Raw genomic sequence first — 55188 nt, forward strand, 5'->3', positions numbered from 1 at the left:
GGATCGACGTCGTCCAGGGCGTCGGCGAAGTCCGCAGCCGTGTCGTTGCCGAAAGGCCCGGTGTCCCATGTGCCCATGCTGATCTCCTCACTTGGTTTCGCCGGGATCCTCGCACCGGGCACCGACAGCACGGCTACGGGGCGAGCAGAACCCGCCTGCGTAGGGAGTCGAAGCCCGCACGGCCGAAGATCTTGCCTTTCAACAGGAAGTGAACGGCGGCATGCCGGGCCCGGGTCCGCTCGGCGAACCGTGTCCTTTGCGGCCCCGGCCCCGGCTCAGGTCGGACCGAGGCGCGTCGGCACCCGGACGCCGTGCGGGGCGCGAGGACCGACGCGGGCCCACCGCAGGCTGCGACCGTCAAGACAGTCGCCTATCCGCGAGCCGGACTCGATTCGGCAGCGCCGCCCGAGGGCGTTGTGGCTTTCGTGTGGAGGACCTCGCGTGCCTGCTCCGCGGCGCGGACGGTGCTCTCGGAGACGAAGTCCAGGAAGCGGGCTATGTTCTCGAGGCGGACGCCGGCCGGGGTGTGGGGGCCGAGGATGCCGGCGCCTTCCCGTGTGGTCCGGACTATCTGGGCCATGGACCGGGCGCTGGCCATCATCGACTGGTACATGATGTCGTCGTCGATGGCATAGCGCTCGCGGCGGCGTTCGTCGCGCTCCCGACGCACCATGCCCTGGCTCTCGAGGAACGCGATCGCTTTGGAGACGGACGCCGGGCTGACGTCCAGGCGCCGGACGAGTTCTGACGCGGTGAGGCTGCCGGTGTCGGTGAGGCTGAGGGCGGCCATGACCCGGGCCATCATCTTGGGCATGCCCGACTGCATCATGGCGGTCGTGAACGTCTCCTCGTACGCGCGCACCGCCTCGGCGTCGCGTCCGTGGGCCGGCGGGGGCGCCTCCGTGCCCCGCGGCGCGGCCGGCCTGCGCCGGTGCGTGCGGCGTTCGGTGGCGCGGTGGGCGAGGTCGGCGCGGTAGGCGGTGGGTCCGCCGTTCCGCATCACCTCACGGGTGATCGTCGAGGTCGGACGGTCGAGACGTCTGGCGATCTCCGCGTAGGCGAGGCCGTCGGCCAGCCCCAGCGCGATCTGCTGACGTTCCTGCTGGGTGAGCCTGCCTCCCGGCATCGCGGTCTCCTTCGTGCTCCTCGGAGCTTCCAGCATAGCGTTCATCTCGAGTCCATTGCAACGACAAGCGATCTGATGTTGCGTTACCTTGCAGGGTCGTTGCAACGATTATGGTGCTCTCACCAGCATAAACGCCATCGCAATGCAACGAACGTGTTGATGAAATCGTGAATGCAACGTAGCTTTCTGGCATCGGAAACAACGAGCCCAAGGAGAGCACCATGCAGAAGTTCGACACCCCCGCCCCGGTCTCCGCCGTCCTCAGCATTCCCGCCGGGCGCATCCGGTTCATCGCGGCCGACCGGGCCGACACCACCGTCGAGGTCCTGCCGGCGAACGCCTCGAACGGACGCGACGTGAAGGCGGCGGAGCAGGTCAAGGTCGAATACGGCGACGGGGTCCTGCGTATCGAGGCCCCGGAGGCGAAGAACCGGATCCTCGGCAGCTCCGGATCCGTCGAGGTGACCGTCCAACTGCCCGCCGACTCCCGCGTCGACGCCAAGGCGGCCAGCGCCGAGTTCCGTGGCGTCGGCAGGCTCGGCGACGTCACCTTCGAAGGCGCGCAGGCCTCGGTCAAGCTCGACGAGGCCGCCGGCGCCCGCCTCAGCACCCTCGCCGGTGACATCTCGGTCGGCCGCCTGGGCGGCCCCGCGGAGATCAGCACCATGAAGGGCGACCTCCGGATCACCGAGGCCGTGCACGGCACCGTCGTGCTGCGCACCGAGTCCGGCGACGTGTCCGTCGGCGCCGCCCCCGGAGTCTCCGCCTCGCTGGACGCCGGCACCACCTACGGCCGGATCCACAACGCGCTCAAGAACACCGACGGCGCAGCCGGCCTGAACATCCACGCGACCACCGCCCACGGCGACATCGTCGCCCGCAGCCTCTGACCCGCAGCCTTTACCCGCAGCCTCTGAGGAGCACGCATCATGACCAACCCGGCCATCGCGGCGAACGGGCTACGCAAGTCCTACGGCGACAAGGTCGTGCTCGACGGCGTCGACCTGCACGTCCCCGAAGGAACGGTCTTCTCCCTGCTCGGCCCGAACGGCGCCGGCAAGACCACCGCCGTCAAGATCCTGTCCACCCTCATCTCCCCCGACCCCGCCTCCGGCGAGATCCGCGTCGGCGGTCACGACCTCGCCGCCGAGCCCCAGGCCATCCGCGCCAAGATAGGCGTCACCGGCCAGTTCTCCGCCGTCGACGGCCTGATCACCGGCGAGGAGAACATGCTCCTCATGGCCGCTCTGCACCACCTGCCCAAGCGCGACGGCCGGCGGGTCACCGCCGAACTGCTGGAGCGCTTCGACCTGGTCGACGCCGCGAAGAAGCCCGCCTCCACCTACTCCGGCGGCATGAAGCGCCGCCTCGACATCGCCATGACCCTCGTCGGCGACCCGCGGATCATCTTCCTCGACGAGCCCACCACCGGCCTCGACCCGCGTAGCCGCCACAACATGTGGCAGATCATCCGCGAGCTCGTCACGGGCGGCGTGACCGTCTTCCTCACCACCCAGTACCTGGAGGAGGCCGACCAACTCGCCGACCGCATCGCGGTGCTGAACGACGGCAGGATCGCCGCCCAGGGCACCTCCGAGGAGCTCAAGCGGCTGATCCCCGGCGGCCACGTCCGCATCCGGTTCTCCGACCCGACCGCGTACCGGAGCGCCGCATCCGCTCTGCGCGAGGTCACCCGGGACGACGAGGCGCTGGCGCTGCAGATCCCCAGCGACGGCACCCAGCGCGACCTGCGCTCCATCCTCGACCGGCTGCACTCCGCCGGCGTCGAGGCCGACGAACTGACCGTGCACACCCCCGACCTCGACGACGTGTTCTTCGCCCTGACCGGCGGCACCGCCGCCGTCCCCGACCAGACCAAGGAGGTTGTGGGATGAGCTCCCTCGCCCTCGCCGTACGCGACTCCTCCACGATGCTGCGCCGCAATCTGCTGCACGCGCGCCGCTACCCGTCCCTCACCCTGAATCTCCTGCTCACGCCGATCATGCTGCTGCTGCTCTTCGTCTACATCTTCGGCGACGTGATGAGCGGAGGCCTCGGCGGCGGCGACCGCTCGGCGTACATCGCCTATCTCGTCCCTGGCCTTCTGTTGATGACCGTCGGCAGCACGGTGATCGGGGCGGCCGTGTCCGTCGCCACCGACATGAACGAGGGCATCATCGCCCGTTTCCGGACCATGGCGATCCACCGAGGATCGGTGATCATCGGACATGTCGTCGGCAGCGTGCTCCAGTCGATCGCCAGCGTCGTCCTCGTCGGCGCCGTCGCCGTGGCCATCGGCTTCCGGGCCACGAACGCCACCGCCCTGGAGTGGCTGGCGGCGTTCGGACTGCTCACACTGTTCGCCCTGGCGCTGACCTGGGTCGCGGTCGGCATGGGAATGGCCAGCCCCAACGCCGAAGCGGCCGCCAACAGTGCGCAGCCGCTGATCCTCCTCCCGCTCATCTCCAGCGCCTTCGTCCCGGTCGACTCGATGCCGGGCTGGTTCCGGCCGATCGCCGAGTACCAGCCCTTCACCCCCGCCATCGAGACTCTCCGCGGCCTGCTCCTCGGCACCGAGATCGGCCACAACGGATGGCTTGCCCTCGCCTGGTGCCTGGGCCTCGCCGTCCTCGGCTACTTCTGGTCGGCCGCCAAGTTCAACAGCGACCCGAAGTAGCCTGCATGACAGCGCGGGCAGCCTCCCGCGATTCGCACCGCCCCAGGGCGGCGTACTCCGACACCGCGTCGGTCTGCGCCGCCCTGTTCCGCGTCATCGCCCGCCCGCCGGGCCCCGCGGCGGCCGGATCCCGACGAAACCGTCCGGCTGACTCTCCCGCGCCCACGGCCGCAGCTTCTCCGGGTTGCGGACCGCCCAGACCCGGGTGACGCGCCCCTCGGAGACGTCGAACGAGGCCACGGTCATGACGACGCCGGCACGCTGGGCCACCAGGCCCGGCACACCGTTGACCGACCGCTCAAGGAGTTCGAGCCCCGGAGCCTTGACGGCGATGGCGACCATGTATTGGGCGATGCGCACGCCGCCCTCGACAGGGCGCAGGACGGTGCCGACCATGCCGCCGCCGTCGGCGGTCATCACGGCGGCCGGGTCGAGGAGACCGACGAGGGCTGCGATGTCCTTGGTCTCCCATGCCTCTTTGATGTGCCTCACCACGTCGGCCCGGCCGGTCGCCGTCACCGGAGCGCGGTCGACGCCCACCCGCCGACGGGCGGAGGCCGCCAGCTGCTTGCAGGCCACGGGCGTCCGGCCGAGAACGTCGGCGATCTCGGCGAACGGGTACCGGAAGACGTCATGCAGGACGAACGCCACCCGCTCGGCGGGCGTCATCGACTCCAGGACGACGAGGAAGGCCATGGCCACCGACTCGTCCAGGACGATCTGGTCGGCGGGGTCCGCGGGGCCGGTCGAGCCGCCGCCCGCGTGGCCCCACTCGGTGCGGTCGGGCAGCGGCTCGGGCAGCCACGCACCGACATAGCGTTCACGGCGGGCCCGCGCCGAGCCGAGCAGGTCCAGGCAGATGCGGCCGGTCACCGTCGTCAGCCAGGCGCCGGGGGACAGGATCTCCTCCTGCCGGCTTCGCGGCAGTCGGTACCAGCGTGCGTAGGCATCCTGTACGGCGTCCTCGGCCTCGGTGACCGAACCGAGCAACCGGTAAGCGACATTGATCAGTTGGCGGCGCTCGTCGGCTGTCCCGTCCGTACTGGTCCTGGCACTCCCCATGCTGCGTCCGCCCCTCGCCTTACCTTTCGCAGGCCCGCGTCGTCGGGTTGATGAGACCTTATCGATCTACTGCCCGAGGGCGGAAAAGAGGACTGTGGAATGGCCACTCAGGTGACGGCGACGGCGAACGCGCAGCGCGTCTCCTCCTTCCTGCAGATCGCGATCACCCTGCAGACCCTGACCATCTTCCTCCAGGCGGTCTCCGCCGGCCTGCTGATGACCTCCTCCTACGGAGAAGTGCTGCACAGTGTCGGAGCCCGTGTGATGTACGGGGCGTCGATGCTGTACGTGCTCGCGGCGGTGCTGGCGTGGAAGCCGGGTGGCGGCTCCCTCCGGCCCGTCCGGCACGCGTCAGGCTTCCTCGTACTCGCCTCGGTCCAGGTCGTGCTGGGCATCGCGCACGTCCCGTCGGTCCATCTCCCTCTGGGTGTCCTGATGTTCGGCCTGAGTGTGCTGGCCCTGGCCCGGCGCTGAGGTACGGCCAGGGGGTCAGGACGCGGTCAACGCCTCGACGAGCTGGGCGAACTCGCCACGTTGCCGTTCGGTCAGCGTGGCGTAGAGCGGCGCTTGCATCTCGTCGGTGACTCGCTCGGCACGCCGCAGCCGGGGGATTTGTGCCGCGGTAACGGCAGGCGGCTCCTGCCAGCCGTAGTGGCTCGCCTGCTCGGCACCGAGGTTGACGACCATGGCCGCTCGGGCGCCCAGCCCACACAGGCGCACCGCCGCCAGATGGCACGCGCCACGGTGTTCCCGTAGTACGTGGACGCGCTGCATGGCCGCGCCGACCGGGTTGTTGTCGGGGCAGGGCTGCGCGCGCCAGCCGGCGAACAGGGGCAGTGCGTCGGCGTCGGCGGCGTCGATCAGCTGCTGTGCGAGGTGGTTGAAGTGCTCCACGTCGACGTCGCCGGGGATGTGGGCGCGTCCCCACGTCCGGACGGCCCCCGCGTAACAGGCGGCGGCTTCCTCCGCCGGCATCACGGGCCGTCCCGCCAGCGCCACCGCCACGCTCGCCGCATTGCCGTCCACCGTCGCCAGGATCGTGGCCCCCGCGCTCACCGCACTCGGCTCGCACCACCCGCAGCTCACCGTGACGTGCCTTGTCACCGACCAGGCGCAACTGCGGGAACTCACGCTCGGCACCGTCGATGTCGTGCTGGGGCAGCGGTATCACCACCTGACCGATGCGACACCCCGGGGGATCGAGGTCTCACCGCTGCTCGACGATCCGCTGCTCGTCGTCACCGCAGCCGAACAGGCCGACGAGCGGCCCGTCACCCTGCGGGAACTGGCCACGCACGATCTCGCCGTGCCGCCGCCGACCACGGACTGCGGTCAGGCCATCCTGCAGGCCTGCCACCAGGCCGGCTTCACACCCACGCCCCGCTACGTCACCGCCGACATCGCCGCCCAGCTCACCCTCGCACGGGCCGGCCTCGCCACCGCGCTCGTCCCCCGGACGGCCATCGACCCGACCACGCCCGGAATCCGCACGGCGCCCGTCGAAGACCTCCCGATCCTGCGCCTCCTGTTCGCCGCGACCCGCCGCACCGGGACCGCGAACCCGACGACCACGGCCGTCGTCGCGGCACTGCGCACAGCCGCGCGGCAGGGCACCACGTACGTCCCGCCGGCCTAGGAGAGGTTCGTCGAGCCGGTTCGAACGCTTCGATTCGAGCCGGTCGTTGAAGCTGCCGGTGCCGGCCGGGTCGGCAACTGACGCCCCCTTGGCCGTCGCCGTGTCGGGCCACCGCTCCACGGCCGGCCCCCTCCCGTGCGGCAGTCCGAACCGTCCTGGGGGCATGCCGACCGGACACCGGCGGCCCCGGGTCCGACCGAAGGGGCGTCGCAGACGGAGCCGGGCGGTTCGTTCCCACCCCGGCGCCACGTCGGTCGGTTCGGATGCGGTCGCGCTCGGCCGGCCGTCACCCAGACCGCGACAATCCGGACGAACCAGCGCTCCGGGACGTAGGGTCGGCGCGTGGAGGGATCGCATCGACTCAGTCCCGACGACGCCCGGCTCCTCGCACTCGAGTCGGCGGCGATCGCCGGTCATACGCTGAAGATGATCATGCTCGAGCCGAGCGACGCCCCGCTCGACCTCGACCGACTGCGTGAGAGCGTCGACGCCAGGCTCGAGGCCGGATCACGCGGCCGCGAGCGGGTGGCGCTCCCCGCCGCCCACTGGGTCACCGACGACGAGTTCGACATCGCCGCACACGTCCGCCGCCGCGACGGCACCGCCGGGACGGACGAGCGGGGCGTCTGGGCGGCGGCGGGTGAGCTGATGTCCGAACGCCTCGACCACCGTCGCCCGCTGTGGGCGCTCGACGTCCTCGGCCCGCTCGCCGACGGCCGCGAGGCGGTCGTCGCGCGCATCCACCACGCGATGGCCGACGGGATCAGCTGCCTGCGCTTCCTCGACGAAGTCGTGTGGGAGCCGTCGGGTGACGTGCCGTCGCCGCCTCGTGGTGGGGCTGCCGTGCCCGCGGCGGCAGGCTCGCGCGGCCACGAAGTGCGCCGGCTTCCGGCGACGCTCCTGCGGGAGCTCGGGCACCGGGCGAAGGACTCGGTGCTCGACCGCAGGATCGGCACGGCGCGCGAGCTCGCCTTCACCACCGCGCCGCTCGTCGAGCTGAAGGCGATCGGTGCTTCGCGACCCGGCCGGGCCACGGTCAACGACGTCCTGCTCGCCTCGGTCTCCGGCGGCTTGCGCGCCTGGCTGGCGGCCGCCGGCGAGCGCGTCGGCAGACTGCGGGCCCAAGTGCCGGTCAGCCTCCACCACCGCGACGAGGGTCCGGCCGAACTCGGCAACCGCGACTCGTTCCTGAACGTCGACCTGCCGCTCGCCGAGGCCGACCCGCTGGCCCGTCTCGATCGGATCAGTGCCGGGACCGCCGCCCGCAAGGTCGCCGGCGACGCCCAGGAGCTCTACGACCTCTTCCACGCGCTCGCCCGCTGCCCACCGCTCGAGCGCGCCCTCGAGCGCATCGCCGCCGGCCCGCACGAGTTCAGCCTCGCGATCTCGAACGTGCCGGGCCCGCGCGCGGCTCTCGCGGTGACCGGCCGACGGATCGAGAGGCTCTACTCGGTCGCCGAACCGGCGCAACGCCACGCGCTTCGGGTCTCGGCGATCTCCTACGCGGGAACGGTCGGCGTGGGGATCTGCACCGATCCCGAAGCGCTCCCCGGGATCGCCGGGCTGGCCGACGCGATCAGCGGCTCGATCGCCGAGCTGCGGCGGGCGGCGATCGGATAGCGCCCGCGCGGCGATGTCCGGCAAGCTCAGGATCGACCCCGGCCACGGGCGGGCCGGGCCGGCGGCGATGGGCCGGTGCCCGGATCCCGTCGCACGCGATCCGCCCCCAGGACCTGGCCGCCCGCGCCGCCTGGTGCGAGAAGTTCGCCGCCCTGCCGCCCCGCCCGCCGGTGCCCGCCCCCCGTACGCGGCGCCCCTTGCGTCCATGGAGGTCCGGCGCGTGGTGCGGCCTCCGATCAGGGGCGGCGGCTCGCGAGAACGCAGAACTCGTTGCCCTCCGGGTCGGCAAGGGTGACCCAGCTCTCGTCGCCCGTCTGGCCGACGTCGGCGTGCCGCGCCCCCAGGTCGAGCAGACGACGGACCTCTTCGTCCTGCTCCCTGTCGGTGGGGTTGACGTCGATGTGGAGCCTGTTCTTGACGGTCTTGCCCTCGGGTACGCGCGCGAACGTCAACACCGGTGGCACCGGGCCCGGTCGGTTCTTGCTCTCAGGCGTCGCAGGGGGGCCGATGGTGACGATTCCGTCGTCTTCGTCCTGCACCTCGTAGTCGAGGACCGAGCACCAGAACCGGGCGAGACCGGCGGGATCGGCACAGTCGATCGCAAGCTCGGTGAACTTACTGGCCATGTCAGGACCTCCCGGTCGAGTAGCGCGTCCGCCGAAGACCACGCTAATCGTTGCGCGGGTGTCGCCGTGGCCGATGGGCGCATATGCGACCGGCCGCCCGGCGGTCACCCGAGGTGCCTCGGCCCGACCGACCGGAGAAGGCCCGCGACTCGTCCCGCACGTGACATCGAACGGCTGGACGACGGGCCGACTCAGCGGGAGACGCACCTCCACTTGATAGGCAAGTGAATACTTGCCTATGCTGTGGTCGTGGCCGACGACATCTTCAAAGCCTTGGCCGACCCCACCCGCCGCACGATCCTCGACGAGCTCGCCGATAAGTCCGGACAGACACTGTTCGAGATCTGCTCCCGACTGAGCATGAAGCACCGGCTCGGCATCTCGCGTCAGGCGGTCTCCCAGCACCTCGCCGTGCTGGAGGCCGCCGGGCTCGTGGGGACCAGGCGCGAGGGCCGCTACAAATTCCACGACCTGAACACGGCCCCGCTGCGGCAGATCGCCGAGCGATGGCTCGTGTCGGACACGTCCCGACCGGAAGAGAGCACCCCATGAAGATCCATCTGACCAGCGTCTTCGTCGACGACCAGGCCAAGGCCGAGCACTTCTACACCGAGATCCTCGGCTTCGTGAAGAAGCACGACGTCCCCGTGGGCGGGGAGGACCGGTGGCTGACCGTCGTCTCGCCCGACGAGCCCGACGGCACCGAACTCCTCCTCGAGCCGGCCGGTCACCCGGCCGTCAAGACCTACCGCGACGCGCTCGTCGGGGACGGCATCCCGCTCGCCCAGTTCGCCGTCGACGACGTGAACGCGGAGTACGAGCGCCTGCGCGGTCTCGGCGTCCGCTTCACCCAGGAGCCCCTGGAGATGGGCCCCGTCACCACCGCCGTCTTCGACGACACCTGCGGCAACCTGATCCAGATCGCGACCAAGCCGCAGTAGGCGGCCGCCGGTCTGCGCGGCTCGGCCGCTCCGGCGACCGGGACTGCGCCGAACCGGTGACGCCCGTCCTCGCCGGGCCCTCGCTCACAGCGGTCCCGGCTTCGGCGGGATCTGCCACGACGGCGCCCCTCACCGGGTGCGGAAGGTGGCGGCGACCGGGCGGTGCCTGATCCACCTCGCTGTCAGCCGCCTTGCCGGTCGGCCGACGGACGTGAGGCTGTGAAGGCGACCGATGTCGGCAGGGCTTGCTGGATGCCCTCGCCCCTGGTGGGGTCGAGGTCGGCGTGCAGCAGATGGTGGTCCGAGTGCGGGGTGGGATGCACGCCGTGCTCGAGCGACGCGATGCCTCGCAGGAAGATGTAGTCGAACTTGCTCCGCCAGTCGGTGGTCGGCTCGCAGGTGCCGGCGGACGAGGGAGGGCAGTGGCGGTCCGTATCCGCGGCCAGCGCCCACATCCCGGTCAGTTCGGGAGCATCCGGCACAGCGTTGAAGTCGCCGAGAACGATCGCGCGGTCGTGCCGGTCGACGTCCGCGGCGAGGACGTCGACCTGGCCTGCTCGCACTGCTTCTTGGCGTCGTTGGGCCAGGTGCGTGTTGAAGACCCGGGTGGGCTTGCCGCCCACCGTGGTGGTGACGGCCACGTACCCGCGGTCTTCGGACCCTCCGTCGGGGTACTCCACGCTGACACGGTCCGTCATCGGTGCCGCCGAGAGGATCGCCTGGCCGTAGGCCCCCGGGCTCCACGGCGCTCCACCGCAGCGGCCCCAATTCCGAAGAACCGTTCCGTACGCGACGTGGTAGACCAGTCCGTGACGTCTCGCCAGATGGTCCCGGATTCCCTCGACGTCACGCACGCACGCTTCTTGCAGGCCGATGACCTGGGGCGCGTACGTGGCTATCTCCGCTGCCCGGTCGACGTTACGCGCGTCGCAGGGGTTGCAGATGTTCCACGTCATGACCCGGCCGGGTACGACGTCCTTGGCGGCTTCGACGGGCAGTGACCTGGCGAAAAGGGCGCCGCTCGGTGTGCTGGGGCCGAGGAGCACCATGCAGGCCACGATCGCGGCGCCCGCGAGCAACAGCGTGCCTCTTCCGAGCACCATCGCCTCCTCAAGGTGGACACCCGTGGCATCCGACGTCTCCATGCACGAGGTTATGCGACGGGGTCGGCCGCGTTCTCCCCTCCGGCACAGGCGAACCGGTCGCCCACCCACCGTGAACCGGTCGCCTCTTCGGGCGAGATGGGCTCCTCGGATTCCCGTCCGGCTCACCGGGGACGCCGGCGGACGGGAATCCGGCCACTGCTCTCACTGCTCGCGCAGGCCCCAGGGAGAGCCGTACTCCCTCAGCAGGTCGAGGAAGGGCACCGGCGGGAGCGCCTCCGGGCCGCGGACGCCGGATTCCGCCCACACGCCGCCGGCGACGAGCTCCAGGGCGACGACCGGGTTGACCGCCGTTTGCCAGACGACGGCCTGCGATCCGTACTCGCGCATCGACCACTGGTTGTCGACCACGTGGTACAGGTACACCTCGCGCCGAGCGCCGTCCTTGGTCCCCTTCACCCACGTGCCGGCGCAGGTCTTGCCGTGCATCCGGTCGCCGAGCGTGGCCGGGTCCGGCAGGCAGGCGGCGACGACGTCGCGTGGGGACACCTGCGCCCCGCCCGGGACGGTCACCTTGTCCGTGCGGTCGAGGCCGAGTTTGTGCAACGTCTTCAGGGTCTCGATGAAGTCGTCACCGAGCCCGTACTTGAACGTGACCCTCCCGGCGTCCACCCAGCGCGGGATCAACAGCACCTCCTCGTGCTCGACGTTGACACATTCGACCGGGCCGATGCCCTCGGGAAACTCGAAGACCTCCGGCTCGCTGAACGGGGCCGTGGTGAACCAGCCCCGGCCCTTCTCCCAGATGACCGGCGGATTGAGGCACTCCTCGATGGTGGTCCAGATGGAGAAGGAGGGGGCGAAGTCGTAACCGTCGACGGTGAGGTTCGCACCGTCGCGGACGCCGATCTCCTCGATCGTGTCGAACAGTTCGTCCGCCGCGTACCGGGCGAACACGTCGGAGAGCCCCGGCTCGACCCCCATGCCGACGAGCGCCAGCCGCCCGGCCTTCTCCCAGTCCGCGGCACGCTCGAACTGCGCGTCACCGAGCTTGATCCCGCACTCCGCGTAGGGGCGGTCGCGGTGCGGGTACGACAGGGACATCGCCATGTCGATGTAGTGGGCCCGCGCCTCGAGCGAGGCCTCGAAGAGCGGCATCACGAATCGCGGATCGGTGGCGTTCAGCAGCACGTCGCACCGTTCGGCCGCGAGCAGCGCGGTGACCGCCTCCCGGTCGCCGGCATCGACCCGGACCGCGCTGAAACGGGTTCCGTCCCCGCCGAGCGCGGCGACCGCCGCCTCGGCGCGCGGCAGGTCGTGGTCGGCGACGACGATGTGGTCGAAGAAGGAGCGGCGGGCGGCGATCCGGGTGATCGCGGTGCCCACACCGCCCGCGCCGACCAGCAGTATTCGCATCAGACACGCCTTTCGTCGGGGGGCCAGGAGCAGCCCTGTGCCGCCATGAAAGGCGTCCTCGTCACAACACGTCAATGGCGTTGGCATAAGCTCGACGGGGACGGAGGGAGGCCTCATGGCCAAGCAGGTGGTGACGGAATCGGCGCGCCGCCGCAGGCGGCCCACCAAGAACGGCGTCGTCCTCTCGGAGCAGCTGATCGTGGAAACGGCGCTGCGGATGCTGAAGGAGCACGGCCGGGAAGGGCTGACCGTGCGGCGCCTCGGCACCGCGCTGGGAGCCGACCCGAGCAGCCTGTACCGGTACTTCCGCGGCACCGACGATCTGACGCTGGCGATAGCCGACGAGCTGATGGGCCGGGCGATGCGCGGCCGGCGGTCCGTGGGCGACTGGCGAGGCGATCTGCGAGATCTCGGGCTGCGGATCCATTCCGCCTATCTCGCGCACCCGCAGGCCGCCGTCCTCACGGCCAGCCGGGTCAGTGGCCGGGCGAACGAGATCGCCGCCGACGAGACGATCCTCGGCGTACTGCGCTCCGCCGGATTCCCCGATCCGGAAGCGGTGCGGATCTACCAGGCCTTCATCGACCAGACGCTCGCCTTCGCGGCGCTCGACGCCGCGAGCCTGGCTCTTCCGGACACGGCCCGGACCGCTGACGAGAGGGTCTGGCAGGCGACCTATGCCCGGCTGCCGGCCGACACCCATCCGAACATCGCCGCCACCGCGCCGCTGCTCGTCGACCGCATGAACGAGAGCGCGTATCCGCACGCGCTGGACATGCTGCTGGACAGCGCCGAGGCGACCCTCGCGACGGCCCGGGGCGAGACCGTCACGTCCCGAAAGGGCGTCACCGCGCCGTGACTTCACCGTGACGTGACGTCAGGCCGCGGACGATGTCGGTCATCTGTTGTCGGCGCATGCCTCCGCCTCCGCCAGGTACCGGGCCACCGGCCCCAGCGTCAGCATCCCGCTTGCGCCGCCCGCGTGTTCGGTGCGGGCGGCGCGCAGGGCCGTTGCTGCGCGGGCGGCGACCGGGCGCTCGCCGAGGCGGGCGGCGGCGTGGGCGGTCAGGCACCAGAGTGCCTCCTGCATGTGATCAAGGGGTGGTTCGGGCGTCATGGTCAGGGCTGTACGGGCCTCTTCGTCGCGGTTGCGGGCGAGCAGTACCAAGGGGTGTGTCCGAGGGCGGTACGGGCCCCAGTCGAGGGCGGGATCGGTGGGCGCGGGACGGTCGTGCAGGAGACGTAGGCCCAGGAGGGCGAGGGCGAACAGGCCCCGGTGCAGCCCCGGCATGCCCGCTGTCTCCGCGAGGGCGTCTTCGGCGGCGCGGTACTGCGCTGCGGCCGTGGCGGCGGTCGGCCCGCCCGGTTCGGTACTGCGGGCGGCCGTGGCCCGGGCCCGGAACCAGCCGGTGAGGACGGGGACGAGCAGGGCCTCGGTGCTGACGGCGAGCTGCTCGGCTGCCTCGGCGTGTGCCGTCGCGGCGTCGAGGTCGCCGAGGGCGGAGGCGGATTGCAGGAGGATGAGCCGGCCGAGCACGGCGAAGTCCGGCAGCTCGTGCCGGGTCGCCAGGTCGAGGATCTCGGAGCCGATCATGTCCCGCGCCGTCGCGAGCCCGGGCCGGGTGAAGGACTGGAGGAACACGCCGTTGAGGGCGAACACCAGCAGGGCGGGATCGTCCAGCTCCCGGGCCAGCGCCTCGGCCTCGCGCGCCGCCTGCCCGGCGCGCCTCCGTTCGACGGCGGACAGATCGGCGCTGCGGCTCTCGACCGCGACGGTGGCCAGCAGGCGGGCGCGGAGTTCGGCGGGGCTGTCGGTGCCGAGCGCGGTGAGCGTACGCTCGGCCGCCGCGACGACTGCGTGGGACTGATCGGGATCGTCGGCCCGGCTCCAGAGGGCGGGCACGTCGTAGGCGCCGATGACGCGGGCGGTCAGGGCGATGTCTCCGGTGCGCTCCGCCGCCTGGACGGCGGCGAGGCGGTCGCGCCGCGAGTGGATGAGGGCGTCACCACCCGCCAGGGCCAGGGTGCGCGCCAGTTCCACGGTGGTGCGCGGTCCGAGTCGTACGCCTGCGGTCCAGACGGTACGTGGGGGCTGGAGCGTCGTAGCTCCGCGGAGAATGTCCGTCTCCAGTCGCCGGAGGCCTGCACCCGGATCGAGCCCGAGCTGGTCCGCGAGCATCGTGCGGGCGCGGCGCAGGGTGGCCAGTGCGTCTGCCTGACGGCCTGCCCGGTGCAGTGCGCGGGCCAGCAGCCCCCAGGCCGGTTCACGCCAGGGGTGTTCGGTGACGTGGGCGCCCAGTTCGGCGACCAGCTCGGCTCCTGAACCGGAGTCGAGGAGGAGGCGGGCGCGCAGTTCCACACCCTCCAGCCTCAGCTCCTCCAGCCGGGTCCGTTCGCGCTGGGCCCACGCGGAGCCGGCCACGTCGGCATAGGCGGGGCCGCGCCAGGCAGCGAGGGCCGCGTCGAGGTCGGTCAGCGCCTCGGGTGTACGCCGGGCGCGGACCAGAGCGTCCTCGAACCGGTGGACGTCCACGGTGTCGCGCGGCAGGCGCAGCGCGTAGCCGGGGCCTTCCGTGACGAGGACGCGCGGCGGGGTGCGGGGCGGCCGGCCGGGTTCGACAGCGCGGCGCAGCGCGGCGACGAACGTACGCAACGCACCCACGGCGCGCACCGGCGGCTCGGCCCACAGGTCGTCCACGAGGGTGTCGGTGGCGACCATCCGTCCCCCGGCGGCGACAAGCCGGGCGAGTACTTCACGGTGGCGGGGTCCGCCCAGGTCGACCGGGGTGCCGTCGTCGTTGAGGGCCCGCACGGCACCGAGTACGTCGATTCGCATGCCCCCATCTTCCGTGCCGCGGGTCGGCGGCGTCGAAGCGTACTGATCGGCTGCTGATCGCCGTCGCCCATGCTGATCCCGTCAGTCCCCGGACCCAGGCTTTCGCCGGTCCTCCGATCCCAGGAAAGGGCCTCTCATGACTCTCACCGTCCCCGGCTTCGACCGTGTCCGTCTGCCCGGCACCGACGGAGTGGAGCTGGTTGCCGCCGTCGGCGGCAGCGGCAGCCCGGTCGTTCTGCTGCACGGCTTCCCCCAGACCCATCTGATGTGGCGGCATGTCGCCGAGCGGCTCGCCGGCGAGCACACGGTGATCTGTCCCGACCTGCGTGGCTACGGTGCCAGCGACAAGCCGGCGGCCACCGGCCCTGAGGTGTACTCCAAGCGCACCATGGCCGCCGATGTCGTCGCCCTGGCGGCGGCGCTGGGCCATGAGCGCTTCGCCCTGGTCGGCCACGACCGGGGCGCCCTGGTCGCCTTCCGGGCGGGACTGGACCATCCCGAGGCCCTCACACACCTGGGCATCCTTGACGTCGTGCCGACCCTGGACATGTGGAACGTCCTGCACGGTGTTCCGGCGGCGGTCGGCTACCACCTGTTCCTCATGGCGCAGCCGCCGGGGCTGCCGGAGACGATGATCGCCAACAGCGCCGACGCCTACTTCGGCTCCTTCCTCGACGCCTGGGCCGGGGACCCGGCCGCCATGCCGGAACCGGTCCGGTCCGCATATCTGCGGGCGAGCGCCGCCGCCGTGCCGTCGATCGTCGCGGACTACCGGGCCTCGGCGGGCATCGACATAACACACGACCAGGCGGACCAGGACGCCGGTTCCCAGCTGGCCATGCCCGTGACAGTCGTCCAGCAGGACTGGGGCGCGCGACTGGGCTACGACGCCGCCGCGGTCTGGAACGCGTGGGCGCCGGACCTGGACCACCGGCTGACCGGCGCGGGGCACTTCATGGCCGAGGAGGCGCCCGACGAGATCACGGAGGCGATCCGCGACCTGCTGCTCCGCTGAGCCCTCCCGCAGGGCCACGGGAGGCGGCGGGCGAGCCCCGCGTTCCCGGCGCCGGACCGGCCCCGCGATCCGATGGCCGATGAACCGCCCGCCTCCCTACGGGTTCCGGGCAGACCGATCGTCACGGCGACGACACGGACCGGGTGGGCGTGGCGGAGAGAGCAGCTGATGAGCGTCGCGGAGCCGACCGTCCCCGCCCCGCGCGGTCAGGCCATTTCGACGTAGCGGTGGACCCGGTCGAAGCGGCGGGCCGCCACGTCCCGGCGGCGGACCACCCAGTGGGCCACGCCGGAGTCCAGTTCCGTGACATCGTCGCCGCAACTCCAGGTGGCCAGGAGAGCCCAGTCGTCGGCGCCCTCTCCGTGGGCCGTACCGCCCTGCTCGGAGGGTTCGGCCTCCTCCGGATCACGGGCGTAGTGGACGGGGTCGTTCTGGGGCGAGACCGGGTGACCGCCGATCTGCAAGGCCCAGGAAGGGCGGTAGCCGCCCACGTGTGCCCATGCGTCACCGAGTTCGTCGGCGAGTTCGAACTGCTCGTCCTCGGGGAAGTCGCCCCACCTGTCGAGGGCGAAGCTCTCCGGCATCTGCGCGCTCGGCTGGTGCCAGACCGTGCGGAGCTCACGCGGCCGGTACGGCTCGCGCCAGCTGTGTGCGAGGGGGCTCGAGGTTGTCGGGGTCCCGGCGGGGACGTACAGCACCGCGTCGGACACCTGGCCCCCGATGCCGTGCACATCGGTGCCGGAGAAGAGGAGCAGGTGGCCGTCGGCGGGGAGCGGGAGGCCGGTGCCGCCCGGCGGGAGAGCCGCGAGGTCGACGGAGGCCACGAAGGGATCGGACGGCCTCGGCACGCCCTGCGGCAGCATGGGGTCGCCGCCGACCTGGGCCACGAGGGGACCGTTACCGCCCTCCGCCAAGTACACCGCCGGACGGGCGACACATATCCATTCCTCCACCTCCTCCGACGGCAGACCCCGGGATGACGCCTCGGCCCGGAAGCGGTTCACTCTGTCCATGCTCGCGTCGGCCACGGGGCCACCCTAATGGGCTCATGGGGGGCAGTGGCAGGGCCGAACTCATTGGAAGACGAAGCCATTTGGCGCTACTGACCTTGGAAGCGTGATGTCGGCAGGGGCTGACGATGTGTGATCGGCGCGGTATGCCGGTTGTGGGAGATATCTGCAAGGTGGTGGGCTGACGCCTGAACGTTCAGGCGTTTCGCGAGCGGATCCGGCTGGAGGCCGCCGCGCGATTCGCTGCCGGTGCCTCCCACCGCAACGCCGACCACCCGCCTGGTCATGCTGCGGGCCGGGCTCGTTGACGAGGCTGACAAAGCCCATGCTGTTCTCCACCTCCGACCAGCCGACCCGTACTCCGTACATCACAGCTTTCCGACGACCCATCGATCACGCGGCGCGGCACCCACCCGACGCGATCAGCCTTGCCATTCCGGCAAAACCGCACAGAGCGGGGGAGCGGCACGGCAAGAAGGAGAGGGAAAGGTGGCATTCGACGACGTGGACGGCACACTGGCCGCGATCGGGCCCCGGCTGCGGGCCGCGCGCGAGCACCACGGCGCGACGCTCGCGGGTGTCAGCTGTGCGACCGGCATACACCATGGCCGAGCGGGTCACCCGCGACCTCGAGCGGCTGTGGCCGCGCCTCGCGGCTTCAACGCGAAGGAGCTGACGATGCGCACACCGGCGACCACGGCATCGTGATCCTCACGGTGGTCCATACGTGGGAGCTCTCGTGGAGAGTGGGGAGCTGTCCGTGTAGCGTCAGGGCCAGCTGTCATGGTTCCGAAGTACCGGTCGCCCGTGAGTACGCGTACACGGGCGATTCTGCTGTTCACAGTCTCTGAGAACCAGGGCGATCACCTCCGGTTCCCGCACAGTGCGGAACCGATTCGAGTCCCCTTGGAGGGCAACATGGCTACCGGAACAGTCAAGTGGTTCAACGCTGAAAAGGGCTTCGGCTTCATCGAGCAGGACGGCGGCGGCCCGGACGTCTTCGCCCACTACTCGAACATCGCCAGCTCGGGATTCCGTGAGCTCCAGGAAGGCCAGAAGGTCAAGTTCGACGTCACCCAGGGCCAGAAGGGCCCGCAGGCAGAGAACATCACTCCCGCCTAGACACCCCTGCGCCCGCCCAGGACACGTCCTCGGCGGGCGCTGTTCATCGGCACGGGACTCACCCAGACACGGTGCTCGCCAGGCTCGGCACAGCCGTTTCCGCCGTCCTGCCCCACATGCTGCTGGACAGCGCCGAGGCGACCCTCGCGCCGTCCGGGGCGAGACCGTCACGTCCCGAAAGCGCGTCACCGCGCCGTGACTTCACCTTGACGTGACGTCAATTGCCGTTGGTCCACCGGCCGTACGATCGCTCCACGTCGGTCTGGCGCTGTCCGACCCGTCGCGGTCGACGGGCCCCGGGCGCTACGTCTCCGGCCGCCGCAGGTCAGGCCTTGTCCCGCCGGACGGCCTTGCGGCGTAGACGGAGGGGCAGCACGTACCAGCACAGCACGAACCACAACATGACGCCGCCGACGAGCAGTTCCCCCAGGAGGCTCGGAAGCACGACGTGGAGGATCAACAGCAGCGTGCAGCCGATGGTGAGGGCGAGCAGGACCATGCCGCAGACCATCAGCCGGCTCGCGGCCTCCACGACCTCGTGCTTCATCCGCAGTCCGGACAGGAAGCGATGGATCGACACCGGCGCTATCAGCGCCCCCGTCGCCGAGGCGCCGAGCACCACGGTGACGACGTAGACGCCGCGGTCGAAGGTGGCGAGGTCACGGAAGGCCGGTGTGAAGGCCAGACTCAGCAGGAAGCCGAACAGAATCTGGACCCCGGTCTGTGCGACCCGGGTCTCCTGAAGGATCTCGTTCCACCGGCGATTGACCCGCTCGCGCGAACTCTCGGGCGGGCAGCCGGTGTCAGCCGTTTCGTCGGGCGCGTCCGCCGTTCGGCTCGTGATGGTCGCGGACCGTTCCAGCATGGCCATAGAACCTCCTCGGTGGTGCGCGTGTACCCGCTGGTCCGCGTGGTACGCCGACCTGCGCACATGGCGGGTAGCCACGCCCGGTGCCGCTTCTGTCCTCACACACGCCACTGATTGGATGGTCCGGTCTCCCGGCCCATTCGGCATCCGGAACGGCCGGAACGGGCGCCGTGCCCGGGTGTCGGGGCCCCGGCCCGTTCCCCACCGGGTCAGCCTTCGAGGCGGCTCTTCGCGAGCCGGTCGACCACGGCCGGGTCGCGGTGGTCGAAGAACAGCGAGGACCCGGTGTCCAGGGTGGCGACGGCTGCCATCTGGTCGTCGGTGAGTTCGAAGTCGAAGACGTCGATGTTCTCCGCCATCCGCTCGGCCCGGACCGACTTCGGGATCGCGACGACGCCGCGCTGGACGAGCCAGCGCAGCACGACCTGCGCCACGGACCTGCCGTGCTTCTCGCCGATCCCGCGCAGCAGCGGGTTGGTGAACAGGTTGTTCCTCCCCTCGGCGAACCCGCCCCAGGACTGGATCTGCACACCACGCTCACGCATGAGTGCCTGATCGGCGGTGCGCTGGAAGAACGGGTGGGTCTCGACCTGGTTCACCGCGGGCGTGATCTCGTTGTTGAGGATCAGGTCGACGAGCCGGTCGGGGTAGAAGTTGGCGACGCCGATCGCTGTGGCGAGGCCCTCACGGTTCAGGTCCTCCAGGGCGCGCCACTGGCCGTAGACGTCCCCGTAGGGCTGGTGCATCAGGTACAGGTCGACGTGGTCCAGGCCGAGCGCGGCCAGCGAGGTCTCGAAGGCGCGCCGCGTGTTCTGCTGGGCAGGCGCGTCCTGCACCCACAACTTGGTGGTGACGAACAGGTCCTGGCGCGGGATGCCGCCGGCCCTGATGGCCCGGCCCACGGCCTCCTCGTTGCCGTACGCGGCTGCCGTGTCGAGGAGGCGGTAACCGGCCGCGAGGGCCTCGGAGACGGCCTGTTCGGTGTCCTCGGGCGGGATCTGGTAGACGCCGAAGCCGAGGATCGGCATCTCGACGCCGTTGTTCAGGGTGACGTGCTGCATGGAGGTCCCTAAGAATGTGAGGCGGGCCGGAAGGACCGGGGCCGGGTCCGTGCGCTCCGGCGTGGTCGATTCCCGCCGACACCCACCGTCGCGCCTTTCGAACCCCGGAGGCAGGCGCCGAGCGGGTCCGACGGCACGGCAGCCGGGCGCTGGTGGGCGGCTCAGGTGCGGTAGGCCAGCGTGGTCATCATGCCGGATTCCGAGTGGTAGATGTTGTGGCAGTGGAGCATCCACGACCCGGGATTGTCGGCGTCGAAGTCGAGGACGAGCTTGTTGTGCGGCAGGACGGTGGCCGTGTCCTTGCGGGCCCCTCGTGAGTCGATGCCGGCGAGGGCGTAGGTGTGGCCGTGGAGATGGACGGGGTGCCACATGTCGGTCGCGTTGACGACGACGAGCCGTACGCGTTCGCCGCGTTCGACGCGGTGGACGCGGTCGGGCGAGTAGGGGCGGTGGTCGATGCCCCAGTCGTAGTCCTCCATGCCCCCGGTGAAGGTGAGTTTGAGGATCCGGTCGGGCCTGCGCCGGTCGAGTTCGACGGATTCGTGGGGCCTGAGCCGGCGCGCTGACGGCAGAACCTCGCGCCACAGTTCGGCGGGGCGGGTGGTGGGACCGGGCAGTGCGCCTCCTGCCGTACGCAGGACGGCCATGGCGGCGCCGTTCTTGCCTTCGGCGAGTGCGGTGAGCGGGAAGACGCCGTCCTTCGCGGTGATCAGTACGTCGTACCGTTCGCCCATGCCGAGGAGCAGCGAGTCGGTTTCGTGGTGGCGCACGGGGAAGCCGTCGCTGTGGGTGATCGTCATCCGGTGGCCGCCGAGTGCCACACGGAACGGCGTCTCGGCGCCCGCGTTGATGATGCGCAGCCTGATCCGGTCGCCGGCCCTGGCCCTGAACTGGGCCGGGTCGTCGGGTGTGCGTCCATTGACCAGGTAGTGCGGGTAGGCGACGTCGCCGGCGTGGCCCCCGAGCAACGGGCTGCGGGCACCCGTCATCAGCCGGCCCGGCCCCTTCCTCCGATTCGGAGCGGGGGAGGCGTCGTCCCGCTCCGGCACGCGGGCCGCCCGCGGACCGTACCCGGCCGCGACTCCGCCCGAGGGTCTGGACGGTACGGTCCCGGCACCGTGACCGCCCCCACGCTTGTGGGCGGAGCCGTGACCCATGGCGGGCTTGCCCTTGCGGAGTTGGTCGAAGACGTCCTCGGGGCTGGAGCCTCCGACCCCGTCGATCCAGTCGTCCAGCAGGACGATCCACTCCGCGTCGTAGGAAAGCGGCTCCTGGGGGTCGTCCACGATCAGCGGCGCGTACATCCCGCGGTCGATCTGCAGGCCCAGGTGCGGGTGGAACCAGTACGTGCCGGGGTGCGGCGCCCGGAAGCGGTAGGTGAACGAGCCGCCCGGCTTGATGGGCGGCTGCGTCACCTCGGGCACGCCGTCCATGTCGTTGCTCAGGGCGATCCCGTGCCAGTGCACCGTGGTGGGTTCGGGCAGATGGTTGGCGAGCGTCAGCTGAAGCGTGTCGCCGGCGGTGATCCGCACCTCCTTGCCCGGCAGTTCGCCGTCGTACGTCGAGGTCCTGACGGTGCGTCCGCCGCCGATCCCGACCGTGGCCGGCGTGGCCGTGACAGTGAGACCTCGGAGCTTGCCTTCGGGGCTGGGTGTCCAGGTGGGCCGGAGCTTCTTGCCGTCCGCGACGCCGGAGCCTTCGGCGCCAAGGTGGTCGGCCTCCCGTCCGGCGTCGCCTGCGTGGTCCGCGCCGCTGCCCGAGCAGGCAGTGGACAGCGCGGATCCCGCCGCTGCGATCCCGGCGCCGAGCACGGCACGCCGGGTCGGAGAGGCCGGACGGGTGTGATCCTGGCTGTACATGGTCCTCCGTCGGTCGGATCCGCGGAAGTCCCGCCCCGGCCGAGGGACGGCGCCCCGGGGCGGGGGCTGACGCGGCACGAACCAGCATGGAGCATCATGCCCAAAACATCCGTTAAGCCCGTGTATGTCCTCTCCGTGGTGCTGACGGTTCAGGGCTCATGACGGCGGGTCGCACCACGGAGGGCAGGCCGGCGTGCGTGTGCGGCATCACCGGCGAGGGCCCGGGCGCACCTGCCGGCCGGGTGGCCGTGCTCAGCCGGCAGCGGCCGAAGTCCTCGCGGCAGGAGTCAGCTCAACGACGCGAGCGTGAAGTGCCGTACCTGAAGCGGTGCGACCAGGTACTCGTCCTCACCCGGCAGAACCACGGGCCGGTCACGCCAGTGCTCGCCCGCGTAGGCGACCAGGTCCTCCTCGCTGCGCCAGCGGCTGACGTACAGCAGGGAGTCGGGCGGTGCGAGCAGCACCTCGTGGTCCACCAGCCCCGGGTAGCGGCCGGGAAACTCGCGCACCGCGGACACGATCATGTCGCGGAACGCTTCGAAGCGTTCAGGACGTACGTGCGCCTCACTCACCCTGACGATCATGGCCGGCAGAGTGGCACACCGGCACACCGGACGACAATGCCTCCACAGGCCTCGCCCGAGGACGCCGGCCCCTCTCTAGGGGCGCTCTGCCGGTACGGGCCGAAGGCCCGGCCAGCGAGCGAGCATGCGTCGGCGCATGGCGGTGCTGAGGCTGCCCACGCCGCTGAGAGACGTGTGGTCGGCCGTCATCCGGCCGACCACCCCGAGCCGGTGGACGAGCCGTTGCCGGGCGGTCGCGGTGCCCCACGTCCAGTCCTGGTGCGGAACGCGGGCCAGATGAACGGTGCTTTCACGGCGTGCCCGCTCGACCAGCGCGTCGCCGCGGAGCAGCCAGCCGGCGCACGCGTCGGCGAGCCCGTCCTGGGTTTCGGAGCCGGTCGCGGCGCGCCACTCCTCGCGGTATGCGCTCTCCGCCCGGTCCAGCAGCGGCTCCGACGCCGAAGTGACGCACCAGCAGGTCGGGAAGCCGATGCGCAGGTAGGCGAGTTCCATCAGACCGCTGCCCAGTGACGCCTGCTCGAAGTCGATGAATCTGACCCCCGCGGCGGTGTGGAGATCATTGCCGGGACAGGGATCCCCGTGGAGAAGAGCGAACCCGGACGCCTGGCCGAGTCGGTTCACGAGGTCGTCGAGCTCACCGGACACGCCGGGCGGGACAGGGACCTCCAGCGCTCCGGCGAGCCGCAGGAAGGACTCGACGTCGGCCCGGTTCGGGCCCTGCCACCGGGGTAGTGCCCCGACGTCCTCCGCACGGCCGGTGGCATGCAGCCGCGCCAAGGCGGCCGCGTAGTCGACGATCCAGTCACCGGCCGGGTGTCGGTGGTCCAGATGCTCCAGCACCAGGACCCGCGCGCCGGGATCGGTGGCCAGCAACGCGGGCACCACGGGAGGTTCGGCTCGGGCGGCGAACCGCAGGGCGGCCACCTCGCGGGCGTACCGCTCGTCGGCGTCAGGGCCGCCGACGATCTGCTTCACCACCGCCGCCGCCGCCGGCAACTCGACGCGCCACACGCGCGAACGAGGGCTGCTGTCCAGTCTGCGAGAGCGCCTGGGCGACCCCAGCTCGGACCGTAACCCGTCCCCGAACGGCAGTCGCGACCACATGGGCCCATCCTTCCACGCCGCCGAACGAGCATGCGGCCACCGCGCACCGGCCGTTCCGGCGTGACGGGGACGGCACACGCCGGCGGCTGTGAAACTTCCGGCGGCCGGACGAGTGCGGTGCCGACCGCGGTGACGAGACGGCCAGGCGACTTTGGGGCTCTCCCGTCATCCCCTGGTCAGACCTGCAACCCCCTCGTGCCCCGGCGTCGTGGCCCGCCGTGTCCACGCCGCCAGGGCCTCCGGCGTGCGCGGCCCCTCGTCGGAGGGGCCAAGCAGTCCATGGGCGCGGAGCACGTCCGCGACCGCCGTGCCCCACGGCCTGCGCAGCCGTGCCGAGTCCAGCAGGGCCTGATCGGAGAGGAGTTCGCCGACCGGACCGGTGCGCAGGCCGTCCGGTGAGAGCACGGCCGCGTCGTCGGCCCAGCGCAGCGCCAGGTCGACGTCGTGCGTCGCCATCACGACCGTCGTCCCGGACGCGCGCAGCCGGCCGAGGACCTCGAGCAGCCGCTCCTGGCCGTGCGGGTCGAGTCCTGCGGTCGGTTCGTCCAGGATGAGCACCCTCGGCCGCATCGCCACGGCGCCCGCGATCGCGGCCCGTTTGCGCTGACCGTACGAGAGGAGATGCGTGGGCCGGTCCCGCAGCGCCGCGATGTCCATCGCCGCCAACGCCTCGTCCACCCGGGCCCGTACCTCGTTCTCGGAAAGCCCCAGGTTCATCGGCCCGAACGACACGTCCTGCTCGACCGACGCCGCGAACAGCTGGTCGTCCGGGTCCTGCACCACCAGCTGCACCGTCGTGCGGAGCCGGGTCAGGCCGGCCCGGTCGTAGGTCACCGGCTCACCGTGGAGGCGCAGTCCGCCCGTCGCGGGCCGCAGCCCGCCGCTCAGCAGCCGCAGCAGGGTGGTCTTGCCGCTGCCGTTGCGCCCCAGCAGCGCGGTGGAACGGCCCTCCATGAGGCCGAGACCGATGCCGCTGAGCACGGCGGGCCCGTCCTCGTACGCGTAACCCGCCTCGACGAGCTCCACTACGGCCCGGCCCGCGGGGGAGTGGTTCATGGCAGACACCTTTCGAGTACGAGAGTGAGGGCGACGATCCCGGACAGCAGCGCGGCGACCATGGCGAGGAACGGTCGTGACACCGTCGCCCGCGGCACCAGCACCCGCAGAGTGCCGTCGTATCCCCGGCCCGCGAGCCCGGCCTGCAGCCGGCCGGCCCGGTCGAAGGCGCGCACGAAAGCGGTCGCGCCGAGGCCGGCCAGCGACCGCCAGGCGGCCGCCCTGCTCGCATGGCCGAGCCGGGCGGCCTGCGCCTGGCGGATGTTGGCGACGGCGTCCAGCAGCAGGAAGCTGATCCGGTACATCACGAGCGCCACGTCCACCACGGCCGGCGGCACGCCCGCGCGCACCAGCCGGGGCAGCACGTCCGACACGGGTGTCGTGAACGCGAACAGCAGCACACCCAGCGACGCGGCGGAGGTGCGCAGCAGCAGCCGCGCCGCGTCGCCGGGCCCGTCGGGCGCGAAGGCCACCATGCCGTCCGGACCGCCCACCGCGAACAGCAGCGGTACGGCTCCGGTGACACAGAACCCGAGCGGGATGCGGAACGCCCGCCACAGCTGGCGCGCTGCCACACCGGCCGGGCCGAGCAGGATCGCGACCGTCGCGGCGGCGACGAGGACGGCGCCCGGCCAGGGCGGCAGGCAGACGGCCGTGACGGTCAGACCGAGGCCCAGGACAGCCTTCTCACAGGGGTGGCGGCGGCGCCAGCGACTGCTGTGCGCCGCCGCGTCGATCGGCAGCATCGGCGCTACGGCGCCGTCGTCGTGGCGTCCGGGCCCTCGCTCCGCGAGCCGGGGACCGAGGAGGCGGCTGTCTCGCCGTCCGGCGTCCTGCTCCCGGCCCGCTCGGCCGCCGCCCGCTCCTCACCCTGACGGCGGCCCTTGCGCAGCCCGAAGTAGTACGCCAGGACGCCCGCGCCGAGCGCCGCCTGGAGGGAGAACAGCGCCGACTCGATCTCGCCGGACGGCGGTTCGTACAGGGGGGTGAACCACGGCTCGTAGTCCGGCTCGAGTTCGGTGATCGCCGCCTCAGCCTCGCCGTCGGCACCGGTGAACGGCTCCTCCTTGTGGTCCCCGAGCCCCAGGACGAGCGGCAGTACCGCCAGCGCCGCGACGGCGAGCAGCAGCAGGGTGTTGATCCTCGCGTTACGGCTCATCGCGCCGCCTCCTCCTTCTTCGCACCCGTGACCAGCACACCGAGCCTGGTCAGTTCGCCCTTGCTGGACCGGCTGAGCAGCCGCATCACCAGCACGGTGAGCAGCCCCTCGCTGACCGCCAGCGGAAGCTGCGTGACGGCGAAGATGCCGCCGAACTTCGCGAGCGCGCCCGGGATGCCACTGCCCGGGTCGGGGAAGGCCAGCGCCAACTGCACGCTGGTGACGCAGTACGTGGACAGGTCGGCGACGAACGCGCCGAAGAACACGCTCACCATCAGCGGCACGTCGAAGCGGCGCAGCAGCCGGTACACCCCGTATCCCGCCCACGGCCCGACGACGGCCATGGAGAAGACGTTCGCGCCCAGCGTGGTGAGTCCGCCGTGGGCCAGCAACAGGGCCTGGAACAGCAGGGTGATGGTGCCGAGCACCGCCATGATCGGCGGTCTGAACAGAATGGCCCCGAGGCCCGTGCCGGTCGGGTGCGAGCAGCTGCCCGTCACCGACGGGATCTTCAGCGCCGACAGGACGAACGTGAACGCCCCTGACGCGCCGAGCAGCAACGTCGATTCGGGATTGGACCGGACCTCGCGGTCCAGGGCCCGTACGCCGTGGACGACGAACGGGGCCGACGCGACGCCCCAGGCGACCGCGTGCAGCGGGGGCAGATACCCCTCGGCTATATGCATGATGTGGGAGACCCTCTCCAGCACCTCGTGGATGGACAACGCACCCTGGCCGGTCTCCTGGCTGACGGGTCATGCCGCCCGGACTCCGCCTTCCCGGGCACCGCGCGTTCACGCGGTGTCCCAGTGGCTCCCCGTGAGGGGGTGGAGCCGGACTTCCCGATCACAGTGGCGAGGGCCGCACCGGTACCGCACCGGTTTCCCGAACACCAAGGCCCCGTGACAGTAATGCGCCGACCAGCGACATCACAAGCCGCGCACGGGCGCACCGGCGGGCGGCGGGGTGAGCCGTTCGCCACACCCGCCGCCGCACCGCCCGTCCCTCACTGCTTGCGGTAGCCGTACGCCTCCGACGCCGCGGCCTCCACCGCGTCCAGGTCGGCGCCCGCGGAGGCCGTCACCACGGCCGCGACCGCGCCCTCCACGAACGGCGCGTCCACCAAGCGGGTACCGGCGGGAAGTTCGTCACCCTCGGCCAGCAGTGCCTTGACCGTCAGGACGGCGCTGCCCAGGTCGACGAGGACGGCGACGCCCGCGCCGCCGTCGACCTGCTCCGCCGCGGCCGTGATCAGTTCGGAGCTGGTGCCGAGGCCCCCGTCGGGCGTGCCGCCCGCCGCGGCCACCGGGGCCGTAGCGCCGCCGCCCGCGAGCCCCTTGGCCAGTTCGGCGACCGCGGTGGCGACCTCCCCGCTGTGCGAGACCAGCACGATGCCGACCTGCTTGCCGTCGCTCATCAGGCCGTTCCCTCCGCCGCTTCCGCCGTCTCGGCGAGCGCCGCCAGCAGCAGCGCCGACGATGTGGCGCCCGGGTCCTGGTGGCCGATGCTCCGTTCACCGAGATAGCTCGCCCTGCCCTTGCGCGCCTGCAACGGCACGGTGGCCGACGCGCCCCGCTCCGCGGCCTCGCGGGCAGCCGCGAACGACTCCGCGGTGTCGCCGAGCGCAGCCACCGCCGGCTCGAGGGCGTCCAGCATCGTCTTGTCACCGGCCTTCGCCCCGCCGAGCTGGGCCACCGCGGCGACGCCGGCCCGCAGCGCCTCGGCCAGCTGCCCCGGTGTCACCTCGGCGTCGTCTCCCAGCGCCTTGCCGGTGCGCCGCAGCAGCGTCCCGTACAGGGGGCCCGACGCCCCGCCGACCGTCGACACGAGCTGCCGCCCGGCCAGCATCAGCACGGCGCCCGGCGTCGCCGGGGGCTCCTTCTCCAGGACCGCCACGACGGCCGTGAACCCCCGCCTGAGGTTGCTGCCGTGGTCCGCGTCGCCGATCGCCGAGTCCAGCTCGGTCAGTCGGTCCGCCTCCCGGTCCACCGAGGCGGCGACAGCGGCCAGCCAACGGCGGAAGAATTCGGTGTCGAGCACAAGAACTCCCTGGGATCGGTCGGTTCGAACGGTGTGACTTCGAGGCTCCAGGCCCTCAGCGTCCCCATCGCAGCCCCGGAGTCTGCACCGGCGCGTCCCACAACCTGAGCAGCTCCTCATCCACCTGACAGAGCGTCACCGATGCGCCGGCCATGTCGAGAGAGGTCACATAATTGCCGACGAGCGTACGGGCCACCGCGACGTCCCGCTCCGCCAGCACGCGCTGGACCTCGGCGTTGAACCCGTACAGCTCCAGCAGCGGCGTCGCGCCCATCCCGTTGACCAGCGCGATCACCGGGCCGGAGGGCCGCAGGTCCTCCAGCACGGCGTCCACGGCGAAGTCGGCGATTTCCCGCGACGTCATCATCTGGCGCCGCTCCCGCCCCGGCTCGCCATGGATGCCGATGCCCAACTCCAGCTCGCCCGGGGGAAGATCGAAGGTGGGACCGCCCTTCGACGGCGTGCTGCACGCGCTGAGCGCCACGCCGAAACTGCGGGAGGATTCGTTCACCTGCCGGCCGATCGCCTCGACCCGCTCCAGCGGTGCCCGCTCCTCCGCGGCGGCCCCGGCGATCTTCTCGACGAACAGGGTCGCCCCGGTGCCGCGCCGCCCGGCGGTGTACAGGCTGTCGGTCACCGCGACGTCGTCGTTGACGAGCACCTTTCCCAACCGCACTCCCTCGTCCTCGGCGAGTTCGGCCGCCATGTCGAAGTTCAGCACGTCACCGGTGTAGTTCTTCACGATGAACAGCACGCCCTCGCCGCTGTCGACGGCGGCGGCGGCCCGCACCATCTGGTCGGGCACCGGGCTGGTGAACACCTCCCCGGGGCAGGCGCCGTCGAGCATCCCGTGCCCGACGAAACCGCCGTGCAGCGGCTCGTGCCCCGAGCCGCCGCCGGAGACGAGGGCCACCTTCCCCTCGACGGGCGCGTCACGCCGCACGATGACCCGGTTGTCCACGTCCACGGCCAGATCGGGGTGGGCCGCCGCCATCCCGCGGAGGGCGTCCGCGACCACGGTCTCGGGAACGTTGATCAGCATCCTCATGGGTATCTCCTGGGAAGCTCGGCAGGGTGGGCTTCTGGGCTACGTTCTCGTTGGTGCGCGAAGGAGCGCAAGATCGCGGGCGGCTCCTGCCCGGCAGGTGACCGACGGCCGCACGCCGCGCAGGGCACCGAGCCACGGCCACGTCACCATCGTCGCAGGTGGTGGGCGCCGGAGCCCGTCGCTCCGTGCAGTCCGCCGGAACGGCCCGCCGACGGCCCGCCGGGAACGCACCGGCGGCAGGCTCGCGAGGTGCGGGGTCGGGCCGGTCCGAGCAGTGCCCGGGCAGACATGAAGCCTGCCCGGGCACTTCCGTTTCCGGTGCTCAGCGCGCGAACCAGCGCTGCGGCACGGGGGCGGTGTTCTCGTAGATGTGCTTGGCCTGGCGGTACTCGGCGAGCCCTTCGTGACCGAGTTCCCTGCCGATGCCGGAGCGTTTGAACCCACCCCATTCCGCTTGGGGCAGGTACGGGCCGAAGTCGTTGATCCAGACCGTGCCGTGCCGCAGCCGCCTCGCCACCCGCTCGGCCCGGGCGGCGTCCCTGGTCCACACGGCGCCGGCGAGCCCGTAATCGGTGTGGTTGCCCAGGGTGACCGCACCGTCCTCGTCGGTGAACCGCTCCACGGTCAGGATGGGACCGAAGGTCTCCTCCTGCACGATGCGCATGTCCTGCGTGCAGTCGTCGAAAACCGTCGGCCGGTAGAAGAAGCCGTGGCTCAGCTCAGGTTCGTCCGGGCGCTTGCCACCCGCGACCAGTTTCGCCCCTTCCTCGATGCCGAGCCGCACATAGGCCTCGACCTTGTCCCGGTGCTCCGCGGACACGAGGGGGCCGCTCTCGGTGTGCTCGTGCAGTCCGTTGCCGAGCCGGATCCGCTCGGTCCTCGCGACCAGTTCGGCGACGAAGGCGTCGTGCAGCGAGTCCTCGACGATGAGCCGGGTACCGGCCGAGCAGACCTGGCCGGCGTGGAAGAACACGGCGGTGAGAGCGTGGTCGATCGCGGTCTCGACATCGGCATCGGCGAACACGATGTTGGGGTTCTTGCCGCCCAGTTCGAGGGCGACGTTCTTCACGGTGTCGGCCGCCGTACGCATGATCATCTGGCCGGTCGACAGCCCGCCGGTGAAGGAGACCAGATCGACGTCCGGGCTCTCCACCAGCGGCGCGCCGGCCGTCGCGCCCGCACCGAGTACGAGGTTGACCACGCCGGCGGGCGCGCCGGCCTCCTCGATCAGCTCCACCATCCTGACGGTGGTCAGCGGGGTGATCTCGCTGGGCTTGAGCACCATCGTGTTGCCGGCGGCCAGCGCCGGGGCCACCTTCCACGACGCCTGCAGCAGCGGGTAGTTCCAGGGAGTGATCAACGCGCACACACCGACCGGTTCATGAACGACGCGGCTGCGGATCGTCGGGTCTCCCGCGTCCACCACCCGTCCGGAGTCCGCCTCGGCCTGGCCCGCGTAGTAACGGAACACGGCCGTCACGTCGTCGACGTCGATGCCGCTCTCGACGAGCGTCTTCCCGGTGTCCAGAGTCTCCAGCCGGGCGATCTCGGCACGGTCCCGCTGCAGGTACTCCGCCGTTCTGTGCAGCAGTTCGGAGCGTTGCCGCGGCGTCCAGGAGGGCCATGGGCCCCCGTCGAAGGCGGCCCGCGCCGCTGCCACGGCCGCCAGTGCGTCCGTCCGGTCGCCCTCGTCCACGGTGCGGACCACGGACTGGTCGTAGGGGTTCAGAATCTCGCGTGTGGCGCCGCTCGACGCGGATTTCCACTTTCCGCCGATAAACAGACTGGACGTAGCAGTCCTTCCCCGGTTGAGCCGAATGCAGCCGCTCCGTTGCGCGCCGGAATTCCCCGTTGTTTATGTTTAGCGCGTCATGATGGGGAGTGCAAAGAATCCGAGGAGCGGCATGGGCCGGACGGCGTACGACTACATCATCGTCGGCGGGGGATCGGCCGGCTGCGCACTGGCGAACCGGCTCAGCGCCGACCCCGGAAACAAGGTCCTGGTCCTGGAGGCGGGCCGGCCCGACTGGATCTGGGACATCTTCACCCACATGCCCGCCGCGCTGACGATGGTCATCGGCAACCGTTTCTACGACTGGTGCTACGTCTCGGAACCGGAACCGTTCATGGACGGACGGCGCGTCACCCAGGGCCGCGGAAAGCTGCTCGGCGGGTCGAGTTCCATCAATGGGATGATTTTCCAGCGCGGAAATCCGATGGACCTGGAACGCTGGGCGTCCGACCCGGGCATGGAAACGTGGGACTACGCGCATTGCCTTCCGTATTTCAAACGGATGGAGCACTGCGTGGCCGGTGCCGACGACTGGCGCGGCCAGGGCGGTCCGCTGTGGCTGGAACGCGGTCCCGCGGCCAACCCGCTGTTCTCCGCCTTCCTCGAGGCCGCGCAGCAGGCCGGACACCCGCTGACCTCCGACGTCAACGGCTATCGGCAGGAAGGATTCGCCCGATTCGACCGCAACATCCGGCGCGGGCGGCGCTGGTCCGCGGCACGCGCCTACCTCCACCCGGTCAAGAAGCGGCCGAACCTGACGGTGCGGTGCTTCTCGCAGGTGGACCGGGTGCTGTTCAAGGGCAAGCGCGCGGTGGGTGTGGACTACCGCCGGTTCGGCCGGGAACGCCGACGGGACTTCGGTGGCGAGGTGATCCTCTGCGGAGGTGCCGTCAACACACCGCAGCTTCTGCAACTGTCCGGGATCGGCAATCCCGACGAACTGCGGCCACTGGGCGTCGACATGGTGCACGAGCTGCGCGGTGTCGGCGAGAACCTCCAGGACCACCTCGAGGTCTATGTGCAGCACGCCTGCAAGCTGCCGATCTCGTACAACCCGTCGCTCAAATGGTCCCGACGACCCGCGATCGGTCTCCAGTGGCTGCTTTTCCGCACCGGACCGGCGGCCACCAACCATTTCGAGGCAGGCGGGTTCGTCCGCGGCAACGACGAGGTGCGCTATCCCAATCTGATGTTCCACTTCCTGCCCATCGCGGTGCGCTACGACGGCACACCGGTAGGCGCGGAGCACGGCTACCAGGTGCACATCGGGCCCATGTATTCGGATGTGCGCGGCTCGGTGAAGATCAAGTCCCGCGACCCCGCGGTCCACCCGGCGCTGCGGTTCAACTATCTGTCCACACCCAACGACCGGAAGGAGTGGGTGGAGGCGATCCACGTCGCGCGCGACATCCTGTCCCAGCCGGCCTTCGCCTTGTACGACGGAGGCGAATTGTCGCCAGGCCCCGGGGTCGGGACGGACGAGGAGATCCTTGAGTGGGTCGCCCGCGACGCCGAGACCGCGTACCACCCGTCCTGCACCGCCCGCATGGGCGTCGACGAGATGTCGGTGCTGGACCCCACCTCCATGCGGGTGCACGGGATCGAGGGGCTGCGCGTGGTCGACGCGTCCGCGATGCCGTACCTCACCAACGGGAACATCTACGCGCCGGTGATGATGCTCGCGGAGAAGTCGGCCGACCTCATCCTCGGCAACACCCCGCTGCCTCCGGCCGCGGTCGACTTCTACCGGCACAGCACCCAGGAGAGCTGACACCGTGTCGTTCGACGGAGGAAACGGCAACGCACCGGAGCAGCAGGACCCGGCGGCTGTGGCCACCGGCCCGGGGAGGGAGAGCAGGCTGAAGCCCGTCGTCTTCTTCGGGTCGTCCCTGCTCATCCTCGCCATCTCGGTCTGGGCGATCGCCACCCCGTCGGGCGCGGAGAGCACCATCGGCGTCGTGGTGGACTGGATCTCCTCGGTGTTCGGCTGGTACTACTTCCTGGCCGCCACCCTGTATCTGCTGTTCGTCGTGTTCGTGGCCGCTTCCCGGTACGGCTCCATCAAGCTGGGGCCGCAGCACTCCACACCCGACTACGGGCTGTTCGCCTGGGCCACCATGCTGTTCGCGGCGGGCATCGGCATCGACCTCATGTTCTTCTCCGTCGCCGGGCCGGTCAGCCACTACCTCGCTCCGCCCGAGGGCGATCCCGAGACCGTCGAGGCGGCGCGGCAGGCGGTGGTGTGGACCCTGTTCCACTACGGCATCACCGGGTGGGCGATGTACGCCCTGATGGGCATGACGCTCGGCTACTTCGCCTTCCGCTACCGCCTCCCACTGGCGATCCGCTCGGCCCTCTACCCGATCATCGGCAAGCGGATCCACGGCCGGATCGGTGACGCGGTCGACCTCGCGGCCATCATCGGCACGGTCTTCGGCATCTCCGTGTCGCTCGGCATCGGCGTCGTACAGCTGAACTACGGGCTGACGTTCCTCTTCGACATCCCCCAGGGGACCGCCGCGCAGATCGGCCTGATCGTCGTCGCCGTGGTCCTCTCCACGGTGTCCGCCGTGGCGGGCGTGGACCGGGGGATCAGACGGCTGTCCGAGCTCAACGTCGTTCTCGCGGTCGTCCTGATGCTCTACATGCTGTTCGTCGACAGCCCGCTGCGGACCCTCAACAGCCTCATCCTCAACATCGGCGACTACGTCAGCCGTTTCCCGTCGATGACGCTCAACACCTTCGCCTATGACCAGCCGACGGACTGGCTCAATGCCTGGACCCTGTTCTTCTGGGCCTGGTGGATCGCCTGGGCGCCCTTCGTCGGGCTGTTCCTGGCGAGGATCTCCCGCGGCCGCACCATCCGGCAGTTCGTCGCGGCGACGCTGGTCATCCCGTTCCTGTTCACGCTGACCTTCCTGTCCGTCTTCGGCAACAGCGCGCTCGGCCTGGTGCGGTCCGGTAACGCCGAGTTCGGCGAGACCGCCGCGAACGCCCCGGAACAGGGCTTCTACGAACTGCTGGCGCAGTTCCCCGGCGCCACGTTCAGTGCGGGGCTCGCCACCTTCGTCGGTCTGCTGCTCTACGTCACCTCGGCGGACTCCGGCGCGCTGGTGATGAGCAACCTCAGCTCCCATCTGCGCACCCCGCTCACCGACGCCCCCTCGTGGGTCCGCATCTTCTGGGCGGGGGCCACCGGACTGCTCACCCTCGCCATGCTCCTGGTCGGGGGCGTGCAGGCGCTGACCGACGCGACGATCATCATGGGCCTGCCGTTCTCGTTCGTGATGTTCCTCATCATCTGGGGTCTGTACAAAGCGCTGCGTATCGAACGGATGCGGGAGGACGCGCTGACCACCACCCTGCCGTCGTCGCTGTCCGGGCGTACGGTCCACGGCGGCCGGGGGGCGGAGTGGAACTGGCGGCGGCGCCTGGCGAGGGCGATTAGCTTCCCCAGTCACCGGACGGCGGTCCGATTCGTCGACGAGGTCTGTCACCCCGCCTTCGAGGAGGTCGCCGCCGAGTTGGGCCGGCAGGGGGCGGAGGCGTCGATCGTCGAGGGGGTCGACGACGCCAACGGGCTCCCGCACATGGAACTGCGGGTCCCGATGGGCGGGGACGAGGTCTTCATCTACCGCGTGTGGCCGGTCGAGGTGCCCACCCCGGCGTTCGCCCACCGCGTGGTCACCGAACACGACACGTACGTCCGGTTCGAAGTGCACCTTGCCGACGGCAGCCAGGGCTACGACGTGATGGGCTACGGCAAGGAGCAGCTCATCGCCAACATCCTCGACCAGTACGAGCGGCACCTGGAGTTCCTGAGGCTGCACCGGGAGGCCACCGCACGGTCGTCGCTGCCCGACCACCGACCCGACACGGCCGAGGTGCACCTGCCGGACAAGGGCGTCTGACGCAACGCCCCGGGGGCCGCGACGCGTCCGGTCCCGCGCGCCGGCACCGCCCGGTCAGCAGGGCTCGCGCCAGGTGCCCAGTTCCGGCTTCTTGAGCATCGACGACAGCCGCAGCCCACGGGCCACCGGGCAGAACCCTGCCGTGGGCTCCGCGTACTCGACGTGGAAGACCGCCTTGCCCGCCGCGATGAACGGTTCGAGCAGGGCGCATTCGCCGTACTGTGCGCACTCCTCGTTGACCGCGAAGTCGAAGTCGTCCAGCAGCTGCGGAATCTGTGCCAGGTCGTTCTTGAGGCCTACGGCCAGGCCGCGCTCGTGCGCGATGTCCGCGATCATGCGGTTGTACCGGAGCTGGTCGTGCGCCGTGAGCGGGAAGCCGGTGTCGTTGCCATAACCCTCGACCAGATCCGGTTCCACCGCGTCGAAACCCTTGTCCCGGCACATGTCGAACCGGCGTTCCATGACGGGCCGCAGGGCCGACACCCGGCGGATGTCCAGCCAGCGCTCGCCGTGCCAGCCGTTGGGCCTGCCCAGCACGGAGCGGGGGAAGTCGTCCCGGTCGGGGCGGAAGTCCTCCCAGGCTCCGACGTTGACGTAGCAGATCACCTTGCGGCCGTCCCGGTGCAGGCGGGCGACGTCCGAGGCGGTGTTCTCGAAGCCGTCGATGTCGTAGACGGGCACGTCGACCGACGGGTCGACCTTGCCGTCGAGCTGCCACTGCCAGGCCAGTCCTGGGCGCGGCTGCCACACGCCGGCGCGGGTGCCGGCCGCGCGATCGTGGCCGCCCGAGCATGCCGCCAGGCCGGCCACGGCGGCCAGGACCGCCATGACGGCCACAGCGACGACGAGGGCCGGCGGGAGCCGCCTCATCGGTCCGTCGCGGTCAGCGCGGGGGTCAGCCGTGACCAGGGGTTGGGCGGTTCTCCCGTCACGGGACCGCACACGGCCGCTCCCCGCTCGCGTGCGGTGCGCACGGCGAGCGGCACGAGCAGTTCGGGCACCCCGTAGACGAGGTGGCACAGCCGTTCGGGCGGCTGCCGCGAGGTCCACGAGGGGCGGTTGAACGCCGACACGTACGTGGACCAGTGGCCCTCGAAGGTGACGGTCAGGTCGGCGAGCCGCGCGTAGCCGGGAGCGGGATGCACGCCCGGGTTGAGGACGACGGTCGAGGCGCCGAGGCGGCGGACCGACCGCACCAGTCGGCGGCAGGCCGGCAGCCCGTGCGGCCCGGCGGTCACCTGGTCCAGGAAGCAGCCGTCGATGGCGTACCACTCCTGGTGCCTGCGCAGATCGGCCGTGATCTGCGCCGGGTCGCGTGCGCCGTAGTCCGTGTCGACGTAGCCGAGCAGCCGGGCCCCCGCCGTCCGCAGCGCGTCGGCCGCGGCGGCGAACGCCGGGTCCGGGACGTGACCGGGCCCGCTGGCGGGGTTGAGCACGACGGCCCAGGTACGGGCGGCCCGGGTGATGAGCCGGTGCCACGCGGCCGGGTCCTCCGCCGGATGGACGTACAGCGGAATCAGCAGGCTCACCGCGCCGCAGCCCCTTCTTCGCTGCGGGACGCGGCCGCCCACAGCGCCGCCAGTGACGCGTCGAGGGAATACGACGGCCGCCAGCCGAGGGCGTCGCGGGCGGCGGTGATGTCCGAGCACTGCCACGACACCTGCGGGGACCGCGCGGAGCCGCCGGCGCCCTCCTCGACGATCCGCCCCCGGAAACCGGCCACGCCGGCCAGCGTCCGCACCAGCTCGCGCACCTGGACCGCCTCGCCGCCGCCGATGTTGAGGACCGGCGGGAGGGGTCCCGGCGCGGTGGCGGCGAGCTCCGCCGCCCGGGCCACGTCGCGTACGTCCACGAAGTCGCGGTGGGCCGACAGGTCACCGAGCCTCAACGTCGCGGCCGGATCGCCCCCGGCGTCCGTGAGCAGGGCGGTGACCCGGCCGGGCAGCCCGGTGGGCGGCGCTCCCGGACCCACCGGGTTCCCCACCCTCAGCACCACCGCGTCCAGCCCCGACGCGTTCACCGCCACCGTGCCCGCCAGTTTCGTCGCACCGTACGGGCCGGCCGGGCGGGCCGCCGCCGACTCCGCCACCCGCCGGCCGGGCGTGCCGGGGCCGTACTCGGCGGCCGAGCCAAGATGCACCAGGCGGGCCGCGGGAGCCGCCTCCAGCAGCGCCGCGCACAGCACGGCGGGGCCACGCGCGTTCACCTCCGCGAGGGTGACGGCGTCGGCGCCGGTCACACCCGCGCAGTTGACGACGGCGTCGGGCGCCGCCGACGCCAGGGCCTGCGCCAGCGGCCGCGGACGGTCGGACGCGAGGTCGACGGTGACGTCGGCGTCGGCCGAGCGGCCGCCGACGAGCACCCGGGCGCCCGGCAGGGCACGCAGCCGCTCGGCGACGTGGCCGCCCAGGTATCCGGTGGCGCCGAGAACGAGGAAGCGCATGTGTGCTCAGGCTCCCTTGAGCAGAAGCGACTTGCGGCTGGTGAACTCCGCGTTGGCACGGTCGTAGTCGTCGGGGCGGCCGATGTCCAGCCAGTAGCCGTCGAACTCGTACGCGTGCGGCGGCCGTCCGGCGGCGAGCAGGTCCAGCACCAGCTCGTCGAAGCCCAGCGGCAGGCCGGGCGTATAGCCGTCGAGCGTGGCCCGGGAGAGGCCGTAGACCCCCATGGACACCTGGTAGTCGATGCTGGGCTTCTCCGTGAAGGCGACGACCCGGCTCGCGTCCGTGGTCAGCACCCCGAAGTCGATGTGCACCTCGCGGGCGTAGGTGGCGATGGTCAGGGGCGCGCCCGACGTCCCGTGCCGGCGCAACACGTCGGCGTAGCAGAGGTCGGTGAGCACGTCGCCGTTCATGACCAGGAAGTTCTCCGGCAGACGGTCGCGGAGGGTGAGCAGCGGGCCCATGGTGCCCAGCGGGCTCTCCTCGGTGGCGTAGTCGATGCTCATGCCCCACTGCGAACCGTCGCCGACGTAGGCGCGGATGATCTCGCCGAGGTGGCCGATGGCGATGGTGCAGTGGGTGAAGCCGGCCGTGGCCAGCTGGCGCAGCACGATCTCCAGGATGGTGTGCTGGTCGCCGATGGGGACCAGCGGCTTGGGCAGCGCGGTGGTGTACGGCCGCAGCCGGACGCCCTTTCCTCCGGCCAGGATCACTGCGTGCATGGGAGTACCTCCTGCGAGTGGGAGCCGGTCGGGTCAGATGTTGTAGATGCCGGTCTTGTAGCGGGCCAGGTTGGCCGGTTCGCCGAACCACTCCACGGTCCGAGCGATCCCTTCCTCCAGCGTGTGGCGGGGCAGCCAGCCGGTCGCCGCCGTCAGCCGGGTCGCGTCCGCGACCAGCCGCATCACCTCGGAGCCCGCCGGCCGCAGGCGCTCGGGGTCCTCACGCACGTCGAGCGGGACGTCCATGACCTTGCCGATCAGCGCGACCAGGTCGCCGACGGAGATCTCCCCACCGGTCCCGGCGTTGAGGGTGCGGCCCACGACCTGCTCCGCCGGTGCGGTGCCCACCGCGAGGAACGCCCGGGCGGTGTCCTCGACGAAGGTGAAGTCCCGGGTGGGGCGCAGGTCGCCGAGGGTGATGGTCCGTTGCCCGGCCGCCACCTGGCCGATGACGGTGGGGATCACCGCGCGCATCGACTGGCGCGGGCCGAAGGTGTTGAAGGGCCGCAGCGTGACCACGGGCGTGCCGAAACTGGCGTGGTAGCTGTCGGCCAGCCGGTCCCCGCCCGCCTTCGAAGCGGCGTACGGCGACTGGGTGTTGATCGGGTGGTCCTCGCTGATCGGCACGGTCTGCGCGGTGCCGTACGTCTCGCTGGTCGAGGTGTGCACCAGGCGCGGCGTCCCCAGCGCGCGCACCGCCTCCAGCACGTTGAGCGTGCCGGTGACGTTGGTGTCCACGTAACTGTGCGGGGCCTGGTAGGAGTACGGGATCGCGATGAGCGCGGCGAGGTGGTACGCGCAGTCGGCGCCGTCGAGCAGGCCGCGCACCGAGCCGGGGTCGCGTACGTCGCCGAGGACGACCTCCACGTGGTCGAGGACGTCGGCCGGCAGGGTCTCCAGCCAGCCGTAGGACGAGAAGGAGTTGTACTGGGCCATCGCTCTGACGCGGTGGCCGGAGGCGACGAGCGCCTCGGTGAGGTGCGAGCCGATGAATCCTTCGGCTCCGGTGACGGCGGCGAGCGGTGCGGAGGTCAACGCATGTGTCCTTTCGTCCGGTTGAGCGGAAAGGCGGGTGTTCTCCGGCTGATCGGGACGGCCGGTGTTCTTCGGTGGGCGGCACGCGCCGGTGCGGTGACCGGTGGTCAGGCGTGCGGTGAGGGTCTGCCGAGAAGGCGGATCGCGCAGACGGTGAGACAGACCGCGGCCACGCCGCACCAGAGGGGCAGCACGGCCGGGCCCGGCGGCAGATCCAGCCAGATGACCGCCCCGGCGCCGCCCGCCGCGAGGAGGCAGACCACGGCCGGCGGCCAGGCCACCCCGAACGCCTGGAGGAGCAGGGCGGTCCACAGGGTCGCCGCGAGCAGCAGCAGCGCGGCCGGGTCGGAGCCGGTGAGCAGCGCCGGGGGCAGCAACAGCAGGAGGTAGCCGGTCAGGCACAGGCCCAGCACGGCGGCCGAGCGCAACCGGAACGCCCCGGGCGTCGCGCTGACGCGCAGCGCGGCCACTGACCAGCCCCGATAGCGGTACAGCAGCCACTCCGCCGGGCCCATGCTCAGCGTCAACGCGATCACCGCGTACGGGTGCCGCCGCCCCTCCAGCATGACGAGCACCGCCGCCGCCAGCCCGAACAGGCCGTACGGAAGAGAGGAGCGCAGGCCCGGCCGCGGACCGCCGGGGACGGCCGGGGTGGCGAGGCCGGCCCACAGGACCCGTGCGCAGGCGGCGAGCGTGGCCAGCACCGCCAGCAGGGGCAGTCCCGTGCGCAGCAGGGGACCGGGTTCCCACCATGGCAGAACCGCGGCGCCGGCGATCAGCGGGGTGAGTGCGGCCAGCAGCAGCCGCTCCCGGCCCAGGACGAGCAGCACGCCCGCCGCGGCCAGATACAGCGACTGGGCGGCGGCCACCGCGGTCACCGGACCGCCGCCGGCGGGCAGCGCGGCAAGGCCCGTGGCCACCGCCGCGCCGAGCACGGACCCGGCCAGCAGAGTGCGGGCCGCTTCCCGGCGCCCCGTCACCAGCCGCAGGTGCGCCCGGTGGCCCAGCGCCTGCCCCCACGCCCAGGAGGCGACGGCCGCCACGATCAGGACGGGTGCGTGCCGGTCGACGCGCCACAGCGGAGCGGTGAGCAGATAGGCGAGGGCCGGCAGCGCGAACAGCACGCCCCGCAGCAGGCATCGCACCGTGTCCGGCCGCCAGGGGTCGGCCGCGGCAGGTGGTTCCGGAAAGGTGCGGGGCACCCTTTCGTACAGCGCGGAGGCGAGCGAGAAGACGTTCTCGTGTCCGTACTGGTGCCGGATCACCTCGGCGGAGAGCCCTTCGGCCTCCAGGAGCGCGGCCACCTCGTACGGGTGGACGGCAGGGCCGACGCGGTCGGCCAGGTCGGCGGCGAGCCGGTTGACCGCGTCCTCGTCCGGGCCCTGTGCGGGCAGCCGCAGGGCGAGTGTCATGTCGTCGCCCCGGCGGAAGATCGCCGGGCCGGGCCCGGCGAGCCGCAGCGCGAGGGTGTCCTGCTCCGCGCCGCCCGGCTCCAGGGCCATCGGTCCGCTCACAGCGCCACGCTCCGTGTCTCCGTGCCGGCCGGGGACCGCGGGTCCGGCGGGGGAGGGGCGGCGGTCCGGGAACGGGAGGGCGCGAGGAGGGCGGACTGCCGCACGGCCGCCGGTGCGGCCGACAACTCCTGATAGATGGAGCGGAAGGTGTCGATGGTCCGGCGGAGGGTGAACTGCTCGATCACCCGCAGCCGCGCCGCCTCACCCATCGCCCGGCGCCGCGCGGGGTCGCCCAGCAGCTCCAGCGCGGCGGCGGCCATCGCGGCCGGATCGCGCGGCGGCACCACGAGACCGGTGTCGCCGACGGCCTCCCGTACTCCGCCCACGTCGGTGGAGACGGTCGCCCGCCCGCACGACATGGCCTCGATCAGCGTGAAGGGGAAGCCCTCGCTGATGCTGGACAGCATCACCACGTTCCCGGCCGCGTAGGCGTCCTTGATGTCCTCGACCCGCCCCTCGAAGGTCACGGCGTCCGCGTGTCCCAGCTCGGCGGCCAGTGCCTCGCAGCGCTCCCGGTAGCCTTCCCCGCCCCGGGGCGTCCCGCCGAACAACCGCAGCCGCACCCCGGGCAGTTCGGCCCTGACGAGGGCGAACGCACGGATGAGGGTCTCCAGGTCCTTGATCGGGTCGACGCGGCCGGCCCAGCTGAGGGTGAGGGTCTCCGGCTCGGGACCGGCCGGAGGGAAGGCGGCGGGGTCGACGCCGTTGTAGACGGTGCGGATCGACGCCGGGTCGGCACCGCCCCGCTCCTCCCAGAGCCGGTTGTAGCGGTTGCCCGGCGTGATCAGCGCCGCCCGGCGGTAGCTCTCCTCCGCCAGCAGCCGGAAGAAGCCCAGGACCACCGCCTTGACCGGCCAGCGGTAGGGGGCGGTGCGGTAGCCGAGGTAGCGCTCGCGCAGGTAGACGCCGTGCTCGGTCAGCAGCAGCGGAACACCGTGCCGTTCGAGGGCGGCCAGCCCCGGCAGCACGGCGACCCCGCCGCTGACGGCGTGCGCGACCCCGTCCTCGGGCGGCGGCGCGGCCAGCGGGCGCAGGGCGTGTTCGAGCAGGGCGGTGGCGGTGAGTGCGTCGTGAAGGGTCGGCCCCGCCTCACGCACGGCCGTCCCGGGGCGTGTCCATACGGCGGTCAGGATCGCGATCGCCGTGTCGCCGCGCAGGAAGGGGCCGAGCAGTCCGTCCCCCGCCGCCCGCGCCAGGGCGTGCAGGGCGGGCGCGAAGCCGTCCTCGGCGCAGCGGTCGACCAGCGCGGTCAGGAACCGTTCGTACGCGTCGGCGAGCCGGCGGTGGGAACGGCCGCGGGGCGGCCGGCCCGGCGGCGCCTCGCCCCACATGGGGACGGAGAGCACGTTCGAGACATGGCCCGGCAGGTCCCACACGAGCGGCTCACGCCCGGTGCCGGTGACGGCGATGACGTCGAAGTCGATGTCGGGCATGCCGGTGACGAGCTGGTCGCACCAGACGCTCACACCGCCGTGACTGTGCGGATAGGTGCCTTCGGTGAGCAGGGTGACGCGCGTGGCGCCGGAGCGTCGCGCGCCGTGGTGAACGTGCATCGGTGTGCTCCACGGCCGAGGTGTGGGGTGGTCGTGCCGGCCCCGGCCGCGCGTGGGCGGCCGGGACCTCGCTGCCGTCGCTCCGGTCAGCTCCCCGCGGCGGGGGCGACCGGCTCGGCCACGCCCTCCGGCACGCGGGTGTCCGGCGCCGGGCGGGTGACCGGTACGGAGCCGTCCGCGTCGCCGGCCGTGGCGGAAGCGGCGGACGACGGCAGCGTGAGGGTGAGCGGAGCCGTCGCGGAGGACGTCCACCCCGACCGTTCGCCCGCGTAGGCCTCCCCGAAGGGAGAGCCGGCCCGCGTGGTGCCCTCGGGCATCGTCGCGGGTACCGCCATGCCGTCCGGGCCCTCGACGGTGACGGTGCCGCCGATGCGGTAGGCCGTGACCTGACCGCTCTGCACGGCGGCGCGCCACGCGGCGCGCCGCCGCAGCTCGCTCCCGATGTCCTCCATCCGCGGATTGACCACCGGGGTGTTCTCCGCGAAGAGGGTGTCGTAGGTGGTCAGGACACCGTCCAGGACCGGGTAGGCGATGCGGTCCTCCGCCAGGTTCGACTGGTGGATGAAGTGCGGCTTGGGGTCGTTGGCGAGGACGTGGCCGAGGGCGATCTGCCGCTCCAGGGGCACGATGTGTTCCGTGTAGCCCGTGGCGGTGTCCAGCGGGGCGGGCAGGCAGGTGGTGGTGGCCGGGTTGTCCTCGCAGATGCCGCTGCCGCCCTGCGCGCGGCCGGTGTAGATCCAGTTGTACTCGTCGACCTGCTCGGCGGCCCGCCCGGCGTTGTAGAAGATGTTCATCGGGTAGCGCGGGACCGTCGTGGCCGCTCCGACCTGACGTTGGCCGGGCTCGCGGGAGTTGTCCGAGGCCAGCCAGGTGATGCCGTTGTCGGCGAGGGCGGGCGCCAGGTTGGGGTTGTCGGCCGGCTGCTGGGGCAGGACCCGCAGCCCGGAGTGCTCACCCGTGACCAACTCGCCGTCCTCCAGGGGCAGTCCCGCGATGCGGCCCCAGACACGGTTGTGGGCGATCTCGTCGGAGAGGTCGTCCCGGCCGACCCACTTGGTGCTTCCGTCCGCGTCGGTGGCGCACCGCCAGGGCACCACCGTGGTGTCCTGCTCGCAGCCGAGGAAGGCGTGCGTGTAGGTGTGGTTGATCCAGCGGAACGCGCCCCGCTCGGCGACGAACTTGTCGGCGAGCGGGTCGACGCCGTTGTTGTCCTCGCGGTGGTCGACGCTGCCGGCGCCGTTGTAGGCGAGGTCGAGCGTGAAGTCGTGCTCGCGCTGCCAGGCGGTGGCGTGGTCGACGTCCGCGGGCGTCATACGGATCGGGTCGGGAGTGGCGTTCGGGTCCGTGCAGTCGACGTCACCCGGCGTGCAGTTGAGGGTCGAGTTCCAGCGGTCGTCGGCGGCGAACACGTCGTCGACGTGCACGGCGAAGTAGTTGCGGGACGCCCCGAGGTGCACACCGCCGGTCATCCACCGCACGATGCCGCGTGCCAGCAGCCGGAACTGCTGCTGGTACCGGTTGTAGACGAAGGTGACCACGAGTTCGCGCCGCCCGTCGTGCCGGTACTCGCCCACCAGGGAGCCCCGCCGGGCCGTCCCCGGGATCGGCGCCTCGACGTACGGGGTGAAGTCGGCGCCCGCCACCGGGGTCGACAGATACGCGTAACTCTCGCCCACAGTAGGTGAGTTGTCCTCGAACGGGACCGGTCCCTCGAGGTACCCGAACGGTCCCGAACGGCCGGCGGCGGTCACCTCGGCGCGCGCGCCGTCGACGCTGCCGGAGTAGCCGCCGTACACCGGGTACTGGAGTCCGGCCTCCGGGCGGGCGTACGTGTACGCGTCGACCTGCGGAATGTCATAGGCCCGTTCGTAGGCCACGAGCGCGGCCATCTCCGGCGAGTTCGCCGGGAACGGGTTGTCGTTGGGCAGGACGACGGCCTGGAACCGGGCGCGCTCCCTCCCGTCGACGGTGTCCGCGAGGTACTCGGCGTCGATCACGGGCCGGTCGGCCCGAGCGAGGTCGATCTCCGTGTACGGAGTTCCCGCGGTGTCCAGTTCGGCCGCGATGGCGTCGGTGGACGGGCCACCGTCGCTCACGATCAGCACCCGCAGATCGATGCGGGGAGCCGGGGCGTCGGCGTGTGCCGCGGTGGTCGGTACGCCGAGGGCGGCGATGAGTGCGCCCGTCGTGAGCAGGGTGGTGCGTATGGTCCGCTTCATGCGGTGCTGTCCCCTCCCAGGGCAGGGGTGAGCACTGCTCCGCGGAGCGGACGCACCCCCTTGCGCGACGCCGGCTTCCCCCTCAGAGGCCGTTCGTCGACGCATCCGTCGCGTCACATCGTGAGGTGTCTGTGTAGCTTTTGTGGTCCTGCTGCGAAACCTGACGGAAAAGTGCAGGTGTGCGACAGGCGGTCGTCGGAGGCGATTTGCGCCCCGGACGGCCCGCCGTGGATGCCCGCCGGCGTCCGGCTTCAGGAGGTGCCGCCCAGGTTGGAGGGGATTGCGCCGCACCGGCGGACCGCCGGGCCCGCCGGTGCGACTGCCGTTGGTACGGACCGGTCCGCCGGGCGGTCGTGGGCCGGTTTCAGGTCACCGCCCACGCCCGGCGCGAGGTCAGGAGCAGAGGATGCGCGTCTCGGGTGTGTGGACCGGGCCCCCGCTGGTGTTCGTGCTGTCGCTGAACTCGGCGTAGAAGTACGAGTAGAAGCCGATGTTGCCGTTGCAGCCGGAGTCGGCCGCGATCTGGATCGTCAGCGTCACGGTCCGGCTCTGGGCGGGCGGGACGGGGGCGCCGTAGTTGGTGCCGAGGTTCGCGGGGCCGGTGCCGGAACAGGCGGAGCTGCCGGTGGCCGTGGCGAGACTGCAGCCGGTGACGGAGTACTTGAGGTCGGGGCGCTGCGTGGTCAGCCAGGTGGGATCGATGGTCTGGTAGACGAACCAGATGTCGTAGGTCTTGTTGTTCGTCAGTGTCATCGACAGGTTCACCGTGCCGCCCGGCGTGGTGGTGGCCGTGTCGGTGGTGAACGTCAGCTCGGCGGGACCGGGGTCCGCCGCGCTCGCGGAGGGCGCCAGGCCGAACACGGCGAGGAGGAGGGCGAGGACGGTGGTGAGACCGAGACGTCTCATCAAGGGTGATCGCATGGCCCGGGAGGCTAGGCAGGGGGCGGGCACGCCGTCTGCCCCGCGCCGGCGCCCGCGAACCCGGAACGACCGAAAGTGCGCCTCGTGTGAAGGAGGTGCGGTGAAAGTGTGGCGTACGGTCATTGATCGCATACGTGCACCGTGGAGCCGGTACGGCGGGCAGGCCGGCGCGGCGGCCGCGCCCGACGCCTCGACGGGCGGGCGGTGGAGGTGTTGGCGCATACGTGCTGTGCGGCCTTCGACAATGGCGGGGTCCACTTGTTCCGCCCGCCGGACGAGACCTCCGACGGGTGGTGCGGCTCCTGTGGGCGCTGCACAGTCCGCGGTGCCGTCCGCCGTCCTGCCCACCCCGACACCGCGTGCGTGCGTGCCTCCGCGGGCACGTGCGTCTGACTCACCGGTTCCGCGAACAGCCGCGGACGGCGGCCGACCGCGCCGGCAGCTGCCGTTCAAGCTCAAGAGGACCCAGCGCTCGCCCGCCCGCAGCAGCCGCCACCTGCGTAGGCGGTGGGCAGCGCACCTCGTCCTCCTCGCCGATCAGGCCCCCAGGACGCATGTCCATCAGCCACGAGGCCCCCGCCGCCGGCACGAGGAGATCCAGGACCGGGATCGTTCGTGCCGCGAGCGCTTCAGCCGGCCTCGAGTGTTCATCGGGTGTGAACGGCCTCCCGGCCGGGGATCCGACCCCCGACGGGGGGAACGCATGGGCGAAGAGGGCCGCAGAACCAGGGAATTGCTGCGCGACGAGGTTGTACGGGAGCGGCGCGGCGCACTGTGCGGGCGGATCACGACCGCCGGGATCACCGTCCAGGACATCTTGTGCTGCGAGGACCGCGCCGGATTCGTCGGCCCCGGGCACGCGGACGGGTACACCGTGGTCCTCGCACGGTCCGGCGGCTACCTCCGCCGGATCGCCGGCGAGGAGTTCTTCGTGGACGCGAGCGGCGGCTACCTCACCCGGCCGGGCGACGAACACCGCGTTGCCCACCCGACCGGCCCCGGCGACCGGTCCACCGAGATCCGGGTCGGCGCGGAACTTTTCGCCGACCGCTTCGACGGCCCGCCGCTCTCCCGGCGCTTCACGATCACCGGCGCCTCCGACGTGCACCATCGCGCCCTGCTGGCCGCCGGCCGCCGCGGGGCCGACGACTTCGAACTGGCCGACCGGCTCCACCGCCTGCTCGACGGCGTGGCCGCCTCCGCCGGGCACTGGCACACGGACACCGCCGCCCGCCCCGCCGCCGCCCGCGCCCACGGTCGGCTGGTCCGCGACGCCTGCGCCGCCCTGGCCGCCGGCACCCCGGAGGTCCGCCTCTCCCTGGAGGAGCTGGCCCGCACCGTAGGGGCCTCTCCGCACCATCTCAGCCGTGTCTTCCGCGCCGTCACCGGCACGACCCTCACGCACTACCGCAACGAACTGCGGATCCGCGGTGTCCTCCACGCGCTGGAGGAGGGCGAAGGCAACCTGCGCGCCCTCTCGTACGCTTACGGATTCGCCGACCAGGGCCATCTGACTCGTGTGTGCCGCAGCCATACCGGCCACGTACCCAGCGCCTTGCGGAGTCTTCTCGCGGATCGCGCATGAATGTCCAACGCCCCGGCGGAGGGCGTGACACAGGATGGCGGCGGCCGGAAAGCCGGCCGGTGCCGTGCCGTCCCCCGGGACCCGACGCGGCGCCCGTCTTCCGAGTGGGGGAACGCGACGATGACCTTCCTGACCAGAGCCGGTACAACCGTGGCGGCCGCCCTGACGGCCGTCGCATGCGTGGGCTCCGCACCGGGCGCAGCCCCCGGCCCGTACCCCGCCACCCCGTCCGCCGCGGCGGCGCGCCCGTCAGTGGCGCGGGGACTCACCGACCCGCGCCCCTGCCCCGGGCAGTCCGACGTGACCTGCGCCGACCTGACGGTGCCGCTCGACCGCACCGGAACCGTGCCGGGCACCCTGCAACTCCGGATCGCCGTCTTCGGCAAGGCCGACGCGCCCAGGGGGACCCTCCTCTTCCTCACCGGCGGACCCGGCCAGCCGGGCGTCCCCTACGTCCAGCGGATCCGCGACCGGCTTCCCGAGGCACTCGCCCAGTACCGGCTCGTGATGATCGACCAGCGCGGCACCGGCGGCGCGGCCGTCGACTGCCCCGAACTCCAGAAGGAGGTGGGCAGCAGCGACACCGTCGCCCCCACGCCCGGCGCCGTCACCGCCTGTGCCGAAAGCCTCGGAGCGAAGCGGAACTTCTTCACCACCGCCGACACGGTGGCCGACCTGGAAGACCTGCGACGCGCCCTCGGCGTCAGGTCCTGGACACTCGACGGGGTCTCCTACGGCACGTTCACCGCCGGCCAGTACGCCCTCACCCATCCGCATCGGGTCCGCAAGCTCGTCCTCGACTCCGTCGTCCCGCTCGACGGTGCGGGCGTGCTGTACGAGGACGCCCTCGGCCACTCCGCGCGGGTGCTGCGCACCGCCTGCCGGGAGCAGCGGTGCGGCTTCGACCCGGCACGCGACCTCGCAACCGTCGTCCGCCGCGACGGCAACGGCGCCGGCGTCTTCAACCTCCTCGTCATCGCGAGCATCATCGACCCGAAACTCGACAACGCGAGGTTCGGCATTCTCAACGCCATCCACGCCTCCGCCGCCGGCGACCGGACCCGTCTCGACGGTCTAGTCGCCGGGTTCTCCGCGCCGTCCGAAGAACCCCCTTCGGAGTTCAGTTCCGGACTGCACGCCGCGACGCTCTGCGCCGACTCGCGATGGCCCTGGGGCGACGCCTCCGCTCCCGTCGAGGAACGTGAACGGGCTCTGAAGCGGGCCGTCCAGCGGATCAGGCCGGCGAAGGTGTGGCCCTTCGAGCGGGAGACGGCAGGCGCGCAGGGCATCCCGCGGACCTGCCTGCCCTGGCCCGCCTCGCGCCCCAACGACGCTGCGCCCCGCCACACGCTGACCATGCCGGTGCTGCTCCTGGCCGGCGACCGGGACCTGTCGACGCCGGTGCAGTGGGCACGCGACCTCGCCGCCGTGACCCCGAGGGCCGAACTCGTCGTCGTCGAGGGGGCGGGCCACTCCACACAGAGCCGCAGCGACGCGGGAGCCCAACAGGCAGAGAAGTTCCTGCTGCGCTGAGGCGTGTCCGCGATCCGGGACTGCGTCAAAGAACCAGGCGCCGGCGCTGCCGGGCCCGGTCCTTGTACGAATTGCGCTGCCCGGTCCCACGGCCCGCCGCCGTACCGCAGCCGTGGCCCGCTCATTCGCGGCTGCGCGTGCGTCACACCGGTTCGTTCTCCCGGGTGTGGGCCTTCCGTGAGCGGTCCTCCTGCCGCGCCGCAAGGACGACGAGCGCACCCGAGACGACGCCCGCGAAGTACGGGGACGGCACGAGCAGGACGCCCCCGACGAAGCACCACGCCGCGAGGCCCCAGCCGGCCCAGGCGGGCACGGCCACCCCCCGGCCCGCGAGGTGCCACGTCAGACAGCCCAGCAGAATCAGGGGCACGGCGAAGCTTCCCGGACCGGCCCAGAAGGTGACCTCGTTCTGCAGGGACTCCACCGTCCGGTCGGCCGCCCCCTCGTTCGGCGCGAGCGGGACGGCTGCCCATACCCCGCGCTCCGCCCAGCCGTTGATGTCTCCCCAGGCGAACAGGGTCAGCAGCGACAGGTGCCCCGTCCCCAGCCCGACCATGATGCCGCTCGCCCAACGCAGCAGTCGCTTCTCCGCGTTCATCGTCGGTCAGCCCCGTTCCCCTTGCTGTGCCGCGAGGTCGTCGCGGTCGCGCCAGGCCCGTTCCCACTGCCGGGCCAGCGCCGGATAGACGATGAGGTGCCGGAAGGGTGCGATGGCGGCCATGTAGAGCCGCCCGAACCGTCCGTTGGGCTTGACGAGTACGGCCATCCGCAGCTCGTGGTCACCGTCCGCCCCCTCCACCCAGCCGAGGTGCATCACGGTGTGCACGGTCTTGTTCGCCAGCTCACGGGCGGACTCCGTGGGAAGCTCGTAGAGCCCCTTCAGGGGCATGCTGTCGTTGTCCTCGCCCCGGGGTGCGTCGCGGAGGTCGCCGGGAAGGCGGTCGCGGAGCGAGGCGACCCGCGCACCGACGCCCGCCGCCGGGTCGTCCCAGCCGAGGAGCGCACCGAGCTTCCACCGGACGGCGAACAGGAACCGCACCGGCCAGGCCTGTTCGGTGAGGCTGCCGGCCGTCCGCATCGCCATCAGCATCGTGGGGAAGTCGTCGGGCCCGGCTCCGGGGGTCCGGAACGCCCACACGTCCTCGACCCCGAAGTCCGAGGTGAATTCGTGGATGCGCCACCGGTGATCGGAAAAGGTGGACTTCGCGAGTCGTGCCACGCCTCGGCCTCTCGTTCTGTACGCAGCCGTACATTTCATCTGTACGGTACCGTACAGAACCCGCGAAACGACACCCCCGAGAGCAGGTGAGCAGGTGCCCCCCGTCGCCCGCACCCCACGAAGTCGCTGGATCGAAGCGGGGCTTGACGCCCTCGCCAGGGGCGGACCGGACGCTGTCCGGGTAGAGGCGCTGGCTGCCGAGATCGGCGTGACGAAGGGCGGCTTCTACGGGTACTTCGACGGTCGTCCCGCGTTGCTCGCCGAGATGCTCGACGAATGGGAACGCCGTTGCACGGACAGCGTCCTCGAGCAGGTCGAGTCCGAAGGCGGGGACCCCGCGGAAAGGGTCCGGCGGGCCGGCCGACTGACCTTCTCGGACGACCTGCACCGGATCGATCTCGCGGTCCGCGAGTGGGCCCGGCAAGACCCGTCGGTCGCGGAGCGACTGCGGCGGATCGACAACGTCCGCATGGAGTTCCTTCGTTCGATGTTCCGCAGCTTCGTGGCGGACCCCGACGAGGTCGAGGCGCGCTGCACGCTGGCTTTCGCGCTCGCGATCGGCCGCCACTTCATCGCCGCGGACCATCCGGGCCGCACCAGGCGCGAATCGATCCATCTGGCCGGAGAGTTTCTCCTGCGCCCCGGGCCGTGAACACCTGAGGCTGTCGGCGCCGGTGCCGCCCCGGTCCTGAACGTTTCGGGCTTTCCGCTCCTGGCGCGGGCGTCCACCGTTCCGTAGTCCTGGCGCCTCCACCGCACGCCCCGCCGAGGCGGCGCGGCGGTCCGGCGTCGGCCCGTGCGTTGCTCAGGACGGATCCCGGTCGGGGGCGACGCCCGGCGCCTCCCGCAAGGGAAAAGCCATCAGGCTCATGCCCACAGGCATCGTTCCCGGCGTGCGTGGCGGGCGCGCGGCGTCGTGGAGGTCGGCCGCGATGCCGGCGAGCTGCCGCCTGGCCGCTTCCCAGACATCCGGTTCCACCCACAGTTCGGCGTCGACGGTCACCCCCTCGCTCTCCGGAGCCCGGCGCACCGAGCGCTCCTGAAGGGTGTGGGCCAGGGTGGCGGCCAGCAATTGGGTCCCGTCGCGCTGGTCGGACAGCGGTGACCCGTGAACGGTGCGGTAGCGGCGCTCGCGGCCCCCGCGTCGAGTGCGCTCCTCGGCCAGTTCGACCAGGCCTGCGGCGTCCAGTCGCCGTAGGTGCCCGCTGGCCAGGGCGTGCGAGATGTCCAGCTCACGCGCGAGTTCGGCGGCGGACATCGGTCCGGGCCACATGAGCGTGAGCATCCGCAGCCGCAGGGGATGGGCGAGCGCCCTCAGAACGGGGTCCGGATCAGTCACACCGGCCAGTAAAGCGCATGCCGGCATGCGGAGCCCTACCCCCAACCAAGTGATTGGGGGTAGGCTGCGGCGCAACCTGGACCGAGACATCCGAGCGGGATGTCGAAGCAGGACAAGCAGGCACGGCGTCGAACGAGGCACGGCATCAAGGGGGTTCGGGCATGGCCGCGGGTGTGTTCACGGTGCTGCGGAACCGCAACGCCCGTATCTACCTGGGGGGAGTGATCATCTCCGGCTTCGGTGACTCGGCCATGCTTCTGGCCTCCGGGGTCTGGGTGAAGGAGCTCACCGGCTCCAACAGCCTTGCCGCCCTGGTGACTTTCTGCGCGTGGGCTCCGGTCCTGGCCGGACCGTTCATCGGCACCCTGGCCGACCGCATGCGTCGCCGCACACTCCTGATCGCGACCAGCCTGGCACTGGCGGTCGTCATGACCGTGCCGGTCGCCGTGCGCTCTCCCGAGGACGTGTGGCTGCTTTTCACCGTACTGACCCTGGTGGGCACGGGGACCGTGCTGATGGACGCCGCAGAGACCGCGCTCATCGCCTCCGCCGTGCCGAGCGAACTGCGTGGTGACTTCAACGGCCTTGCCAGGACCGCGGTCGAGAGCACCGCTCTGCTCGGCCCCCTGATCGGGGCGGGTCTGTTCACCGTGCTCGGCGGACCCACCGTGGCTCTGCTGAACGCGCTGTCCTTCCTCCTGGCCGCCGCCGCGTTCAGTCTCATCCGCGCGCGTGAACCCGCGCCCGCGGCCCGGAAACGGCAGAGCTGGACCGCCGCCTCCTCGGACGGGATCCGCTACCTCTGGCGGCATCCGACGCTGCGTCCCCTGGTGGTCGCGGGCGGCTGCGCCATGGCGGCGTCGGGTCTCAGCAGCACGGCCACGTTCGCGCTCCTCGACATCGGGCTGGGCCAGGCCGCCGCATTCGCAGGCGTCCTCAGCTCGATCCAAGGGCTCGGATCGGTCGTCGGCGGTCTGGCGGCCGGCGCACTCCTGCGCCGGGTTCCCGCACGCGCCCTCTCGGCGATCGGCCTCGCTGTCTTCGCCGTCGGCGTGCTGGCCAGGCTCAGTGGTTCCGTGCCCGTCGTGTCGGCCGGCAGTCTGCTCATCGGGCTGGGCCTGCCGTGGCCGCTCATCAGCGCACTGACCACGGTTCAGAAGGAGACACCGGACGAGCTCCTCGGCCGGGTCGCGGCCACCGCGAACACTCTGGTCTTCGCGCCGACCGGCCTGGCCCTCCTCGTGGGCACAGCCATGGTGGCCACCTTCGACCACCGGGTTCAGCTCCTCGCCGCCGGCACCCTGGGTCTGGCGACAGCCGTGCTGCTCGCGATCGCGGGCCGTACCCGGCGAGGTACGGGTCCCGCCGGGCCCGGCGCCGCTCACCGGCCGTGTGAAGCCGCCCCCGCTGACAAGTGACGTGCTACGGGCGACCGTGGACGGCGGAGGGCGCAGGTCCAGGCCTGCCCCTCCGGCGGCCCCCGCCCCGTGTCACCCGCCGACCGGAGCCGAGGCGGCACCCAGGTGGCGGGCGAGCTGCGTGGGGTGGGTGAGGTGGGGGTAGTGCCCCGCCCCTTCGATCTCCGTCATCGGGTGGCCGGCGGCCACGAGCGGCCGGTCGGTGGAGCCCGCGATGATCCGGACGGGGACATCGACCCGGCCCAGCAGCGTCCGCGACCGGTCCCGCTCGGCGGCGTCCCCGCGCAGAGCCGTGACGACACGGCGGGCTACTCCGGGACGGTGCAGGTCCGCCGCGGCGCTCGCCACCTCCGCGCCCGCGGGGACGCCCAACGTCCGTGCCAGCCGCGCGGCGGACATGCGGCGCAGCATCGGTGCGGCAAGACCCGACCGGGCGAGCCGGGGGCCGGGCGCCTGAAGGAACGACGGGGAGACGAGGACGAGCCCACTGACGCGGTCCGGATGCGCCGCGGCGAAACGCACCACGGGGGCGCAGGCCAGCGAGTGAGCGACCAGCACGGGGCGGGTGCGTACCGGGCTCATCAGGTCCTCCAGCCACGCGTCCACCGAGCCGGTCGCGGCGGCCGAGCGCCCGAGGCCCGGCAGGTCCGGGGCGAGGACGGGACCGGGAATGCGGGCGGCGAGGGGAGCCCAGGAGTCCGCGTTCAACGGCAGCCCGTGCAGCAGGACATGGCCGGGGCTGTACCGTTCCCCGGTCATCCAGGTACGACTGCCCGCCACGTCGCGGAAGCCGTACGGCTTCGACCAGGGTGACGCCGTCCCGAATCGGGCGGCCACCAGGTCGTCGGCCCATGCGCGCAGGGCGTCGGCGGCCGGCGGCATCTCGAGGCCGGCGCCGGCCGCCAAGGCGTGGGCGGAGGCCGTCGGATAGCGGTCGGCCGACAGGAACGACAGCGTCTCGGGGTCGGCCCGCGTCACCGTGCGCGGCAGGCGCCGCAACAGGGCGACGGGCACGGTCCGGCGCGGCGCCCGCAGGCCCATGTGGTAGGCGATCGTGCCGATCAGCTCGGGCAGCGGGGGAGTGGTGTCGTCGAGCACCCAGTAGCTCTCGCCCGGCGGCGCAGCGGGGACCTCCGCCAGGAACCGCGCGAGGTGGCCGACCGTGACAATGGGGACGAACGTGTCGGGGCCGCCGGGCAGGACGGGGAGCTTCCCGTTCCACAGGTCTCCGACGAGACCGGCCAGGCCGATGTACTGGCCGGGCCCGATGACGGTGCTGGGATTGACGACGCTCAGCGGCACGCCCGACTCCTGGCAGCGGGCGCGCACCGCGAGGTCGCCCTCCAGTTTGGACGCCTCGTACGCTCCCGGCGCGATGTCACCGGGGTGTCCGCCGGCCGCGCTCACCCGGTACCCGCTGATGTGCACCAGGCGCCGCAACTCCGGTAGCCCGGCGGCCCATTCGACGACGTTGAGCGCCCCGGTGACGTTGACCGCCCGTGCCTCCCGGCTGTCGAGGCCGAAGGCGAAACGCGCGGCGGTGTTGTAGACGTCCCGCACCTCGGGCAGCTCCGGGAGCGGTCGGGTGATGTCCGCGGTGACGATCTCCAGGCGCTCGATGTCGACGCCTTGGGAGGTGAGCCACGGGGTGAGGGTGTCGTTCCGTACGGCCGCCGCCACCCGTTGTCCCCGGGTGAGCAACTCGGCAACGAGGGAACGGCCGATGAAGCCGGTCGCACCGAAGACCATCGCGTCCATGAGACTCCTTAATAGATCGGTCTACATATTTTTTGGGCGGAAGAAGGCCCGCCGGTCGCGGCGGGCAGGTCGGCTCAGCAACCAGGGCCCGTTGGTTCGGCGGTCAGGCCCATCGGCCGGCAGTCAGGGCAACCGGCCGGGCGTTCAGGGCTACTCGGCCCGGCATTCATTGCCGGTCGGCCGGTCGGCCGGACAGGCGGTCCGGGGGCGGCGGTTCAGCTCAGCAGGGCGTGGATCTGGCGGGTCACGCGCTCCAGGGGCTCCCTGCTCCGGTGGGTCCGGGCGAGCAGGAGTGCCCCTTCGATCAGAGCGAGGACCGTGACCGCCAGGTCGTCGGCGTCCGGACGGCCCTCCAGTCGTGCGCGCAGAGCCGCCTCCCACGAGCTGTAGACCTCTGAGCAGGCGTCGTGCAGCAGGTCGCTGGTGGCGGCCGTCTCCAGCGCCACGGTGGCCACCGGGCATCCCCTGCGCCAGCCCGACTCCGCCAGCCGGTCGCCCAGCAGTCGCAGCACTCCGGCGACGAACTCCGCCGCGGACGGGCCGGGTTCGGCCCCCGCGAGGGTGTCCGTGATCGCCCGCCCGGCCCGCCGTACGGACTCGCCGACCAATTGGTCCTTGCCGCCGGGGAAGTGGAAGTAGAGCGAACCGCGGGGTGCGCCGCTGGCGGCGACGACCTGATTGAGGCCGGCGCCGAAGTACCCGCCGGTCTCGATCAGTTCCTGTGTGGCGTCCAGCAGGCGGTCGCGCGTCTCGGTGCCCTTCTTTCCCATGAACGTCAAATTAGACCGGTCTACATATTTTTTCAAGAGCTATTCGTTCACGGACCCACGGTGGGCAGCGGTCACTCCTGACCGCTGTCCAGCTCGTCGTCGTGGTTCTCGGGGATCGTGGCCGGGTCGGGGGACGGGCTCGGGGAGGACCGGGACAGGAAGTCCTCGAACGCTTCCATCCCGAGCAGGAGCAGCATCATCACGATCGGTACACACAGGGCCAGCAAGACCATGGAGCCTCCCTGGGGAAGCGCGGACTTTCTGCCTGGGGCCGGCGCGAGGGCCGGCGGACCATTCATCAGTGTGGAGCCGAACGGAGTAACCCGCATGTCGGCGCCGCGTGCTCCATCGGCCCGGACCTCGCCCTTCGTCGCCGGGCAGGCGGTGGGCCCCGGGAGAGTAGTTGAATATGATTATCATCTGCTAGCGTCCTCGTCGCACACGTCACCCGTCCGACGGAGATGGAAGAACCCTCATGCGCTGCCCCAA

56 protein-coding genes and 1 riboswitch (2 of these 57 running past the window's edge) are annotated in these 55188 nt (G+C 71.6%); of the genes, 19 read left to right on the forward strand and 37 right to left on the reverse strand.

From position 1 onward, the window contains the following. Together AB0K36_RS16190 and AB0K36_RS16195 are read right to left on the reverse strand one after the other, a co-directional pair. A protein-coding gene (locus tag AB0K36_RS16190) for a DUF4259 domain-containing protein (RefSeq protein WP_364594046.1) crosses the window boundary here: on the reverse strand, positions 1 to 77 show its beginning. 355 nt of this gene lie to the left of the window's left edge; 77 of the gene's 432 nt are visible here — the first part of the coding sequence; its start codon is at positions 75 to 77; the stop codon falls past the left edge of the window. Between the two features lie 293 nt (positions 78 to 370). After that, a complete protein-coding gene (locus AB0K36_RS16195; RefSeq protein ID WP_364594049.1) occupies positions 371 to 1126 on the reverse strand; it encodes a helix-turn-helix domain-containing protein in 756 nt (251 codons plus the stop codon). 221 nt (positions 1127 to 1347) lie between these two features. On the opposite strand from AB0K36_RS16195, the gene AB0K36_RS16200 reads away from it, so the two are divergent. From AB0K36_RS16200 to AB0K36_RS16210, 3 genes are read left to right on the forward strand one after another with little or no spacing between them, the layout of a single operon-like run. Beyond that, the gene (locus AB0K36_RS16200) at positions 1348 to 2016 is read left to right on the forward strand and encodes a DUF4097 family beta strand repeat-containing protein (RefSeq protein WP_364594052.1); all 669 of its coding nucleotides are present in this window, start codon (positions 1348 to 1350) and stop codon (positions 2014 to 2016) included. 39 nt (positions 2017 to 2055) lie between these two features. Further along, complete coding sequence (locus tag AB0K36_RS16205) at positions 2056 to 3021, forward strand: ATP-binding cassette domain-containing protein (protein WP_364594055.1); 966 nt, start codon at positions 2056 to 2058, stop codon at positions 3019 to 3021. Beyond that, a complete protein-coding gene (locus AB0K36_RS16210; RefSeq protein ID WP_364594058.1) occupies positions 3018 to 3803 on the forward strand; it encodes an ABC transporter permease in 786 nt (261 codons plus the stop codon). The genes AB0K36_RS16205 and AB0K36_RS16210 overlap by 4 nt, the downstream gene beginning before the upstream one ends. A 93-nt stretch (positions 3804 to 3896) precedes the next feature. Here the strand turns inward: AB0K36_RS16210 and sigJ are convergent, their stop codons facing one another. Then, a complete protein-coding gene (gene sigJ / locus AB0K36_RS16215; RefSeq protein WP_364594061.1) occupies positions 3897 to 4865 on the reverse strand; it encodes an RNA polymerase sigma factor SigJ in 969 nt (322 codons plus the stop codon). A gap of 99 nt (positions 4866 to 4964) precedes the next feature. Here sigJ and AB0K36_RS16220 point away from each other — a divergent pair, with 99 nt between their 5' ends. Next, on the forward strand, positions 4965 to 5339 hold the full coding sequence (locus AB0K36_RS16220) for a hypothetical protein (RefSeq protein ID WP_364594064.1): 375 nt from the start codon (positions 4965 to 4967) through the stop codon (positions 5337 to 5339). A gap of 15 nt (positions 5340 to 5354) precedes the next feature. Here AB0K36_RS16220 and AB0K36_RS16225 read toward each other — a convergent pair whose 3' ends face one another. Continuing rightward, positions 5355 to 5891 carry a helix-turn-helix domain-containing protein gene (locus AB0K36_RS16225; protein WP_364594067.1) on the reverse strand — a complete coding sequence of 179 codons (537 nt, stop codon included), beginning with the start codon at positions 5889 to 5891 and terminating at the stop codon, positions 5355 to 5357. Here AB0K36_RS16225 and AB0K36_RS16230 point away from each other — a divergent pair. Both AB0K36_RS16230 and AB0K36_RS16235 read left to right on the forward strand, forming a co-directional pair. Then, positions 5881 to 6501, forward strand: coding sequence for a LysR substrate-binding domain-containing protein (locus AB0K36_RS16230; RefSeq protein ID WP_364594070.1), 621 nt, complete (start codon positions 5881 to 5883; stop codon positions 6499 to 6501). The two genes, AB0K36_RS16225 and AB0K36_RS16230, sit on opposite strands and share 11 nt — an antisense overlap. A gap of 342 nt (positions 6502 to 6843) precedes the next feature. After that, a complete protein-coding gene (locus AB0K36_RS16235; RefSeq protein ID WP_364594073.1) occupies positions 6844 to 8121 on the forward strand; it encodes a wax ester/triacylglycerol synthase domain-containing protein in 1278 nt (425 codons plus the stop codon). 236 nt (positions 8122 to 8357) lie between these two features. Here the strand turns inward: AB0K36_RS16235 and AB0K36_RS16240 are convergent, their stop codons facing one another. Beyond that, entirely contained in the window at positions 8358 to 8747 is a 390-nt protein-coding gene (locus AB0K36_RS16240; protein WP_364594075.1) for a VOC family protein, read from the reverse strand. A 249-nt stretch (positions 8748 to 8996) separates the two neighbouring features. Between AB0K36_RS16240 and AB0K36_RS16245 the strand changes: the two genes are divergently transcribed. Further along, positions 8997 to 9299 carry an ArsR/SmtB family transcription factor gene (locus AB0K36_RS16245; protein WP_364594078.1) on the forward strand — a complete coding sequence of 101 codons (303 nt, stop codon included), beginning with the start codon at positions 8997 to 8999 and terminating at the stop codon, positions 9297 to 9299. Beyond that, positions 9296 to 9688 (forward strand): VOC family protein, encoded by a 393-nt coding sequence (locus AB0K36_RS16250; RefSeq protein WP_189475340.1) that lies wholly within the window; start codon positions 9296 to 9298, stop codon positions 9686 to 9688. Before AB0K36_RS16245 ends, AB0K36_RS16250 begins: the two co-directional genes overlap by 4 nt. 182 nt (positions 9689 to 9870) lie before the next feature. Here AB0K36_RS16250 and AB0K36_RS16255 read toward each other — a convergent pair whose 3' ends face one another. Both AB0K36_RS16255 and AB0K36_RS16260 read right to left on the reverse strand, forming a co-directional pair. Beyond that, positions 9871 to 10833 (reverse strand): endonuclease/exonuclease/phosphatase family protein, encoded by a 963-nt coding sequence (locus AB0K36_RS16255; RefSeq protein WP_364594081.1) that lies wholly within the window; start codon positions 10831 to 10833, stop codon positions 9871 to 9873. 162 nt (positions 10834 to 10995) lie between these two features. Next, entirely contained in the window at positions 10996 to 12207 is a 1212-nt protein-coding gene (locus AB0K36_RS16260; protein ID WP_364594084.1) for a saccharopine dehydrogenase family protein, read from the reverse strand. A 115-nt stretch (positions 12208 to 12322) separates the two neighbouring features. Between AB0K36_RS16260 and AB0K36_RS16265 the strand changes: the two genes are divergently transcribed. Beyond that, positions 12323 to 13066, forward strand: a complete 744-nt coding sequence (locus AB0K36_RS16265) for a TetR/AcrR family transcriptional regulator (RefSeq protein ID WP_364594087.1) — start codon at positions 12323 to 12325, stop codon at positions 13064 to 13066. 39 nt (positions 13067 to 13105) lie between these two features. Here AB0K36_RS16265 and AB0K36_RS16270 read toward each other — a convergent pair whose 3' ends face one another. Beyond that, positions 13106 to 15043 carry an AfsR/SARP family transcriptional regulator gene (locus AB0K36_RS16270; protein WP_364594090.1) on the reverse strand — a complete coding sequence of 646 codons (1938 nt, stop codon included), beginning with the start codon at positions 15041 to 15043 and terminating at the stop codon, positions 13106 to 13108. 136 nt (positions 15044 to 15179) lie between these two features. On the opposite strand from AB0K36_RS16270, the gene AB0K36_RS16275 reads away from it, so the two are divergent. Next, a complete protein-coding gene (locus AB0K36_RS16275) occupies positions 15180 to 16058 on the forward strand; it encodes an alpha/beta fold hydrolase (RefSeq protein WP_364594093.1) in 879 nt (292 codons plus the stop codon). Between the two features lie 206 nt (positions 16059 to 16264). Here AB0K36_RS16275 and AB0K36_RS16280 read toward each other — a convergent pair whose 3' ends face one another. Continuing rightward, complete coding sequence (locus AB0K36_RS16280; RefSeq protein WP_364594096.1) at positions 16265 to 17086, reverse strand: DUF1963 domain-containing protein; 822 nt, start codon at positions 17084 to 17086, stop codon at positions 16265 to 16267. A gap of 471 nt (positions 17087 to 17557) precedes the next feature. Between AB0K36_RS16280 and AB0K36_RS34715 the strand changes: the two genes are divergently transcribed. Next, the gene (locus AB0K36_RS34715; protein WP_435877871.1) at positions 17558 to 17776 is read left to right on the forward strand and encodes a hypothetical protein; all 219 of its coding nucleotides are present in this window, start codon (positions 17558 to 17560) and stop codon (positions 17774 to 17776) included. Between the two features lie 210 nt (positions 17777 to 17986). After that, complete coding sequence (locus tag AB0K36_RS16290) at positions 17987 to 18190, forward strand: cold-shock protein (RefSeq protein WP_143600196.1); 204 nt, start codon at positions 17987 to 17989, stop codon at positions 18188 to 18190. 325 nt (positions 18191 to 18515) lie between these two features. Here the strand turns inward: AB0K36_RS16290 and AB0K36_RS16295 are convergent, their stop codons facing one another. From AB0K36_RS16295 to AB0K36_RS16355, 13 genes are all read right to left on the reverse strand, one after another. Beyond that, on the reverse strand, positions 18516 to 19055 hold the full coding sequence (locus AB0K36_RS16295; protein ID WP_364594224.1) for a DUF6328 family protein: 540 nt from the start codon (positions 19053 to 19055) through the stop codon (positions 18516 to 18518). Positions 19056 to 19267: 212 nt separating this feature from the next. Next, entirely contained in the window at positions 19268 to 20119 is an 852-nt protein-coding gene (locus AB0K36_RS16300; RefSeq protein WP_364594100.1) for an aldo/keto reductase, read from the reverse strand. A 161-nt stretch (positions 20120 to 20280) separates the two neighbouring features. Then, entirely contained in the window at positions 20281 to 21978 is a 1698-nt protein-coding gene (locus AB0K36_RS16305) for a multicopper oxidase family protein (RefSeq protein ID WP_364594103.1), read from the reverse strand. 287 nt (positions 21979 to 22265) lie between these two features. Continuing rightward, positions 22266 to 22562 (reverse strand): antibiotic biosynthesis monooxygenase family protein, encoded by a 297-nt coding sequence (locus AB0K36_RS16310; RefSeq protein ID WP_364594106.1) that lies wholly within the window; start codon positions 22560 to 22562, stop codon positions 22266 to 22268. Positions 22563 to 22637: 75 nt separating this feature from the next. Beyond that, positions 22638 to 23666, reverse strand: coding sequence for an aminoglycoside phosphotransferase family protein (locus tag AB0K36_RS16315; RefSeq protein WP_364594109.1), 1029 nt, complete (start codon positions 23664 to 23666; stop codon positions 22638 to 22640). A 165-nt stretch (positions 23667 to 23831) separates the two neighbouring features. Next, a complete protein-coding gene (locus tag AB0K36_RS16320; RefSeq protein ID WP_364594111.1) occupies positions 23832 to 24722 on the reverse strand; it encodes an energy-coupling factor ABC transporter ATP-binding protein in 891 nt (296 codons plus the stop codon). Further along, positions 24719 to 25468, reverse strand: coding sequence for a cobalt ECF transporter T component CbiQ (gene cbiQ, locus AB0K36_RS16325; RefSeq protein ID WP_364594114.1), 750 nt, complete (start codon positions 25466 to 25468; stop codon positions 24719 to 24721). The genes AB0K36_RS16320 and cbiQ overlap by 4 nt, the downstream gene beginning before the upstream one ends. A 5-nt stretch (positions 25469 to 25473) precedes the next feature. Next, positions 25474 to 25881: an energy-coupling factor ABC transporter substrate-binding protein gene (locus AB0K36_RS16330; RefSeq protein ID WP_364594117.1), complete on the reverse strand. Its 408-nt coding sequence runs from the start codon at positions 25879 to 25881 to the stop codon at positions 25474 to 25476. Next, positions 25878 to 26567 (reverse strand): energy-coupling factor ABC transporter permease, encoded by a 690-nt coding sequence (locus AB0K36_RS16335; protein ID WP_364594227.1) that lies wholly within the window; start codon positions 26565 to 26567, stop codon positions 25878 to 25880. Before AB0K36_RS16335 ends, AB0K36_RS16330 begins: the two co-directional genes overlap by 4 nt. Positions 26568 to 26597: 30 nt before the next feature. Continuing rightward, positions 26598 to 26793, reverse strand: a riboswitch (cobalamin riboswitch). Between the two features lie 94 nt (positions 26794 to 26887). Next, complete coding sequence (locus AB0K36_RS16340; RefSeq protein ID WP_364594120.1) at positions 26888 to 27298, reverse strand: PTS-dependent dihydroxyacetone kinase phosphotransferase subunit DhaM; 411 nt, start codon at positions 27296 to 27298, stop codon at positions 26888 to 26890. Continuing rightward, the gene (gene dhaL, locus AB0K36_RS16345) at positions 27298 to 27921 is read right to left on the reverse strand and encodes a dihydroxyacetone kinase subunit DhaL (protein WP_364594123.1); all 624 of its coding nucleotides are present in this window, start codon (positions 27919 to 27921) and stop codon (positions 27298 to 27300) included. The genes AB0K36_RS16340 and dhaL overlap by 1 nt, the downstream gene beginning before the upstream one ends. A 55-nt stretch (positions 27922 to 27976) precedes the next feature. Beyond that, positions 27977 to 28969 carry a dihydroxyacetone kinase subunit DhaK gene (gene dhaK, locus AB0K36_RS16350; protein WP_364594126.1) on the reverse strand — a complete coding sequence of 331 codons (993 nt, stop codon included), beginning with the start codon at positions 28967 to 28969 and terminating at the stop codon, positions 27977 to 27979. Positions 28970 to 29291: 322 nt separating this feature from the next. Next, positions 29292 to 30788 (reverse strand): aldehyde dehydrogenase family protein, encoded by a 1497-nt coding sequence (locus AB0K36_RS16355; RefSeq protein ID WP_364594230.1) that lies wholly within the window; start codon positions 30786 to 30788, stop codon positions 29292 to 29294. A gap of 85 nt (positions 30789 to 30873) precedes the next feature. On the opposite strand from AB0K36_RS16355, the gene betA reads away from it, so the two are divergent. Next, positions 30874 to 32532, forward strand: a complete 1659-nt coding sequence (betA, locus tag AB0K36_RS16360; protein WP_364594128.1) for a choline dehydrogenase — start codon at positions 30874 to 30876, stop codon at positions 32530 to 32532. A 4-nt stretch (positions 32533 to 32536) separates the two neighbouring features. Further along, on the forward strand, positions 32537 to 34672 hold the full coding sequence (betT, locus tag AB0K36_RS16365) for a choline BCCT transporter BetT (RefSeq protein WP_435877872.1): 2136 nt from the start codon (positions 32537 to 32539) through the stop codon (positions 34670 to 34672). A 54-nt stretch (positions 34673 to 34726) separates the two neighbouring features. On the opposite strand, the gene AB0K36_RS16370 is transcribed toward betT, so the two are convergent. The 9 genes from AB0K36_RS16370 to AB0K36_RS16410 all read right to left on the reverse strand — a co-directional run bounded on the left by AB0K36_RS16370 (position 34727) and on the right by AB0K36_RS16410 (position 45077). Further along, on the reverse strand, positions 34727 to 35542 hold the full coding sequence (locus AB0K36_RS16370; RefSeq protein ID WP_364594131.1) for an endo alpha-1,4 polygalactosaminidase: 816 nt from the start codon (positions 35540 to 35542) through the stop codon (positions 34727 to 34729). After that, a complete protein-coding gene (locus tag AB0K36_RS16375; protein WP_364594134.1) occupies positions 35539 to 36201 on the reverse strand; it encodes a spherulation-specific family 4 protein in 663 nt (220 codons plus the stop codon). The genes AB0K36_RS16370 and AB0K36_RS16375 overlap by 4 nt, the downstream gene beginning before the upstream one ends. Then, on the reverse strand, positions 36198 to 37115 hold the full coding sequence (locus AB0K36_RS16380; protein WP_364594136.1) for an NAD-dependent epimerase/dehydratase family protein: 918 nt from the start codon (positions 37113 to 37115) through the stop codon (positions 36198 to 36200). Before AB0K36_RS16380 ends, AB0K36_RS16375 begins: the two co-directional genes overlap by 4 nt. 6 nt (positions 37116 to 37121) lie before the next feature. Continuing rightward, positions 37122 to 37835: a nucleotidyltransferase family protein gene (locus AB0K36_RS16385; RefSeq protein WP_364594139.1), complete on the reverse strand. Its 714-nt coding sequence runs from the start codon at positions 37833 to 37835 to the stop codon at positions 37122 to 37124. Between the two features lie 33 nt (positions 37836 to 37868). Then, a complete protein-coding gene (locus AB0K36_RS16390; protein WP_364594142.1) occupies positions 37869 to 38870 on the reverse strand; it encodes a GDP-mannose 4,6-dehydratase in 1002 nt (333 codons plus the stop codon). Positions 38871 to 38977: 107 nt separating this feature from the next. Beyond that, entirely contained in the window at positions 38978 to 40384 is a 1407-nt protein-coding gene (locus AB0K36_RS16395) for a hypothetical protein (protein WP_364594145.1), read from the reverse strand. After that, positions 40381 to 41937, reverse strand: a complete 1557-nt coding sequence (pelF, locus tag AB0K36_RS16400; RefSeq protein WP_364594148.1) for a GT4 family glycosyltransferase PelF — start codon at positions 41935 to 41937, stop codon at positions 40381 to 40383. The genes AB0K36_RS16395 and pelF overlap by 4 nt, the downstream gene beginning before the upstream one ends. An 86-nt stretch (positions 41938 to 42023) precedes the next feature. After that, positions 42024 to 44156 (reverse strand): hypothetical protein, encoded by a 2133-nt coding sequence (locus AB0K36_RS16405; RefSeq protein ID WP_364594151.1) that lies wholly within the window; start codon positions 44154 to 44156, stop codon positions 42024 to 42026. Between the two features lie 393 nt (positions 44157 to 44549). Beyond that, positions 44550 to 45077 (reverse strand): hypothetical protein, encoded by a 528-nt coding sequence (locus tag AB0K36_RS16410; RefSeq protein ID WP_364594153.1) that lies wholly within the window; start codon positions 45075 to 45077, stop codon positions 44550 to 44552. A gap of 703 nt (positions 45078 to 45780) precedes the next feature. Between AB0K36_RS16410 and AB0K36_RS16415 the strand changes: the two genes are divergently transcribed. Together AB0K36_RS16415 and AB0K36_RS16420 are read left to right on the forward strand one after the other, a co-directional pair. After that, complete coding sequence (locus AB0K36_RS16415) at positions 45781 to 46662, forward strand: helix-turn-helix transcriptional regulator (protein ID WP_364594156.1); 882 nt, start codon at positions 45781 to 45783, stop codon at positions 46660 to 46662. A gap of 120 nt (positions 46663 to 46782) precedes the next feature. Then, positions 46783 to 48195: an alpha/beta fold hydrolase gene (locus AB0K36_RS16420; RefSeq protein WP_364594159.1), complete on the forward strand. Its 1413-nt coding sequence runs from the start codon at positions 46783 to 46785 to the stop codon at positions 48193 to 48195. Between the two features lie 142 nt (positions 48196 to 48337). On the opposite strand, the gene AB0K36_RS16425 is transcribed toward AB0K36_RS16420, so the two are convergent. Together AB0K36_RS16425 and AB0K36_RS16430 are read right to left on the reverse strand one after the other, a co-directional pair. Further along, positions 48338 to 48793 (reverse strand): hypothetical protein, encoded by a 456-nt coding sequence (locus tag AB0K36_RS16425; protein WP_364594162.1) that lies wholly within the window; start codon positions 48791 to 48793, stop codon positions 48338 to 48340. A 6-nt stretch (positions 48794 to 48799) separates the two neighbouring features. Beyond that, the gene (locus tag AB0K36_RS16430) at positions 48800 to 49414 is read right to left on the reverse strand and encodes a DUF2867 domain-containing protein (protein WP_364594165.1); all 615 of its coding nucleotides are present in this window, start codon (positions 49412 to 49414) and stop codon (positions 48800 to 48802) included. Between the two features lie 94 nt (positions 49415 to 49508). Here AB0K36_RS16430 and AB0K36_RS16435 point away from each other — a divergent pair, with 94 nt between their 5' ends. After that, positions 49509 to 50066 carry a TetR/AcrR family transcriptional regulator gene (locus AB0K36_RS16435; protein WP_364594168.1) on the forward strand — a complete coding sequence of 186 codons (558 nt, stop codon included), beginning with the start codon at positions 49509 to 49511 and terminating at the stop codon, positions 50064 to 50066. Between the two features lie 153 nt (positions 50067 to 50219). Here the strand turns inward: AB0K36_RS16435 and AB0K36_RS16440 are convergent, their stop codons facing one another. Continuing rightward, positions 50220 to 50753, reverse strand: coding sequence for an ArsR/SmtB family transcription factor (locus AB0K36_RS16440; RefSeq protein WP_364594171.1), 534 nt, complete (start codon positions 50751 to 50753; stop codon positions 50220 to 50222). 53 nt (positions 50754 to 50806) lie between these two features. Between AB0K36_RS16440 and AB0K36_RS16445 the strand changes: the two genes are divergently transcribed. Continuing rightward, a complete protein-coding gene (locus tag AB0K36_RS16445; protein WP_364594174.1) occupies positions 50807 to 52171 on the forward strand; it encodes an MFS transporter in 1365 nt (454 codons plus the stop codon). 72 nt (positions 52172 to 52243) lie between these two features. Here the strand turns inward: AB0K36_RS16445 and AB0K36_RS16450 are convergent, their stop codons facing one another. From AB0K36_RS16450 to AB0K36_RS16460, 3 genes are all read right to left on the reverse strand, one after another. Further along, positions 52244 to 53929 (reverse strand): alpha/beta fold hydrolase, encoded by a 1686-nt coding sequence (locus AB0K36_RS16450; protein ID WP_364594177.1) that lies wholly within the window; start codon positions 53927 to 53929, stop codon positions 52244 to 52246. Positions 53930 to 54144: 215 nt separating this feature from the next. Further along, positions 54145 to 54699 (reverse strand): TetR/AcrR family transcriptional regulator, encoded by a 555-nt coding sequence (locus AB0K36_RS16455; protein ID WP_364594180.1) that lies wholly within the window; start codon positions 54697 to 54699, stop codon positions 54145 to 54147. Positions 54700 to 54770: 71 nt separating this feature from the next. Then, positions 54771 to 54932, reverse strand: a complete 162-nt coding sequence (locus AB0K36_RS16460) for a hypothetical protein (RefSeq protein WP_364594182.1) — start codon at positions 54930 to 54932, stop codon at positions 54771 to 54773. Positions 54933 to 55174: 242 nt separating this feature from the next. Between AB0K36_RS16460 and AB0K36_RS16465 the strand changes: the two genes are divergently transcribed. Continuing rightward, positions 55175 to 55188: the start of an ABC transporter substrate-binding protein gene (locus tag AB0K36_RS16465; RefSeq protein WP_364594185.1), read on the forward strand. The gene runs 1486 nt beyond the window's last position; 14 of the gene's 1500 nt are visible here — the first part of the coding sequence; the start codon lies at positions 55175 to 55177; its stop codon lies beyond the right edge, outside the window.

Origin of the sequence: Streptomyces kurssanovii, assembly GCF_040677245.1 — a bacterium.
Classification (GTDB): Bacteria; Actinomycetota; Actinomycetes; order Streptomycetales; family Streptomycetaceae; genus Streptomyces; species Streptomyces kurssanovii.

Bases quoted from the DNA above. Each gene is read 5' to 3' on its own strand.
- AB0K36_RS16195 (WP_364594049.1), bottom strand. From the start codon at position 1,126: ATGCCGGGAGGCAGGCTCACCCAGCAGGAACGTCAGCAGATCGCGCTG.
- AB0K36_RS16200 (WP_364594052.1), top strand. From the start codon at position 1,348: ATGCAGAAGTTCGACACCCCCGCCCCGGTCTCCGCCGTCCTCAGCATT.
- AB0K36_RS16205 (WP_364594055.1), top strand. From the start codon at position 2,056: ATGACCAACCCGGCCATCGCGGCGAACGGGCTACGCAAGTCCTACGGC.
- AB0K36_RS16210 (WP_364594058.1), top strand. From the start codon at position 3,018: ATGAGCTCCCTCGCCCTCGCCGTACGCGACTCCTCCACGATGCTGCGC.
- sigJ (WP_364594061.1), bottom strand. From the start codon at position 4,865: ATGGGGAGTGCCAGGACCAGTACGGACGGGACAGCCGACGAGCGCCGC.
- AB0K36_RS16220 (WP_364594064.1), top strand. From the start codon at position 4,965: ATGGCCACTCAGGTGACGGCGACGGCGAACGCGCAGCGCGTCTCCTCC.
- AB0K36_RS16240 (WP_364594075.1), bottom strand. From the start codon at position 8,747: ATGGCCAGTAAGTTCACCGAGCTTGCGATCGACTGTGCCGATCCCGCC.
- AB0K36_RS16250 (WP_189475340.1), top strand. From the start codon at position 9,296: ATGAAGATCCATCTGACCAGCGTCTTCGTCGACGACCAGGCCAAGGCC.
- AB0K36_RS16255 (WP_364594081.1), bottom strand. From the start codon at position 10,833: ATGGAGACGTCGGATGCCACGGGTGTCCACCTTGAGGAGGCGATGGTG.
- AB0K36_RS16260 (WP_364594084.1), bottom strand. From the start codon at position 12,207: ATGCGAATACTGCTGGTCGGCGCGGGCGGTGTGGGCACCGCGATCACC.
- AB0K36_RS16265 (WP_364594087.1), top strand. From the start codon at position 12,323: ATGGCCAAGCAGGTGGTGACGGAATCGGCGCGCCGCCGCAGGCGGCCC.
- AB0K36_RS16270 (WP_364594090.1), bottom strand. From the start codon at position 15,043: ATGCGAATCGACGTACTCGGTGCCGTGCGGGCCCTCAACGACGACGGC.
- AB0K36_RS16275 (WP_364594093.1), top strand. From the start codon at position 15,180: ATGACTCTCACCGTCCCCGGCTTCGACCGTGTCCGTCTGCCCGGCACC.
- AB0K36_RS16290 (WP_143600196.1), top strand. From the start codon at position 17,987: ATGGCTACCGGAACAGTCAAGTGGTTCAACGCTGAAAAGGGCTTCGGC.
- AB0K36_RS16295 (WP_364594224.1), bottom strand. From the start codon at position 19,055: ATGCTGGAACGGTCCGCGACCATCACGAGCCGAACGGCGGACGCGCCC.
- AB0K36_RS16300 (WP_364594100.1), bottom strand. From the start codon at position 20,119: ATGCAGCACGTCACCCTGAACAACGGCGTCGAGATGCCGATCCTCGGC.
- AB0K36_RS16305 (WP_364594103.1), bottom strand. From the start codon at position 21,978: ATGTACAGCCAGGATCACACCCGTCCGGCCTCTCCGACCCGGCGTGCC.
- AB0K36_RS16310 (WP_364594106.1), bottom strand. From the start codon at position 22,562: ATGATCGTCAGGGTGAGTGAGGCGCACGTACGTCCTGAACGCTTCGAA.
- AB0K36_RS16315 (WP_364594109.1), bottom strand. From the start codon at position 23,666: ATGTGGTCGCGACTGCCGTTCGGGGACGGGTTACGGTCCGAGCTGGGG.
- AB0K36_RS16320 (WP_364594111.1), bottom strand. From the start codon at position 24,722: ATGAACCACTCCCCCGCGGGCCGGGCCGTAGTGGAGCTCGTCGAGGCG.
- cbiQ (WP_364594114.1), bottom strand. From the start codon at position 25,468: ATGCTGCCGATCGACGCGGCGGCGCACAGCAGTCGCTGGCGCCGCCGC.
- AB0K36_RS16330 (WP_364594117.1), bottom strand. From the start codon at position 25,881: ATGAGCCGTAACGCGAGGATCAACACCCTGCTGCTGCTCGCCGTCGCG.
- AB0K36_RS16335 (WP_364594227.1), bottom strand. From the start codon at position 26,567: ATGCATATAGCCGAGGGGTATCTGCCCCCGCTGCACGCGGTCGCCTGG.
- AB0K36_RS16340 (WP_364594120.1), bottom strand. From the start codon at position 27,298: ATGAGCGACGGCAAGCAGGTCGGCATCGTGCTGGTCTCGCACAGCGGG.
- dhaK (WP_364594126.1), bottom strand. From the start codon at position 28,969: ATGAGGATGCTGATCAACGTTCCCGAGACCGTGGTCGCGGACGCCCTC.
- betA (WP_364594128.1), top strand. From the start codon at position 30,874: ATGGGCCGGACGGCGTACGACTACATCATCGTCGGCGGGGGATCGGCC.
- AB0K36_RS16370 (WP_364594131.1), bottom strand. From the start codon at position 35,542: ATGAGGCGGCTCCCGCCGGCCCTCGTCGTCGCTGTGGCCGTCATGGCG.
- AB0K36_RS16380 (WP_364594136.1), bottom strand. From the start codon at position 37,115: ATGCGCTTCCTCGTTCTCGGCGCCACCGGATACCTGGGCGGCCACGTC.
- AB0K36_RS16385 (WP_364594139.1), bottom strand. From the start codon at position 37,835: ATGCACGCAGTGATCCTGGCCGGAGGAAAGGGCGTCCGGCTGCGGCCG.
- pelF (WP_364594148.1), bottom strand. From the start codon at position 41,937: ATGCACGTTCACCACGGCGCGCGACGCTCCGGCGCCACGCGCGTCACC.
- AB0K36_RS16405 (WP_364594151.1), bottom strand. From the start codon at position 44,156: ATGAAGCGGACCATACGCACCACCCTGCTCACGACGGGCGCACTCATC.
- AB0K36_RS16410 (WP_364594153.1), bottom strand. From the start codon at position 45,077: ATGCGATCACCCTTGATGAGACGTCTCGGTCTCACCACCGTCCTCGCC.
- AB0K36_RS16415 (WP_364594156.1), top strand. From the start codon at position 45,781: ATGGGCGAAGAGGGCCGCAGAACCAGGGAATTGCTGCGCGACGAGGTT.
- AB0K36_RS16420 (WP_364594159.1), top strand. From the start codon at position 46,783: ATGACCTTCCTGACCAGAGCCGGTACAACCGTGGCGGCCGCCCTGACG.
- AB0K36_RS16425 (WP_364594162.1), bottom strand. From the start codon at position 48,793: ATGAACGCGGAGAAGCGACTGCTGCGTTGGGCGAGCGGCATCATGGTC.
- AB0K36_RS16450 (WP_364594177.1), bottom strand. From the start codon at position 53,929: ATGGACGCGATGGTCTTCGGTGCGACCGGCTTCATCGGCCGTTCCCTC.
- AB0K36_RS16455 (WP_364594180.1), bottom strand. From the start codon at position 54,699: ATGGGAAAGAAGGGCACCGAGACGCGCGACCGCCTGCTGGACGCCACA.
- AB0K36_RS16460 (WP_364594182.1), bottom strand. From the start codon at position 54,932: ATGGTCTTGCTGGCCCTGTGTGTACCGATCGTGATGATGCTGCTCCTG.